Origin of the sequence: Nonomuraea sp. NPDC050783 (assembly GCF_040802095.1) — a bacterium.
Taxonomy (GTDB): Bacteria; Actinomycetota; Actinomycetes; order Streptosporangiales; family Streptosporangiaceae; genus Nonomuraea.
Genome location: NZ_JBFAHK010000038.1, coordinates 1 through 54,506, shown reverse-complemented (window position 1 = coordinate 54,506; position 54,506 = coordinate 1). Strand labels below are relative to the sequence as shown.

Annotated in this window: 52 protein-coding genes, 2 tRNA genes, 1 pseudogene and 1 riboswitch; of the genes and pseudogenes, 24 read left to right on the top strand and 31 right to left on the bottom strand. The window is 70.9% G+C overall.

Annotated elements, in window-relative coordinates; genetic code table 11:
- Nucleotides 1–30: 30 nt before the first annotated feature.
- The 7 genes from pknB to AB0H75_RS47240 form a co-directional block, all read right to left on the bottom strand.
- Complete coding sequence (pknB, locus tag AB0H75_RS47270) at nucleotides 31–1,902, bottom strand: Stk1 family PASTA domain-containing Ser/Thr kinase (RefSeq protein ID WP_367808075.1); 1,872 nt, start codon at nucleotides 1,900–1,902, stop codon at nucleotides 31–33.
- 82 nt (nucleotides 1,903–1,984) lie between these two features.
- Nucleotides 1,985–3,430, bottom strand: coding sequence for a serine/threonine-protein kinase (locus AB0H75_RS47265; protein ID WP_367808073.1), 1,446 nt, complete (start codon nucleotides 3,428–3,430; stop codon nucleotides 1,985–1,987).
- Nucleotides 3,431–3,451: 21 nt separating this feature from the next.
- On the bottom strand, nucleotides 3,452–4,912 hold the full coding sequence (locus AB0H75_RS47260) for a peptidoglycan D,D-transpeptidase FtsI family protein (protein WP_367808071.1): 1,461 nt from the start codon (nucleotides 4,910–4,912) through the stop codon (nucleotides 3,452–3,454).
- Nucleotides 4,909–6,327 (bottom strand): FtsW/RodA/SpoVE family cell cycle protein, encoded by a 1,419-nt coding sequence (locus AB0H75_RS47255; RefSeq protein WP_367808069.1) that lies wholly within the window; start codon nucleotides 6,325–6,327, stop codon nucleotides 4,909–4,911. The genes AB0H75_RS47260 and AB0H75_RS47255 overlap by 4 nt, the downstream gene beginning before the upstream one ends.
- The gene (locus AB0H75_RS47250) at nucleotides 6,328–7,638 is read right to left on the bottom strand and encodes a Stp1/IreP family PP2C-type Ser/Thr phosphatase (protein ID WP_367808067.1); all 1,311 of its coding nucleotides are present in this window, start codon (nucleotides 7,636–7,638) and stop codon (nucleotides 6,328–6,330) included. It abuts the gene before it with no gap.
- The gene (locus AB0H75_RS47245) at nucleotides 7,635–8,105 is read right to left on the bottom strand and encodes an FHA domain-containing protein (protein WP_367808065.1); all 471 of its coding nucleotides are present in this window, start codon (nucleotides 8,103–8,105) and stop codon (nucleotides 7,635–7,637) included. Before AB0H75_RS47245 ends, AB0H75_RS47250 begins: the two co-directional genes overlap by 4 nt.
- Nucleotides 8,106–8,122: 17 nt before the next feature.
- Nucleotides 8,123–8,863, bottom strand: coding sequence for a DUF3662 and FHA domain-containing protein (locus AB0H75_RS47240; protein WP_080044004.1), 741 nt, complete (start codon nucleotides 8,861–8,863; stop codon nucleotides 8,123–8,125).
- Nucleotides 8,864–9,063: 200 nt separating this feature from the next.
- Between AB0H75_RS47240 and AB0H75_RS47235 the strand changes: the two genes are divergently transcribed.
- A tRNA-Leu gene (locus tag AB0H75_RS47235) sits at nucleotides 9,064–9,146 on the top strand.
- A gap of 256 nt (nucleotides 9,147–9,402) precedes the next feature.
- Here the strand turns inward: AB0H75_RS47235 and AB0H75_RS47230 are convergent.
- Complete coding sequence (locus AB0H75_RS47230; protein ID WP_367808063.1) at nucleotides 9,403–10,419, bottom strand: hemolysin family protein; 1,017 nt, start codon at nucleotides 10,417–10,419, stop codon at nucleotides 9,403–9,405.
- Nucleotides 10,416–11,774 (bottom strand): hemolysin family protein, encoded by a 1,359-nt coding sequence (locus AB0H75_RS47225; protein ID WP_367808061.1) that lies wholly within the window; start codon nucleotides 11,772–11,774, stop codon nucleotides 10,416–10,418. Before AB0H75_RS47225 ends, AB0H75_RS47230 begins: the two co-directional genes overlap by 4 nt.
- Before the next feature lie 304 nt (nucleotides 11,775–12,078).
- Between AB0H75_RS47225 and AB0H75_RS47220 the strand changes: the two genes are divergently transcribed.
- Nucleotides 12,079–13,419, top strand: a complete 1,341-nt coding sequence (locus tag AB0H75_RS47220) for an LCP family protein (RefSeq protein WP_367808059.1) — start codon at nucleotides 12,079–12,081, stop codon at nucleotides 13,417–13,419.
- Between the two features lie 40 nt (nucleotides 13,420–13,459).
- Here the strand turns inward: AB0H75_RS47220 and AB0H75_RS47215 are convergent, their stop codons facing one another.
- Complete coding sequence (locus tag AB0H75_RS47215; protein WP_367808057.1) at nucleotides 13,460–14,119, bottom strand: GPP34 family phosphoprotein; 660 nt, start codon at nucleotides 14,117–14,119, stop codon at nucleotides 13,460–13,462.
- Nucleotides 14,120–14,194: 75 nt separating this feature from the next.
- Between AB0H75_RS47215 and AB0H75_RS47210 the strand changes: the two genes are divergently transcribed.
- The 3 genes from AB0H75_RS47210 to AB0H75_RS47200 all read left to right on the top strand — a co-directional run bounded on the left by AB0H75_RS47210 (nucleotide 14,195) and on the right by AB0H75_RS47200 (nucleotide 16,938).
- Nucleotides 14,195–15,088 carry an Fpg/Nei family DNA glycosylase gene (locus tag AB0H75_RS47210; RefSeq protein WP_367808055.1) on the top strand — a complete coding sequence of 298 codons (894 nt, stop codon included), beginning with the start codon at nucleotides 14,195–14,197 and terminating at the stop codon, nucleotides 15,086–15,088.
- A gap of 17 nt (nucleotides 15,089–15,105) precedes the next feature.
- The gene (locus AB0H75_RS47205) at nucleotides 15,106–15,429 is read left to right on the top strand and encodes a rhodanese-like domain-containing protein (RefSeq protein ID WP_367808053.1); all 324 of its coding nucleotides are present in this window, start codon (nucleotides 15,106–15,108) and stop codon (nucleotides 15,427–15,429) included.
- A gap of 68 nt (nucleotides 15,430–15,497) precedes the next feature.
- Nucleotides 15,498–15,611, top strand: a riboswitch (TPP riboswitch).
- Nucleotides 15,601–16,938, top strand: a complete 1,338-nt coding sequence (locus tag AB0H75_RS47200; protein WP_367808051.1) for a cytosine permease — start codon at nucleotides 15,601–15,603, stop codon at nucleotides 16,936–16,938. Its footprint overlaps the riboswitch before it by 11 nt.
- Here the strand turns inward: AB0H75_RS47200 and AB0H75_RS47195 are convergent.
- Nucleotides 16,904–17,476 (bottom strand): methylated-DNA--[protein]-cysteine S-methyltransferase, encoded by a 573-nt coding sequence (locus tag AB0H75_RS47195; RefSeq protein WP_367808049.1) that lies wholly within the window; start codon nucleotides 17,474–17,476, stop codon nucleotides 16,904–16,906. The genes AB0H75_RS47200 and AB0H75_RS47195 overlap by 35 nt on opposite strands.
- An 89-nt stretch (nucleotides 17,477–17,565) precedes the next feature.
- On the opposite strand from AB0H75_RS47195, the gene AB0H75_RS47190 reads away from it, so the two are divergent.
- Nucleotides 17,566–19,434: an ATP-binding protein gene (locus AB0H75_RS47190; protein ID WP_367808047.1), complete on the top strand. Its 1,869-nt coding sequence runs from the start codon at nucleotides 17,566–17,568 to the stop codon at nucleotides 19,432–19,434.
- A gap of 141 nt (nucleotides 19,435–19,575) precedes the next feature.
- A complete protein-coding gene (locus AB0H75_RS47185; protein ID WP_367808045.1) occupies nucleotides 19,576–20,010 on the top strand; it encodes an ATP-binding protein in 435 nt (144 codons plus the stop codon).
- On the opposite strand, the gene AB0H75_RS47180 is transcribed toward AB0H75_RS47185, so the two are convergent.
- From AB0H75_RS47180 to AB0H75_RS47170, 3 genes are all read right to left on the bottom strand, one after another.
- Nucleotides 20,007–20,654: a YidC/Oxa1 family membrane protein insertase gene (locus AB0H75_RS47180; RefSeq protein ID WP_367808043.1), complete on the bottom strand. Its 648-nt coding sequence runs from the start codon at nucleotides 20,652–20,654 to the stop codon at nucleotides 20,007–20,009. The two genes, AB0H75_RS47185 and AB0H75_RS47180, sit on opposite strands and share 4 nt — an antisense overlap.
- Before the next feature lie 79 nt (nucleotides 20,655–20,733).
- Complete coding sequence (locus tag AB0H75_RS47175; protein WP_367808041.1) at nucleotides 20,734–20,934, bottom strand: DUF6412 domain-containing protein; 201 nt, start codon at nucleotides 20,932–20,934, stop codon at nucleotides 20,734–20,736.
- The gene (locus AB0H75_RS47170; RefSeq protein WP_367808039.1) at nucleotides 20,931–21,104 is read right to left on the bottom strand and encodes a hypothetical protein; all 174 of its coding nucleotides are present in this window, start codon (nucleotides 21,102–21,104) and stop codon (nucleotides 20,931–20,933) included. The genes AB0H75_RS47175 and AB0H75_RS47170 overlap by 4 nt, the downstream gene beginning before the upstream one ends.
- A 107-nt stretch (nucleotides 21,105–21,211) precedes the next feature.
- Here AB0H75_RS47170 and AB0H75_RS47165 point away from each other — a divergent pair, with 107 nt between their 5' ends.
- Both AB0H75_RS47165 and AB0H75_RS47160 read left to right on the top strand, forming a co-directional pair.
- On the top strand, nucleotides 21,212–21,904 hold the full coding sequence (locus tag AB0H75_RS47165; protein ID WP_367808037.1) for a response regulator transcription factor: 693 nt from the start codon (nucleotides 21,212–21,214) through the stop codon (nucleotides 21,902–21,904).
- Nucleotides 21,904–23,082, top strand: coding sequence for a sensor histidine kinase (locus AB0H75_RS47160; RefSeq protein ID WP_367808035.1), 1,179 nt, complete (start codon nucleotides 21,904–21,906; stop codon nucleotides 23,080–23,082). Before AB0H75_RS47165 ends, AB0H75_RS47160 begins: the two co-directional genes overlap by 1 nt.
- Here AB0H75_RS47160 and AB0H75_RS47155 read toward each other — a convergent pair.
- Nucleotides 23,072–23,650 (bottom strand): hypothetical protein, encoded by a 579-nt coding sequence (locus AB0H75_RS47155; protein WP_367808033.1) that lies wholly within the window; start codon nucleotides 23,648–23,650, stop codon nucleotides 23,072–23,074. The two genes, AB0H75_RS47160 and AB0H75_RS47155, sit on opposite strands and share 11 nt — an antisense overlap.
- 168 nt (nucleotides 23,651–23,818) lie before the next feature.
- Between AB0H75_RS47155 and AB0H75_RS47150 the strand changes: the two genes are divergently transcribed.
- From AB0H75_RS47150 to mptB, 3 genes and pseudogenes are all read left to right on the top strand, one after another.
- Nucleotides 23,819–24,166, top strand: a complete 348-nt coding sequence (locus tag AB0H75_RS47150) for an STAS domain-containing protein (protein WP_367808031.1) — start codon at nucleotides 23,819–23,821, stop codon at nucleotides 24,164–24,166.
- Nucleotides 24,163–24,903, top strand: coding sequence for a glycosyltransferase family 2 protein (locus AB0H75_RS47145; RefSeq protein WP_367808029.1), 741 nt, complete (start codon nucleotides 24,163–24,165; stop codon nucleotides 24,901–24,903). The genes AB0H75_RS47150 and AB0H75_RS47145 overlap by 4 nt, the downstream gene beginning before the upstream one ends.
- A 213-nt stretch (nucleotides 24,904–25,116) precedes the next feature.
- Nucleotides 25,117–26,295 (top strand): annotated as a pseudogene (mptB, locus tag AB0H75_RS47140) (polyprenol phosphomannose-dependent alpha 1,6 mannosyltransferase MptB); the annotation flags it as partial.
- 250 nt (nucleotides 26,296–26,545) lie between these two features.
- Here mptB and AB0H75_RS47135 read toward each other — a convergent pair.
- The gene (locus AB0H75_RS47135) at nucleotides 26,546–29,116 is read right to left on the bottom strand and encodes a hypothetical protein (RefSeq protein ID WP_367808027.1); all 2,571 of its coding nucleotides are present in this window, start codon (nucleotides 29,114–29,116) and stop codon (nucleotides 26,546–26,548) included.
- A gap of 59 nt (nucleotides 29,117–29,175) precedes the next feature.
- Between AB0H75_RS47135 and AB0H75_RS47130 the strand changes: the two genes are divergently transcribed.
- The 3 genes from AB0H75_RS47130 to serS all read left to right on the top strand — a co-directional run bounded on the left by AB0H75_RS47130 (nucleotide 29,176) and on the right by serS (nucleotide 32,717).
- A complete protein-coding gene (locus tag AB0H75_RS47130; protein WP_367808025.1) occupies nucleotides 29,176–30,408 on the top strand; it encodes a glycosyltransferase 87 family protein in 1,233 nt (410 codons plus the stop codon).
- Nucleotides 30,409–30,466: 58 nt separating this feature from the next.
- Nucleotides 30,467–31,390: a prephenate dehydratase gene (gene pheA, locus AB0H75_RS47125; protein WP_367808023.1), complete on the top strand. Its 924-nt coding sequence runs from the start codon at nucleotides 30,467–30,469 to the stop codon at nucleotides 31,388–31,390.
- A 64-nt stretch (nucleotides 31,391–31,454) separates the two neighbouring features.
- A complete protein-coding gene (gene serS, locus AB0H75_RS47120) occupies nucleotides 31,455–32,717 on the top strand; it encodes a serine--tRNA ligase (protein ID WP_367808021.1) in 1,263 nt (420 codons plus the stop codon).
- Here serS and AB0H75_RS47115 read toward each other — a convergent pair.
- Together AB0H75_RS47115 and AB0H75_RS47110 are read right to left on the bottom strand one after the other, a co-directional pair.
- Nucleotides 32,701–34,182, bottom strand: a complete 1,482-nt coding sequence (locus tag AB0H75_RS47115) for a hypothetical protein (RefSeq protein ID WP_367808019.1) — start codon at nucleotides 34,180–34,182, stop codon at nucleotides 32,701–32,703. The two genes, serS and AB0H75_RS47115, sit on opposite strands and share 17 nt — an antisense overlap.
- Before the next feature lie 178 nt (nucleotides 34,183–34,360).
- Nucleotides 34,361–34,564 (bottom strand): cold-shock protein, encoded by a 204-nt coding sequence (locus AB0H75_RS47110; protein ID WP_043619750.1) that lies wholly within the window; start codon nucleotides 34,562–34,564, stop codon nucleotides 34,361–34,363.
- A gap of 223 nt (nucleotides 34,565–34,787) precedes the next feature.
- Here AB0H75_RS47110 and AB0H75_RS47105 point away from each other — a divergent pair, with 223 nt between their 5' ends.
- Nucleotides 34,788–35,585: a Cof-type HAD-IIB family hydrolase gene (locus AB0H75_RS47105; protein ID WP_367808016.1), complete on the top strand. Its 798-nt coding sequence runs from the start codon at nucleotides 34,788–34,790 to the stop codon at nucleotides 35,583–35,585.
- Between the two features lie 38 nt (nucleotides 35,586–35,623).
- On the opposite strand, the gene AB0H75_RS47100 is transcribed toward AB0H75_RS47105, so the two are convergent.
- Together AB0H75_RS47100 and AB0H75_RS47095 are read right to left on the bottom strand one after the other, a co-directional pair.
- On the bottom strand, nucleotides 35,624–36,148 hold the full coding sequence (locus tag AB0H75_RS47100) for a bacterial proteasome activator family protein (protein WP_367808014.1): 525 nt from the start codon (nucleotides 36,146–36,148) through the stop codon (nucleotides 35,624–35,626).
- 5 nt (nucleotides 36,149–36,153) lie between these two features.
- Nucleotides 36,154–37,110 (bottom strand): NAD(P)H-quinone oxidoreductase, encoded by a 957-nt coding sequence (locus AB0H75_RS47095; protein ID WP_367808012.1) that lies wholly within the window; start codon nucleotides 37,108–37,110, stop codon nucleotides 36,154–36,156.
- Between the two features lie 114 nt (nucleotides 37,111–37,224).
- Between AB0H75_RS47095 and AB0H75_RS47090 the strand changes: the two genes are divergently transcribed.
- Entirely contained in the window at nucleotides 37,225–39,333 is a 2,109-nt protein-coding gene (locus AB0H75_RS47090) for an AAA family ATPase (protein WP_367808010.1), read from the top strand.
- A gap of 13 nt (nucleotides 39,334–39,346) precedes the next feature.
- Here the strand turns inward: AB0H75_RS47090 and AB0H75_RS47085 are convergent.
- Nucleotides 39,347–39,433 (bottom strand) — tRNA-Ser (locus AB0H75_RS47085).
- Between the two features lie 51 nt (nucleotides 39,434–39,484).
- Between AB0H75_RS47085 and AB0H75_RS47080 the strand changes: the two genes are divergently transcribed.
- Complete coding sequence (locus AB0H75_RS47080) at nucleotides 39,485–39,811, top strand: STAS domain-containing protein (RefSeq protein WP_367808008.1); 327 nt, start codon at nucleotides 39,485–39,487, stop codon at nucleotides 39,809–39,811.
- On the opposite strand, the gene AB0H75_RS47075 is transcribed toward AB0H75_RS47080, so the two are convergent.
- From AB0H75_RS47075 to AB0H75_RS47050, 6 genes are read right to left on the bottom strand one after another with little or no spacing between them, the layout of a single operon-like run.
- Nucleotides 39,797–40,639, bottom strand: coding sequence for an NUDIX domain-containing protein (locus AB0H75_RS47075; protein WP_367808006.1), 843 nt, complete (start codon nucleotides 40,637–40,639; stop codon nucleotides 39,797–39,799). The genes AB0H75_RS47080 and AB0H75_RS47075 overlap by 15 nt on opposite strands.
- A gap of 12 nt (nucleotides 40,640–40,651) precedes the next feature.
- Nucleotides 40,652–41,425, bottom strand: a complete 774-nt coding sequence (locus AB0H75_RS47070; RefSeq protein WP_367808004.1) for a M15 family metallopeptidase — start codon at nucleotides 41,423–41,425, stop codon at nucleotides 40,652–40,654.
- Between the two features lie 29 nt (nucleotides 41,426–41,454).
- Nucleotides 41,455–41,931: a universal stress protein gene (locus AB0H75_RS47065; RefSeq protein WP_367808002.1), complete on the bottom strand. Its 477-nt coding sequence runs from the start codon at nucleotides 41,929–41,931 to the stop codon at nucleotides 41,455–41,457.
- A gap of 13 nt (nucleotides 41,932–41,944) precedes the next feature.
- Nucleotides 41,945–42,181: a hypothetical protein gene (locus AB0H75_RS47060; protein ID WP_367808000.1), complete on the bottom strand. Its 237-nt coding sequence runs from the start codon at nucleotides 42,179–42,181 to the stop codon at nucleotides 41,945–41,947.
- Complete coding sequence (locus AB0H75_RS47055) at nucleotides 42,178–42,606, bottom strand: hypothetical protein (RefSeq protein ID WP_367807998.1); 429 nt, start codon at nucleotides 42,604–42,606, stop codon at nucleotides 42,178–42,180. Before AB0H75_RS47055 ends, AB0H75_RS47060 begins: the two co-directional genes overlap by 4 nt.
- Nucleotides 42,603–44,459, bottom strand: coding sequence for an MDR family MFS transporter (locus AB0H75_RS47050; RefSeq protein ID WP_367807996.1), 1,857 nt, complete (start codon nucleotides 44,457–44,459; stop codon nucleotides 42,603–42,605). The genes AB0H75_RS47055 and AB0H75_RS47050 overlap by 4 nt, the downstream gene beginning before the upstream one ends.
- Before the next feature lie 60 nt (nucleotides 44,460–44,519).
- Between AB0H75_RS47050 and AB0H75_RS47045 the strand changes: the two genes are divergently transcribed.
- From AB0H75_RS47045 to AB0H75_RS47035, 3 genes are all read left to right on the top strand, one after another.
- Nucleotides 44,520–45,188 (top strand): TetR/AcrR family transcriptional regulator, encoded by a 669-nt coding sequence (locus AB0H75_RS47045; RefSeq protein WP_367807994.1) that lies wholly within the window; start codon nucleotides 44,520–44,522, stop codon nucleotides 45,186–45,188.
- Between the two features lie 164 nt (nucleotides 45,189–45,352).
- Nucleotides 45,353–46,678 (top strand): glycoside hydrolase family 6 protein, encoded by a 1,326-nt coding sequence (locus tag AB0H75_RS47040; RefSeq protein ID WP_367807992.1) that lies wholly within the window; start codon nucleotides 45,353–45,355, stop codon nucleotides 46,676–46,678.
- Between the two features lie 107 nt (nucleotides 46,679–46,785).
- Nucleotides 46,786–47,766 (top strand): LLM class flavin-dependent oxidoreductase, encoded by a 981-nt coding sequence (locus tag AB0H75_RS47035; protein ID WP_367807990.1) that lies wholly within the window; start codon nucleotides 46,786–46,788, stop codon nucleotides 47,764–47,766.
- 18 nt (nucleotides 47,767–47,784) lie between these two features.
- Here the strand turns inward: AB0H75_RS47035 and AB0H75_RS47030 are convergent, their stop codons facing one another.
- From AB0H75_RS47030 to AB0H75_RS47020, 3 genes are all read right to left on the bottom strand, one after another.
- Nucleotides 47,785–48,249 carry a hypothetical protein gene (locus tag AB0H75_RS47030; protein ID WP_367807988.1) on the bottom strand — a complete coding sequence of 155 codons (465 nt, stop codon included), beginning with the start codon at nucleotides 48,247–48,249 and terminating at the stop codon, nucleotides 47,785–47,787.
- On the bottom strand, nucleotides 48,233–49,000 hold the full coding sequence (locus AB0H75_RS47025; protein WP_367807986.1) for a PAS domain S-box protein: 768 nt from the start codon (nucleotides 48,998–49,000) through the stop codon (nucleotides 48,233–48,235). Before AB0H75_RS47025 ends, AB0H75_RS47030 begins: the two co-directional genes overlap by 17 nt.
- 165 nt (nucleotides 49,001–49,165) lie before the next feature.
- Nucleotides 49,166–49,555, bottom strand: coding sequence for a hypothetical protein (locus tag AB0H75_RS47020; protein ID WP_367807984.1), 390 nt, complete (start codon nucleotides 49,553–49,555; stop codon nucleotides 49,166–49,168).
- A gap of 204 nt (nucleotides 49,556–49,759) precedes the next feature.
- Here AB0H75_RS47020 and AB0H75_RS47015 point away from each other — a divergent pair, with 204 nt between their 5' ends.
- The 3 genes from AB0H75_RS47015 to AB0H75_RS47005 all read left to right on the top strand — a co-directional run bounded on the left by AB0H75_RS47015 (nucleotide 49,760) and on the right by AB0H75_RS47005 (nucleotide 53,107).
- Nucleotides 49,760–50,254: a DUF6461 domain-containing protein gene (locus AB0H75_RS47015; protein WP_367807982.1), complete on the top strand. Its 495-nt coding sequence runs from the start codon at nucleotides 49,760–49,762 to the stop codon at nucleotides 50,252–50,254.
- A gap of 680 nt (nucleotides 50,255–50,934) precedes the next feature.
- A complete protein-coding gene (locus AB0H75_RS47010; protein WP_367807980.1) occupies nucleotides 50,935–51,612 on the top strand; it encodes a sulfotransferase domain-containing protein in 678 nt (225 codons plus the stop codon).
- Nucleotides 51,613–52,339: 727 nt separating this feature from the next.
- Nucleotides 52,340–53,107: a DUF5131 family protein gene (locus tag AB0H75_RS47005; protein ID WP_367807978.1), complete on the top strand. Its 768-nt coding sequence runs from the start codon at nucleotides 52,340–52,342 to the stop codon at nucleotides 53,105–53,107.
- On the opposite strand, the gene tcmP is transcribed toward AB0H75_RS47005, so the two are convergent.
- A complete protein-coding gene (gene tcmP, locus AB0H75_RS47000; protein ID WP_367807976.1) occupies nucleotides 53,082–54,206 on the bottom strand; it encodes a three-Cys-motif partner protein TcmP in 1,125 nt (374 codons plus the stop codon). The two genes, AB0H75_RS47005 and tcmP, sit on opposite strands and share 26 nt — an antisense overlap.
- Nucleotides 54,207–54,506 lie beyond the last annotated feature (300 nt).

Genomic DNA, 54,506 nt, shown 5'->3' with positions numbered 1-54,506 from the left:
TCAGGGGAGCGGCCCTCGCCGTCGCGGCGGCTAGAAGCCGCCGGGGTCGTCGTCGATCGGGTTGTCGTCCGTCGGCTGATCGTCGATCGGGTTGTCGCTGGTCGGCGTGTCGTCCGTCGGCTCGTCGGACGGGGTCTCGTCGCTCGGCTGCTCGGTCGGCTGCTGTTGCTGCTGCGGGCCGGTGGACACCACGATGGTGATCGTGGTGTTGGGCGCGAGCTTGGCCCCCTCGCCGGGGTTCTGCTGGATGACCGTGCCCTGCGGCTGGTCGCTCGCCTGCTGCACCACCTTGACCCGGAAGCCGGCCGCCTTGATCTGCGCGCTGGCGTCCTGCTGCGTGAGCCCGATGACGCTGGGCACCTCGCCCAGCTCCTTCGGCACGTAGAGGGTGACGGTGCCGCCCTCCTCGATCTCCTCGCCGGGCTTGGGCTTGGTGTCGATGACCGTGCCCTGCTGCCTGCTCGACACCTTGGTCTTGATGGTGCCGCGCAGGCCCTCCTTGTCCAGGGCCGCGATGGCGTCGTCCTGGGACATGCCGATGAGGCCGTCCGGCACCTTCTTCTTGGCCGGGCCCTTGGAGACGTAGAGCTTGACCGTCGAGCCCTTCTCGACCTTGGTGTTCTCCGGCGGGTCGGTCTTGATCACGCTGCCCTTGTCGACGTCGGAGCTGTTCTCCTGGATCACCTGGGGGGTGAGCCCGAGCGTCTTGAGCTGCTCCTCCGCGTACGTCCGCCCCTGGGAGGCGAGCGAGGGGATCGTGACCTCGGTGTCGGACGTCTGGTTGTTGTTCTGGCCGAAGACCATGTAGCCGACCGTCACGAACGCGCCGATGATCAGCAGCGGGATGATGATCCACAGTGCGGTCTTCAGCCCGTTGCCGCCACCGCCGCCGGCGGCCCGGCGGCGGCCGGCCCTGCCGCCCTCGCCGTCGCCGTACTCGTACGGCGGGACGGCGCTGGTGCGCTGCGTGGCCGGCCCGGTCGCGGCGTGCGTGGCCGTCATCATGCGCGTGCCCTGGGCGAAGTTGCCGTTGGTCATCGCCATGGTCTGGGCGTCGGTCGGCATGCCGGACATCGCCCGCTGGATGTCGGCGCGCATCTCGCCGGCGCTCTGGTAGCGCTGGGCCGGGTCCTTGGCCATCGCCTTGAGCACGATGGCGTCGGCCCACGCCGGGATCTCGGGATCGATCTGCGACGGCGGGATCGGCTCCTCGCGCACGTGCTGGTAGGCGATGGCGACCGGCGAGTCGCCGGTGAACGGCGGCTGGCCCGTCAGCAGCTCGTACAGCACGCAGCCGGTGGAGTAGATGTCGCTGCGCGCGTCCACCCGCTCACCCCGGGCCTGCTCCGGCGACAGGTATTGGGCCGTGCCGATCACCTGGGCGGTCTGCGTCATCGTGGCGGCCGAGTCGGCCATCGCGCGGGCGATGCCGAAGTCCATCACCTTGACGTCGCCCGCACGGGTGATCATCACGTTGGCCGGCTTGATGTCGCGGTGCACGATGCCGCCGCGGTGGCTGTAGTCGAGCGCCCGCAGGATGCCGTCGACCAGCTCGATCGCCCGCTCGGGCAGCAGCCGGCGGTCCTGGCGCAGCAGGTCGCGCAGCGTGCGGCCGTCGACGTACTCCATCACGATGTACGGCACCGGGGTGCCGTCGGTGACGTCCTCGCCGGTGTCGTAGACCGCGACGACGGCGGGATGGTTCAGGGAGGCCGCCGACTGCGCCTCACGGCGGAAACGGGCCTGGAAGGTGTGGTCGCGCGCGAGGTCGGAGCGGAGGGTCTTGATCGCGACTATGCGGTCCAGCCGGATGTCTCGGGCGCGATACACCTCGGCCATGCCGCCGCGCCCGACGACACCGTCGAGCTCGTAACGACCACCGAGTAGCCGAGGCTGAGTCATTTCCTGCACTGTCCCTTACCGTTCATCTTGGGTACCGGCCTGCTCGGGGGCCGCCGGTGTCCATCATCGACCCCCTGGCGCGTCACGTCTCCTCCTTGGGCGGGTTTGTAACCCCCGGGTCCGGCGAAGCGGGCGTTGTCGGAGTTGTCGGAGTTGTGGTGGGCTTCGGGGTGGTGGGTGTGGGTGTCGGCGTCCGCGTCGTCGGGGTGGGTCTCGGCGTCGGCTTCTTGGTTGGAGTAGCCGACTTGATTACCGTAGCCGACCGCGAGGGTATCGGCCGCGACGACCTGACCGGAACGACGGGAGGCCGGTGCGTCCGGGGCTTGCCCTTGCCCGGCCGCGTCTGCGCCGGCGCCGGCACCGGCGGCGGAGGTGTCGGCTCCGACGTGCCGGGCGTGGCGGTGCCGGGCGACTGCCTGGAAGCGAGGGTCATCGCGCTGAGGCCCACCGCGGCCACGCAGCCGGCCGCGGCGACCGCGGCCAGCGTACGGGCGCCGCGGCGGCGCCGCCCCGCCCGCTCTCGACCGCCGGCGCTCCCACCCCGCCCGACGGCGCTTCCCCCCCGGCTCCCGGCCGGCCCCTCCCGGTCGCCGGCCGCCGGCTCCTCGGTCGCGGTGGCCGCGGCGAGGTCGTCGGTCTCCTGCTCGTCCTCGGCGGACGGCTCGCGCACCCGGAAGCCGCCGGGGTCGGTGAGCATGCTCAGCTCGGCCACCTGGTGGGCGCCCATCATGGCCTCGCGCAGCACGTACGCCCGGTCGGCCACCTCCAGCGCGGTGCCGGGCCGCCGCTCGGGATCCTTGTGCAGCAGCCGCATGACCAGCTCGCGCACCGCCGCGGGCACGTCCACGCCGAGCGCGGGCGGCCGCTCGTTGAGGTGCTGCAACGCGATCGCCACGTGGTTGTCGCCACGGAACGGGGTGCGCCCGGCCAGGCACTCGTAGGCCACCACGCCGAGCGAGTAGAGGTCGGTCGCCGGCGTGAGCGGGAAACCCTGCGCCTGCTCGGGGCTGACGTACTGGGCGGTGCCGAGCACGGTGCCGGTCTGCGTCACCGGCGCCGCCTCCAGCGCCCGCGCGATGCCGAAGTCCGTCACCTTGATGACGCCCTCGGGCGTGACGAGCAGGTTGCCCGGCTTGACGTCACGGTGGATGACGCCCGCCGCGTGCGCCGCGTGCAGCGCCCTGGCGGTCTGGTGCACCACGTCGAGGGTCACCTCGGCGCCGATGGCCCCGTTGCGGCCCAGGATGGCCGACAGCGGCTCCCCGTGGACCAGCTCCATCACGAGGTAGGCCAGCTCGCTCTGCTCGCCGTAGTCGAAGACCTGGGCGATGCCGGGATCGGCCAGGGACGCGGTGATCCTCGCCTCGTTGCGGAAACGTTCGCGGAAGGTGGGGTCGACGTAGATGTGACTACGCAGGATCTTGACGGCCACCTCGCGGCCCAGGAGCTCGTCCCGGGCACGCCACACCTCTCCCATACCGCCGGTGGCGATGCGGGAGATCAGGAGGTAGCGGTTACGGAGCCGCATGGTCCAGCAGGTTACCGTCACTCACTTGTTCAGCACCGCCTCCAGCACGGCCTTCGCGATCGGGGCGGCCGTGTGGCCGCCGGTCGCCTCCGCGCCGACGTTGGCCGCTCCGGACTCGACGATGACGGCGAGCGCGACCTTCGGGTCGTTCGCGGGCGCGAAGGAGATGAACCAGGCGTGCGGCGGCTGCCCGTCGGCGGTCTCCGCGGTGCCGGTCTTCCCCGCTACTTGGACGCCGGGAACCTGCGCGAGGTTGGCGGTTCCGTTCTGGACGACGCTGACCATCATCTGGCGCAGCTTGTCGGCGGTCTCGCCGCTGACCGCCTCCGTCAGCTCCTCGGGGTCGGCCTCGTCGATCGCGTCGCCCTTGGCGTCGGTGATCTTGTTGACGAGGTACGGCTTCATCACCGTGCCGCCGTTGGCGATGCCGGCCGCGATCATCGCCATCTGCAGCGGCGTCATCCGGTTGTCGCGCTGCCCGATGGAGGCCATGGCCAGCGCGGCCTTGTCCTCCTCCTTACCGAAGTCGCTCTGCGCCACCGACATCGGCACCGCGATCTGGGTGCCCATGCCGAACTTCTCGGTCTGCTCGTTCAGCTTGTCGTAGCCCAGCTCCATGCCGATCTTGCCGAACGGCGTGTTGCAGGACTTCTCCAGCGCGTAGGTGAGCGTGACCTGGCCCGAGCCGCAGGCCGCGCCGCCGTAGTTGGGCAGGCTGATGGTCGTGTTGGGCAGCGGCAGGTTCTGGGGCGCGTCCACCATGGTGTCGGGGCCGCGCGAGGAGTCGTCCTCCAGGTAGGCCGCCATCGTCACGACCTTGAACGTCGAGCCCGGCGGGTAGGTCTGCGCGATCGTCCGGTTGAGCAGCGGCTGGCCCTTCTCCTTGGCCAGCTCGTCGTAACGGGCGAACACCTTGCTCTTGTCGGTGCCCGACAGCTCGGTGGGGTCGTACGTCGGCAGCGACACCATGGCCAGGATCGCCCCGGTCTTGGGGTCGAGCGCGATCACCGCGCCCCGCTTGCCGCTCTGGCGCAGCGCGTCGTAGGCGGCCTTCTGCGCCTTCGGGTTGATCGTGACCTCGACGTTGGCGCCCTTGGTGGGCTCGCCGGTGAACAGGTCGATGCTGCGGCGCAGCAGCAGGTCGGCGCTGGAGCCGTCGAGCAGTTTGTTCTCGCTGGCCTCGATCGCGCTCGCGCTCTCGGGCGAGAAGAAGCCGGTGACGTGCGCGTACAGCTTGGCGTCGGGGTACTGCCTGACGAACCTGAACTGCTTGCTGTCGGTCTCCACGGACTGCGCGATGACCTTGCCGCCGGCGACGATCCGGCCGCGCTCGATCGAGTAGCGCTCGTAGAAGTTGCGCGTGTTGCGCGCGTCGGAGCGCAGGTCCTCGGCCTGCACCGCCTGCCGGTAGTTCACGTTGATCATCAGGAGGGCGATCATGGCCAGGCAGGCCACCGCCACGCGCTTGAGTGTGCCGTTCATCGCTGGAACACCTGCGTCAATCCTTCGTTCTGGATCGCCTGGGGTGGGGGGCGTCTGGCGGCGTCGGACGTTCGTACCAGGAGCGCGACGAGGATCCAGTTGGCGAGCAGGGCGGAGCCGCCCTGGGACATGAAGGGGGTGACCAGACCGGTCAGCGGGATGAGGTTGGTCACGCCGCCGACGATGATGAACACCTGCCACGCCAGCAGGAACGACAACCCGCCGGACAGCAGCTTGCTGAAGGGGTCGCGGGCCGCCAGCGAGGTGCGCAGGCCGCGCTCCACCACCAGCGCGTAGAGCATGAGCAGCGCCATCAGGCCGGTCAGGCCCAGCTCCTCGCCGGTGGCCGCGAAGATGAAGTCGGAGAACGACAACGGGATCAGCTCGGGATGCCCCTGGCCGAGCCCGGTGCCGAGGATGCCGCCCGCGCCGAAGCCGAACAGCCCCTGCATGATCTGGTAGCTCTTGCCGCACATCGAGTCGCCGGGCGGGTCCTCCAGGCAGACGGGGGCGTTGCCGTAGAAGACCTGGTTGCCGGGATCGAGCCAGGCGTCGAAGCGGGCGCCGACGTGGTCGAAGGCCAGCCCCGCCAGGTAGGCGCCGCCGACGAAGAGCAGGATGCCGATCAGCACCCACGAGGTGCGCTGGGTCGCGATGTAGAGCATCGCGATGAACGTGCCGAACAGCAGCAGCGAGGTGCCGAGGTCCTTCTCGAAGACCAGCACCAGCAGGCTCAGCCCCCAGGTCACCAGGACGGGCCCGAGGTCGCGGGCCCGGGGCAGGTCGATGAACAGCAGCCTGCGGCCGGCCAGCGCCAGCACGTCGCGCTTGGCCACCAGATAGCCGGTGAAGAAGACCACCAGCGCCAGCTTGGCGAACTCGCCCGGCTGGATGGAGAAGCCGCCGATGCGGATCCAGATCTTGGCGCCCTGGACCTCGCTCAGCGAGCCGGGCAGCAGCGCGGGGATGGCGAGCAGCACCAGGCCGATCGCGCCCGCGGTGTAGGTGAGCCGCTGCAACGTGCGGTGGTCGCGCAGCACGACGAGGGTGATGGAGAACATCAGGACGCCGATGCCGGTCCACATGATCTGGTTGGTGGTGGACGCGCCCTTCATCCCGGCGGACTCCAGCCGGTAGATCATCACCAGGCCGATGCCGTTGATCAGCGTCACCAGCGGCAGGATCAGCGGGTCCGCCCACGGGGCGAACTTGGCGAGCACGAGGTAGGCGACCAGCATGATGCCGCCCAGGCCGAGGCCGTACGCCAGCATGCCCGCGGGAACCCGGCCGTCCACGGCGAGGCCCACGTTGGCGTAGGCGCCCATGACGATCAGCACCGCCAGCGCCAGCATGACGAGCTGGGCCACCCGGCGCTTGGCCGGCATCGGTACGGGGGAAGCTGCGACTTCGCTCATCTATTGCTGTTTCGTCTTGGTCTTCGTCTTGGTCGCGGACGCGGACGGCGTGGGCGACGCGGACGCGGACGGCGTGGTGGCGCCGTCGTCGTCGGTCTGCCCGCCGGAGAACCTCAAGCTGTTGATCTTCGCCACGCCCGCGTCGGCGTTGGTCACCGGAATGCCGCTCCTGACCAACGCCTGGTCGGCCTCGGACAGTCGGGAGAGCTGCCGCCCGGTCGGCTTGGAGACGCTGAAGAGCTGGAAGGGGCCCACCTCCTTCTGGATGCCCTGATACACGACCACTTCGTCGCCCCTAGCTCCGACGAAGAACTGGTCCTGGGTCCACTGATATCCAAAGTAGCCGCCGACGCCGACGGCCACGATGCCTACGCCGAGCACGGTGACCAGCACGGGCCACACACGGCGACGACGGCGGGGCCGGGACGCCTGGGCGCCCGGCTCCTCGAAGTCGTCATCGGTGAGGACCGGCTGGGGCGCGGTCACCGCGTCGGCTCGCCCCGGCTGGGTGTCCTGGGGGTTGCCCCGCAGCTGGGTCATCCCCGCCGCGCCGACTATGGCGGCCTCGGCGGGCACCGGCTGCCCATCGGTGATCTCCAGGACGTCGGCCAGCACGCACGTGATGTTGTCCGGCCCGCCGCCGCGGTTCGCCAGGTCGATGAGCTGGCGGACGACCTCCTCCGGGTCGTCGATGTTGGTGAGCGTGGCGTGCAGCGTCTCCGCGCTCACCACTCCGGACAACCCGTCGGAGCACAGCAGGTAGCGGTCGCCCACCTGCGCCTCCCGCAGCGTGAGGTCGGGATCGACCTCGCCGCTGCCGTCGAGCGCGCGCAGCAGGATCGAGCGCTGCGGGTGCGTGGCGGCCTCTTCCGGCGTGATGCGCCCGTCGTCGACGAGCTGCTGGACCAGCGTGTGGTCGTGGGTGATCTGGTAGAGCTCCCCGCGCCTCAGCAAGTACGCGCGCGAGTCGCCCACGTGGACGAGGGCGACCTGGGTGCCGTTCCACAGCATGGCCGTGAGCGTGGTGCCCATGCCCTTGAGGCTGGGATCCCGCCCCACCATCTCGTGCAGCCTGCGGTTGGCATCGCGTACCGCTGCCTCAATGGCGTTGAGCAGGTCACCCCCCTTGGGGACCTCTTCGAGAGAGGCCATGGCGGCGATGGCGACTGAGCTCGCCACCTCGCCGTGTGCGTGCCCGCCCATGCCGTCGGCGACGGCGAGCAGGCGGCCGCTAGCGTACGCCGAGTCCTCGTTCCCTTCGCGGAGGAGGCCGACGTCCGAGCGGGCGGCGTAGCGGAGTGCGATGGTCATTTGCGCAATTCAATGACTGTTTTGCCGACGCGGATCGGAACACCGAGCGGCACCGGGGTCGGGCGGGTCACTTTCGAGCGGTCGAGGTACGTGCCGTTGGTGGATCCGAGGTCCTCCACGATCCACTGGCCGTCCTGGGGGAAGAGCCGGGCGTGCCGGCTGGATGCGTAATCGTCGCTGACTACCAGCGTGGCGTCGTTGGCCCGGCCAATGGTGATGGGCGTCTCCGTGAGGTCGATGGTGGTGCCTTGCAGCGGGCCACCGGTGACGATGAGCTGGCGTGGCTCGCCCTTCTTGCTCTTGGGCTTCGCCGGTGCCTTCACGGGCCTGGGGGTCTTGCGCGGGCCCGCGGGAGCCGTGCGTGAACCGAACAAGTCAGTCCGGATCACGCCGACTGCGGCAATGACGAAGAACCACAGCACCGCCAGGAAGGCTAGCCGGATCAGCAGCAGCGTGAGCTCGGACATGGACCGTCTGTTTACCTCTAATCGCGCCGGAAAACCAGAGTCGTACGCCCCAGTGTCACTCGCGTGCCGTTCTGGAGCTCGATCCTGCGTACCGGCTGGCCGTTGACGAAAGTGCCGTTGGTCGATCCCAGGTCCACCAGGACCACGGTCTGGCCCTCCACGCGCAGCTCCGCGTGGTGCCGGGACACGCCGGGATCGACGAGGCGTAGATCACAGTCGGTGCCCCTGCCGAGCAGGGTCACCGGGGTGGTCAGCTCGTAGGAGCGGTCGCCCTGCGGGTCGTCCTGGGTGGACACGAGAAGCCTGGGCCGCCCGTTGAACGCGTGCGGCCGGGACGGGGGCAGGTCGCTCGCCGGCTGGCGGATCTCGTCCTGCTCGACCGTCGCGCCGCGGATGACCCCCGACCGGATGCGGAACAGGCCCACAGCCAGGTCGCCGGCGGTCTCGAAACGCACCCGGACCGGTCCCACGAAGGAGTAACCCTGTTCCTTGGCGTACTCCCTGGCGAGGTTGGCCAGCTCGTGGCTGATGCTGTCGGCGTAGACCTCAAGCCGTTCGCTGTCGGTCGTGCTCAGCTCGACCACGAAGTCGTTGGGCACGAGCGTCCGACCCTGGGCGACGATCGCCGCGCGCTCGTCCATCTCCCGCTGAACCGCGCTGGCGACCTCGACCGGCTGAAGATCGGATTTGAACGCCCGCGCAAAGGCTCCCTCAACCAAGCCTTCGAGCCTTCGCTCGAAGCGCTGAAGGACTCCCACCGGGTACCTCCCTTCCTCCGTGCATATGATCGCGGCCCCCAGACGCTTCCGGCGCCCGGTCTCCGCTTGTTCCACGTGGCGGCGTTCCTCGGCGCCCGTCGGCTGTCGCGCCCAGCTCCTCCGCTCCCGTGTCTTATGCGATCGTATCCGGGTTCAGTACCAGTGGCTGTTCCGTGCTACTGTTCTTTCCGCACCCACAAGGGCGGGTGGCGGAACGGCAGACGCGCACGGTTCAGGTCCGTGTGTCCGAAAGGACGTGAGGGTTCAAATCCCTCCTCGCCCACTCGGGTCACCGACGAGATCGGCAGACCCACAGTGACGAAACAAGCCCCGGTTCGCAAGAGCCGGGGCTACTTCTTTGTCACGACCTTGTCCGTCCGCGTGCCGCGCGGATGTGCTCCGCGTGGAGACCGTAGAAGGCTCCGGTTGCAGATCGCTTTCGAATCGCTTGCGTGATTTAGCTCACATCATTGAACTCACGCCGCGCCAGGGGGCCCGCGCCGCACCGGAGGGACGGCAGGCGTCCCCCCGGCGGGTCGTTACGCGGTCACCGTCCTGGTGTCCAGGAGCACGCCCAGGAGGTCCGTGAGGCTCACCATGCCGATGACGCCACCGGCCTGGTCGGTCACCAGGGCCAGGTGGGCCCGCGCGTCCTGGAGGGCCGTCACCGCCTCCGGCACCTGCGTCACGCACGGCAGCTTCGGCAGCGGGCGCGTCAGGGCCCGCGCGGTGGCCTCGGGCATCAGGAGCGCGTCCCTGGCGTGCAGGGCGCCCTCGATGCCCTCCGGCGTCTCCACGAGCAGCCTGAGGTGGCCGCTGCCCGCCGCCACCCGGCGGATCTCGGCGGCGTTCGCCGTGTCCGGCACCTTCACCGCCCGCCCGATCGGCACCATCAGGCGCTCGATGCCCTCCGCCTGGAGGCGCAGGGCTCGGGTGAGCAGGTCGTGCTCCTCGCGGTCGAGCAGGCCCATGCGGCCCGACTCGCCCACCAGCATCGCGAGCTGGCGGGGGGTGCGGGTGGTGGCCAGCTCGTTGCGCGGCCGGACGCCGAAAGCCCGCAGTATGACGTTGGTCAGGGCGTTGAGCGCGCGCAACAGGGGGCTCATCACGTGGGTGAAGGCGCGGAACGGCAGGGTCAGGACGAGGGCCGCCCGCTCCGGGTGCGTCAGCGCCCACGACTTCGGGGCCATCTCGCCGATCACCATGTGCAGGAACGTCACCAGCGCCAGGGCGATGGTGAGCGAGATCGGCAGGCGCAGGCCCTCCGGGACGCCCAGGACGCCGAAGAGCGGCTCCATGGCGTGCTCCAGCGCCGGCTCGGTCACCTGGCCCAGGCCCAGGGTGCACAGCGTGATGCCGAGCTGGGCACCGGCCAGCATCAGGGAGAGCTGGCGGCCGCCCCCCACCGCCGACTTGGCCGCCACGCGGACCAGCCGGTTGCCGCCCGCGGCCATCTCCTCCAGCCGGTGCCGGCGCGAGGAGACGAAGGCGAACTCGGCCGCCACGAACAGCGCGTTGAAGGCGAGCAGGGCGAGGCTCAGGAGGAGCAGCGTCATCGGGCCGCCTCCGCCGGCTCGTGCCGGTGCTCGGGAACCAGGCGGACCCACTCGGGCACTCTTCTGTTCAGTGACATCACCGTCAGGCGAGCCGTGCGCTCGCCCTCATCCTCCGTGAAAGGGTCGTCCGTCGCCTCGGTGACCGGCACGCTCAACGCGTCGCCCGGGTCGGGCAGGCGGCCCAGGCGGGCCAGGACCAGGCCGGCGAGGGTGTCGTAGTCGTCGCTGCGCGGCAGGCTGAGGCCGGTGGCGCGCTCGACCTCGTCCAAGCGCAGCCGGCCCGGCACGTCCCAGGCGCCGTCGGGGTGCCGCACCGCGTCCAGGGGGTCGGGGTCGTTCTCGTCGAGCAGCTCGCCCACCAGCTCCTCGGCCAGGTCCTCGACGGTGATGACGCCGGCCAGGCCGCCGTACTCGTCGATGACGCAGGCGATGTCGTCCTTGGCGACGCGCATGCGGTCCAGGACGACCGGCAGCGGGAGGCTGTCGGGCACCAGCAGGGCGGGGCGTGTGATCGCGCCGACGGCGCCCTCGTCCAGGCCGGCGGCCAGCAGCTCGCGCACGCCCGTCACGCCCACCACGTCGCCGTCCGCGCCGACGACCGGGTAGCGGGAGTGGCCGCGCTCGCGCATGACGTCCAGGAGGTCGGAGATGGGCTGCGCGTCGCGCAGCACGACCACGCGGGGACGCGGGACCATGATCTCCTCGGCCGTGCGGTCGCCGAACTCCAGCGCCCGCTCCAGCAGGTCCGACAGGCGCGGGGGCAGCTCGCCCGCGCGGGTCGACTCCTCGATGATGCGCGACAGCTCCTCCGGCGTCGCCCCGTGCTCCACCTCCTCCACGGGCTCGATGCCGACCAGCCGCAGCAGGCCCGTGGCTGCCGAGTCGAACAGCCGCACCACCGGGCCGACCACGGCCAGGTACACCAGCGTCGGCCGGGCCAGGAACTTCGCCACCGGCTCGGGCCTGGCGATGCCCAGGTTCTTGGGCGCCAGCTCGCCGAGGACCATCTGCACCACCGTCGCCACGAGCACGCCCGCGGCGACGGACAACGTCGAGATCATGGCCGCGGGCAGGCCCGTGTCCTCCAGCCAGGGGCGTACGATCGCCGAGATCGCCGGCTCGGCCAGGAAGCCGACCAGCAACGCGGTGACCGTGATGCCGAGCTGGGCGCCGGAGAGCATGAACGACAGGCGCGAGGTGACCTGGAGCGCCTTGTCCGCGGCGGCGTCACCGGCGGCGGCCTGCTCGCGCAGGACACCCCGGTCGGCGGCGACGAAGGCGAACTCCTGGGCGACGAAGAAACCGGTCGCCACGGTGAGGAGGAACAGGGCCAGCAGCCCGAGATAGGCGCTCACCACAGTGAGCCCTCAGAGGAACCCGTGCCCCAGCACGGGCGAAGACTCCACGGGTCCGGAGCGGACACGATCATCCCTTCGATAGAGGTCGTCCCATACGTAACGACACAGGTGGCCTCTATGTTTCCGCCGCCACCACCGCCACGCCAGACCCTGGCGGCGAACGGCGATCCCGAGCCTGGGCGTGACTTCTCCTACGATCTGCTGGTTCCGGGTACTTTTCCGTGGAGCAACCCTGGTGACACTCCGCACAGTCGGGGGGATCGACGTACCGTCTATGGCATACCGAAGGGAAGAGGGCGAAGTGTCTGAGGACGACCGGACGCGGGCCATGCGCTCGCCGGGCGACGGGCGCCCGCTGCCACCGAGGCCCGACGACGGCCTGCGTTCGGGCGGCGCCCCCGCTCACCAGGCGCCGTCCCTGAGGGGCGCGAGCGCTCCCACGCGCAAGCTTCCCACCGCTCCCCAGACGCCCGGCCCCCAGACGCCCGCTCCCCAGACGCCCGGCCCGCAGACGCCCGCCCCCCGCGCCGGGTACGAGGGCGAGCCGCCCAAGGGCCGCTCGCGCGTCTACGGCAGGGAACGCTCCGGCGACGGCCCGGTCCGGCCGCTCAGGTCCCCTCGCGGCGGTGGAGGGGAGCCGCCGGAGCGGCACCCGGCGGGGCCGCCCAGGGGGCCGCGCAAGAGGCCGTCCGGCCGGCTGATCGTGCGGATCGTCGCCGCGTTCGTGGTCGCGCTGCTGGTGATGGGCATCGCCATGCTCTTCTGGATCAATTCGCGGCTCACCGGCATCGAGGGCGTCCTCGACGACTACGAGGGCCGCCCCGGCGACACTCCCGGCACCAACTGGCTGCTGGTCGGCTCCGACAGCCGCAAGGGCCTGTCGGCGGCCGACCGCAAGAAGCTGGCCACCGGGCGGGCCGTCGGGCAGCGTACGGACTCGATGATGCTGCTGCACATCCCCGACACCGGCGACAAGCCCACACTGGTCAGCCTGCCCCGCGACTCGGCCGTCACCATCCCCGGCAAGGGGCGCGACAAGCTCAACTCCGCCTACGCCATCGGCGGCCCGAAGCTGCTGGTCCGCACCGTGGAGACGGTCACCGGCGTGCACATCGACAACTACATGGAGATCGGGTTCGCCGGGTTCGTGGGCATCGTGGACGCGGTCGGCGGCGTCGAGATCAACGTGCGGGCCGACGTGGACGACCCCAAGGCCGGGCTCAAGCTGAAGAAGGGCACCCAGGTGCTCAACGGCGCCCAGGCCCTCGGCTACGTCCGCACCAGGAAGGGTGGCGCGCTGCCCGACTTCGAGCGGACCAAGCGGCAGCGGCAGTTCCTGGGCGCGGTGGTGAAGAAGGCGGCCAGCCCCGGCGTGCTGATCAACCCGTTCACCTCGATCCCGCTGGCCATGAGCGCCACGGACGCCGTCCAGGTGGACGACGGGACGGGCGTGTTCGACATGTTGTCGCTCGGCATGTCGATGGGCGACAGCCCGGTGACGACCGTGGTGCCGTTCGGCGGGAACGAGGTCGTGGCCGGCGGCGGTGCGGCGGTCAAGTGGGACCGGACCAAGGCCGTGGCCCTGTTCGACGCGCTGAAGAACGACAAGCCGGTGCCGAAGGACATCGCCGACGGCACCTGACCGGGGCCACCCGCTCGGGGCCGGTTAGCCGGCTAGCCGGTTAGCCGGAGGAGGCGGTGGTGGCGGCGACGGTGGCGGCGGTGATCGCGGTCACGGTGGCGGCGTTGATGGCCGCGATGGCCTTGGCCACCGCGTCGCCCGCCCAGGCGCCCTCGGCGATCTCCTTCACCCGCTGCCTGCTCGCGCCGGGGAACGCCTTGCGGTCCAGCTTGGCGGCGTGCATGATCGCGATCAGGACGGCGGTGCGGGCGTCGGGGTCCGCCCCGCCCAGCGCCGCCGCCACTCGCTCCCTGACCTCGGCCTCCACCGCCGGATCGGCCTCCGGCCAGCGGGTGACGGGGAAGATCCCGAGCACCTTGCCCCGCTCCTCGGTCAGCACCCCGGCCTGGGCGAGCTTGGTGAGCAGCCGCTTGCGCAGCTTGGCCGACTGGAGGCGCTGCACCCACCAGGCGGGCTTGCGCTCCTTGCCGTCCTCGGCGATGCGGGTGAGCGTGGCGTCCAGCTCGTCGTCGCCGAGCGGCGCGGAGCTGGTGAGCACGAGCTTCTTGTCCGACAGCTCCACGCGGCCCTCGACGGCGAGCTCGGCCAGGAGCGCGCCGCCCAGGGCGGGGTCGAGCTGGGTGGCGCTGATGAGCTGCTTGCCGTCGTCCTCGCCGTGGGCCAGCAGGAGGAGCTCTTCGGCGATCGTCACCTTCGTCATGCCTCGACACTAGCCGCCCGGCCGCGGCCGTTCCGGTGGCGTCGCGCGCCGTGCTCGGCGCCGTACCCTGGGGGCATGCCGGAGCTTCCCGAGGTGGAGTCCCTGGCTCACTTCCTGCGCGAGCGGGCGGTGGGCCGATCGATCATGGCTGTCGACGTGGTCGGCATCCAGGTGCTCAAGACGTTCGATCCGCCGGTCAGCGCGCTCGGCGGCCTGACGGTCACCGGGGTGGCCAGGCACGGCAAGTTCCTCGACCTCGACTGCGACGGGCTGCACCTGGTCATCCACCTGGCCCGGGCGGGGTGGCTGCGCTGGCGCGAGGACCTGTCGGGCGCCAGGCCGGTCCGGCCGGGGAAGGGCCCGCTGGCGGTGCGGGTGCGGTTCGCGCCGGACGACGACGGGCCCGGCGGTGCGGGCAGGGCGCCGGGGTTCGAGCTGACGGAGGCGGGGACGCAGAAGCGGCTGGCCGTCTATGTCACGAAAAATCCGGACGAGGTGCCCGGCATCGCCGCCCTCGGCCCCGACCCCCTCGACCCGTCCTTCACCGTCGAGGCGCTCAAGCGCATCATCGGCGGCAACCGCACCCAGATCAAGGGCCTGCTGCGCGACCAGAAGGTGATCGCCGGCATCGGCAACGCCTACTCCGACGAGGTGCTGCACGCCGCCAGGATGTCCCCGTTCAAGATCGCTTCGACCCTGACCGACGCCCAGATCGCCGACCTGCACGAGGCCATCGTCACCACGCTGGCCGAGGCCGTCGAGCGGGCGCACGGCCTGGCGGCCAAGGACCTCAAGGCGGAGAAGAAGTCGGGGCTGCGGGTGCACAACCGCACCGGCCAGCCCTGCGACGTGTGCGGCGACACCATCCGCGAGGTGTCGTTCGCCGACTCCTCGCTCCAGTACTGCCCCACCTGCCAGACGGGCGGCAAGCCGCTGGCCGACCGCCGCCTGTCCAAGCTGCTCAAGTAGCCGGGGACAATGGAGGCATGACCGTTCCCGAGATCGAGGCCACCGCCGTGCCCGACGACGCCTACCTGCTCGACGTCCGCGAGCAGGACGAATGGCTGGCGGGCCACGCGCCGGACGCCGTGCACATCCCGATGACCCAGATCCAGGGGCGCGTCGAGGAGATCCCCGCCGACCGCCCGGTCTACGTCGTCTGCCGGGTCGGCGGGCGCTCGTTGCAGGTCGCGGCCTGGCTCAACCAGCTCGGACGCGAGGCCGTCAACGTCGGCGGCGGCATGCAGTCGTGGCAGGCCGCGCACCGTCCCATGGTCAGCGAGACCGGCCAGGAGCCCTTCGTGGCGTGAGCCCTCCGGGCGCGAATGCCCCATATGGCGCTCGCGGCGCCGGGTGAGGCATCATGGGGGCACCAACTGCAGATCGTCGCGGGAGCTTGGGGCAACCAGGCTGAGAGGGCAGATACCGCTGCTGCCGACCGCCTGAACCTGTCCGGGTAATGCCGGCGTAGGGAGTGTGCGATGGCGCGTGTCGCCGACGAAGTGCCGCTGACCCTCGAAGGGGCCCCGCCGAAGACGCTGGGCGTCCTCGACCAGGGTGCCCTCTGGGCCAACCTCGGGGTCAGCCTCCTCGGCTTCTCCGGGGCGCTGTTCCTGCTCGACCCCCTCGGCAACGCCCCGCTCAGCCTGGCGGCCGCCCTCATGGCGGCGCTGGTCGGCAGCCTCGTCGGCACCGCCATGGTGGGGCTGTCGGCCGTTCCCGGCACCCGCACCGGGCAGCCGGCGATGGTGCTGCTGCGCGGGCTGTTCGGCGCGAAGATCTCCTACGTCCCCACGGTGCTGAACGTCGTCCAGATGCTCGGCTGGGGCGCGTTCGAGCTGTGGGTGATCGCCAAGGCCGCGACCGCGATCTTCGGCGGCATCCCCTACCAGGTGTGGGTGCTCGTCGCCGGGGTGCTCACCACCGTGCTGACCATCTGGCCGCTCGGCGCGATCCGGCTGCTGCGCCGCTACGTCACGGCCGGCGTGATCCTGTCGATGATCTGGTTCGCCTGGTTCTTTCTGAACGAGGCCCCCACGCACGGCGGCGGCACCTGGACCGCGTTCCCGGCCGCCGTGGACTACGTGATCGCGCTGTCGGTCTCCTGGGTGCCGATGGCCGCCGACTTCGCCCGGCACTCCCGCTCCGGCCGCGCCGCGTTCACCGGCGTCGTCGGCGGCTACACGCTGGCCCAGGTCGCCTGCCTCGGGCTGGGCGTGTACGCGGTCGCCATCGCCGGCTCGGCGGCGGTGACGGCCGACAGCACGGCGGTGTTCGCCCCGTTCGTGGCGGTGCCGGCCGGGGCGCTGTTCTTCGGCATCCTGGTGCTGCGCGAGAGCGACCAGTCGTTCGCGAACGTCTACTCCACGACCGTGTCCCTGCAGAACCTCATGCCGCGCGTGGACCGGCGCGTCCTCTCCGGCGCGATCGGCCTGCTGATCACCGCGATCGCCCTGGTCGTGGACGTGACCTCCTACGGCGCGTTCCTCGGCGTGATCGGCGCGGTCTTCGTGCCGATGTTCGCGGTGCTGGCCGTGGACTACTTCCTGTTCGCCCGCTCCTGGGACACCAGCGAGAGCGCCCCCTCGCGCTGGAACATGCTGGTGCCGTGGGCCCTCGGCTTCGCCGCCTACTGGCTGACCACCTCGACGCCCACGCTGCCGGCGTGGGACGCGTTCTGGGCCGGCACGCGCGCCGCGATCGGCTTCGCCCGCCAGCCGTGGATGAACGGCGCCCTCGGCGCGGCCCTGGTGGCGGCGCTGGTGACGCTGGCCGTCGGGCTGCTCACGGGCCGGTCGTGGCGCGCCGTTCGACGTTGAGCAGGTGCTGCTTGGCGGCCACGCCGCCCGCGTAGTCGCCGAGACCGCCGTCCTCGCGCACCACCCGGTGGCAGGGCACGATCACGCAGACGGGGTTGGAGGCCAGCGCGTTGCCGATCGCCCGCAGCGCGCGCGGCCGGCCGATGCTCTCGCCGATGCGCTCCAGCGTCGTGGTGGTGCCGTAGGGGACCGCCAGGGTCTTCTGCAGCACCGTGCGGGCGAACGGCGTGGCCAGTGCCAGGTCGACCGGCGTGGCGAAGGCCCGCAGCCGCCCGGAGAAGTAGGCGTCCAGCTCGCGGCGCACCGGGTCGAGGCGGCGCGGGTCGGGGCCGATGAAGCGGCCGACGTTGCGGCTGATCAGCTCGAAGACGTTGTGCTCCGGCTCGAAGGAGCAGGCCACGGTGCCCTTGGCGGTCACCGCCAGCACCAGCCGGCCCACGGCGCCGTCGTACGTGCCGAACGCGACGTCGGGAGGGCTCTCCCCCCGGTACGTGCTGGAGGTCACACGCAGCAGGGCGTCCAGATCGCCGCTCGTCATGACCTCAGCTCCTCCTGGGAATCTTCGTGACCGCAGCGTATCGGACGGATCGCCCGGCGCGCTCACCGCGCCACGTGCACTATGGAGGAGTGGGGGATCAATGGGCCGGTAGTGACGACGAGATCGCCCGCGCGGTGCTCTCCAGCTCGCCCAACGCCGTCGTGGTGGTCGACAGGGACCAGAGCGTGCTGGTCTGGAACGAGGCCGCCGAGCGGCTCTTCGGCTGGACCGCGGCCGAGATGCTGGGGCGCCGGGCGCCGATCGTCCCGCCGGAGCTGACCGCCGAGCACAACGCGGTGCTCGAACGCGTACGCACCGGCGGCCAGGTGTCGGTGCGCACCAAGCGCCTGCGCAGCGACGGCGGCCTGCTCGACGTGCGGGTGGACATCAGCGCGCTGCGGCTCGGCAGCGCCGTGGCCGGCTACGTGTGCGTCCATCACCTGGCCAGGACCGACAAGGTGGCCAGGAGCCGCATGGCCCGCCGGGCCCGGCTGGTGCGCCGGCTCACCGACGTGGTCGGCGACATCAACTCCGACCTGGAGCTGTCGGCCGTGCTCGACCGGATCTCGGCCAGCCTGACCGAGCTGACCGGGGCGGACGCGGGCGGGTTCGTGCTCATCGAGCGCGACCGGCTGCGGCTGGTGAGCACCTACCAGCTTCCCGGCGCCATCCGCGGCACCACCGCGGACCTGCGTACGAGCCTGGTGGACCGGCTCTTACGCACCGGCAAGACCGTGCTGCTGGAGTCGAGCGGCCTCGACGACCTGGTGTGGGCCCGGCTGGACGGGCTGCACACGATCGCGCTCGGCCTGGCCGCGGTCGGCGGGCGGCCGTACGGCGCGCTCTACGCTCTGTTCGCCCGGCGCGCGCCCGGGCACCTGGAGCTGGAGCTGCTGGAGCTGCTGGCCGGGCACGCGGGCATCGCGGTCGGCAACGCCGTCGCCTACCAGGAGGCGGTGCGGCAGCGGGCCCACGAGCGGGCCGTCTTCGACGCCAGCGCCGACGGCATCGCCGTGCTCGACGAGGCCGGGCACGTCGTGCGCTGGAACCCGGCCGCCGCCGAGATCACCGCGATCCCCGCGCCGGCCGTGCTCGGCGGGCCCCCGCCGTTCCCCCTGCCCGAGCCCGGGGGGAAGCTCACCTTCCAGCTGGAGACCGGGCGGTGGCTGGACGTGGTGAGCGCGCGGATCGAGGAGACCGGCGAGACCGTGGTCGACTTCCGCGACGTCACCAGGGCCAAGGAGCTGGAGGAGGCCAAGGACCTCTTCCTCGCCACCACCAGCCACGAGCTGCGCACCCCGATCACGATCGTGCGGGGGTTCGCCTCGACGCTGGACGCGCGCTGGGACAAGCTGAGCGATCTCGAACGCCGCGCGGCCGTGCACACCATCGCCGAGCGGTCCAGGTCCCTCGGGCAGCTCATGGACCACCTGCTGCTCGGCGCGCGGGCCGGCGCGGACGAGCTCAAGGTGAGCATCGAGGAGTTCGACCTGGCCGAGCGCATCCACGCGGCCACGCTGGGGCTGCCCGCCCTGTCGGACCGGCACCGGGTGGAGGTCGCGATCGGCGACGGGCTGCCGTACGTGCTGGGCGACGCGCTGGCCACGGACATCGTGCTGGGCCAGCTCCTGGAGAACGCCTTCAAGTACTCGCCGAAGGGCGGGCTGATCAGCGTGGAGGCGTGGCCGGAGGACGACAACGTGGTCGTCGTGGTGGACGACGAAGGCGTCGGCATCGCCGCCGCCGACCGGGAGCGGATCTTCGAACGGTTCGTCCAGGTGGACAGCGGCGACCGGAGGAGGTTTGGTGGAGTGGGGCTCGGGCTCTACATCGTCCGCAGCCTGGCGAGGGCACAAGGGGGAGACGTGAGCGCGCATCCGCGCCCTGGAGGGGGCACCAGAATGCGGCTGGTCCTGAGAGGCGCCGGCCCTATCGGATCCGACACACCGATGCGGTAACGGGGTGGTCACGGTTGAGCTGACCTATCGTCCAATGTGTACAAGCTGTGATCGAGATGCGGTTTCTGGGATTGAGTAACGGGGCATTTCGGTCGTACCGGGGAGTGTTCCCGCGGGGGCACAGGGAACGGGGAGGTGGGTGTGTCAAGCGTGGTGCTGCTGCCGTACGCGCCGTCCAGCGTCGCTGTCGCCCGCCAGCGTCTGAGCACTGACCTGCAGGACAGCGGCGTCTTCTCCGCAGCGATCGACGATGCGGTGCTCGTGGTGAGCGAGCTGCTGAGCAACGCGCTGCGGCACGCGCATCCGCTGCCGTCGGGCATGGTGAGGGTGGCCTGGCTGCGCAGCGACGACCACATCGAGGTGGCGGTCAGCGACGGGGGCGCGGCGACGGAGCCACGGGCGGGCCGCCCGACGCTGTCCTCGCTCGGCGGGCGGGGGCTGGGCATCGTGGAGTACGTGGCCGAGAGCTGGGGGGTGCGCCACGACGGCGACACGACGACGGTGTGGGCGATCCTGCCCGCTCCTCCGTCCACCTCGATGAACGGGCAGGTCGCGGCGTTGAAAGAGGCGGGTTAGGCGACTGCCGGGCGGCGGTACAGCACGGCCCGCTCGGCGCTCGCCCATGCCGTGGACACCAGCAGGTAGAGCGCGGCCGCCAGCGGGAGCACGAGCGCGGCCGCCACCGACCCGTAGGGCGCGAGCCGGCTGAGCTTCCTCACCAGCTCCGGCTGGTCGTCGCCGATCCTGATGTTCCGGGCGGACAGCCAGGCCACCGCCGCGACCAGCACGATCACCAAGGCGAAGACCGAAACCGGAGCACTGAGCAGACCGTAATGGGCCACCATGCCCGCGAGCTGCTGCCCCAGCGGCGCCCCGAACAACGTGTGGCCGGCCAGTGCGGTCGGATGCGTGGCCACCCGGAACATCAGCCACAGGAACGGCAGCTGCGCGAGCATCGGCAGGAACCCGGCGAACGGCGAGCTGCCCTCCCCGGCGTACAGCTCCCTGGTCTTCCCGGCCAGCCGCTCGGGGTCGCGCGCGTAGCGCTTCCGCAGCTCGCGCAGCTTCGGTGCGAGCCGCTCTCGGATCCTCGCGGTACGGGCCTGACGCACGCCGAGCGGCAGCAGCAGGAGCCGCACGGCCAGGGTGAACAACACGATCGCGAGCGCGGCGTCGCCCCCGGCCAGGCCGACGACGAACGTGACAAGAGAATCGATCATTTGAGGCGAGCCCTTTCATGACGGAGAAGGGGCCCGCGCACACCGGCGAGCCCCGCTTACCCAGGAAAGCGGGGCATGCCTAAGGAGCTCGCGGACGCGACCGCCCGGCCGCGTCGGGATCGCGCTGGCGCTGGAACGCCGTACGGCGCGCGTAGACCAGCGGGAAGCCGGGGGGCTCACCGCCGAGAACGGGCAGCAACGTGGCCGCCCACGTGGCCAGCAGCAGGATCGCCACCAGGGTGACCCCGGCCAGCCACGGGTCGAACAGGAGCTGCGTCAACGCGATCGCGAGGACTTGCTCATGACGGTGACCGCGACGAACACGAGCAGAGCGATCACTCCGACGATCAGAGCCAGCTTGAACAGACCCGCCAGCAGCGGCAGGAGGAAGTTGAACAGCACGAAGAGACCCAGCAGGGTCCCTATGACGAGCATCACGACTCTACTCATGAGGCCACCGTACGTCCTCGGGGCATGCGCTGCGAGGCTTATGTGGTGATCTTACGGAGTGATGACGTCCCCGGCCGTCGCGGCGGATCCGGCCGTACCGTGAGGGCGTGAACACCCGCATCCTGGTGGTCGAGGACGACCCGACCGTCTCCGAGGTGGTCGCCCGCTATCTGGAGCGCGACGGGCACGAGGTCGAGTGCGTCGGCGACGGGGCGGAGGCGCTGCGCCGGGCCCTGGCCCGCCCGCCGGACCTCATGGTGCTCGACCTCATGCTGCCCAAGCTGGACGGGCTCCAGGTGTGCAGGAAGCTCAGGGAGCGGTGGCCGGTGCCGGTGATCATGCTGACCGCCCTGGGCGAGGAGATCGACCGGGTGGTCGGCCTGGAGACGGGGGCCGACGACTACGTGGTCAAGCCGTTCAGCCCGCGCGAGCTGGCCCTGCGGGTGCAGTCGGTGCTGCGGCGGGCCAGGGGCGCCTCCGTCACCGGCGGCACCGGGGTGCTGCGCGACGGCGACCTGGTGGTGGACGTCGGGGCGCACGAGGCGCGGCTGGGCGGCGCCGAGGTCCTGCTGACCGCCCGCGAGTTCGACCTGCTGGCCTACCTCATGCGCAACCCGCGCCAGGCGTTCAGCCGGTCGGCGCTGCTGGACCAGGTGTGGGGGTGGTCGTTCGGCGACTCGTCCACGGTGACGGTGCACGTGCGGCGGCTGCGGGAGAAGATCGAGCCCGATCCGACCGCGCCGCGCAGGATCGTCACGGTGTGGGGCGTGGGCTACCGCTACGAGCCGCTGGAGGACTGATGGGCTCCTCGCTGCCCGTGCTGCCCGTGTTGCCTGCTTTGTCTGCGCTGCCGGTGTTGCCCGCGCTGTCGCGGGCCGCCGGGGCGGTCGGTGAGCTGCCGAGGGTCGTGGCCGTGGCCGCCGGGCTCGGGCTGCTGGTGGCGCTGGCCGGCCTCTGGGTGCTGGGGCGGCTGCGGACGCGCTCCATCGGCGTGATGCTGGCCGTGGTCGTGGTGGTGGCCGTGGCCGCCACCCTGGCCGGCGTCGTGGCGATCATCGCCAAGATGATCATCGAGGGCCCGGTCAAGGACTTCGTGCTGAGCGTGGTGGCCGTCGGCGGGCTGGTGGGGCTGGGGGTGGCGTTCGTGTTGTCCAAGCGGGTGGTGCGGGAGAGCAGCCGCCTGGTCGCGGCCGTACGGAACCTGCCGTTCCAGGCGCCCCAGGGGCTGCCCGCCGAGCTGCAGGAGATCGCCAACACCCTGGAGGAGGCGTACGCCCGCGAGCGCGCCCTGGAGGGCGCCCGGCGCGAGCTGGTCGCCTGGGTCAGCCACGACCTGCGTACCCCGCTGGCCGGGATGCGGGCCATGGCCGAGGCGCTGGAGGACGGCGTGGTCTCCGACCCCGCGACGGTCGCGCGCTACCACGGCCAGATCAAGCTGGAGGTCGAGCGGCTGTCGGCGATGGTGGACGACCTGTTCGAGCTGTCGCGCATCCACGCCGGGGCGCTGCGGCTGTCGCGGGCCAGGGTCGGCCTCGCCGACCTCGTCGCCGACACGCTGGCCGGCGCCGAGCCGCTCGCCCGCGCCAAGGGCGTGCTGCTCACCGCCGAGGCGGCCGAGGCCGTGCCCGTGGAGGCCGACGCCGGCGCGCTGGGGCGGGCCCTCGGCAACCTCGTGGTCAACGCCATCCGCCACACCCCGTCGGACCGCACCGTGGTGCTGCGCGCCGGGGTGGACGGGGACATGGCGTGCCTGTCGGTCACGGACTGCTGCGGGGGCATCCCCGCGGAGGACCTGCCCCGGGTGTTCGAGGTGGCCTTCCGGGGCGAGGCCGCGCGGACGCCGACCGCCGGCGGCGGGGCGGGGCTCGGGCTGGCCATCGCCCAGGGCATCGTGGAGGCGCACGACGGGATGATCGGGGTGGTCAACGACGGGCCGGGGTGCCGGTTCGAGATCCGGCTGCCCCTGGTCAGCGGCTGACGGCCGCCGGCGCGATCGGATTCCGGGCCGGCCCGCCCGGCTCCTCGGCCCGTCTGGCCGGCTCCTCGGCCCGTCTGGCCGGCTCCTCTGCTTGCGCGGCCGGCTCCTCGGCCCGTCTGGCCGGCTCCTCGGGCCGCGCGGCCGGCTCTTCGGCCGGTGCGGTGTCCTTCGTGTCCCGCTGGGGGCCGAACGACTCCAGCATCGCCCGAAATGTCGGACACGGCCACCGCCACATGCAGCTCCGGCACCGCAGGATCGGATGCGCGGCATCGCTGGTGATGCCGCCCGCGTCCCGTGGCTGGTGCAGGTCGAGCAGCCTGAGCCCGAGCTCGGAGAACCTGAGCAGATCGGCACGCGCGCCGGCGAGGAACTCGAGGTCCTCGCGCGTCAGCCGGGTGCGGATCGGCACGTAGCCCTCGTGGTTGAGCAGGCCGCGCAGCCGCGCTGCTTCGTCATGCCATGAGTTGGCCTTTCCGGTGCGCAGGAGGATGGACTCCAGCCGGTCGCGGAGCCCTTCGCGCTGAGGATCTTCGGATTTCTCGGTCTTCATCGACGTGGGGCCCGTCACCGTGCCCTGGTCCCTCCTTCTCGGTGCCGCGGCGGGTGTTCTGGTGTCACGCTGTCAAGCTTCGCGTACTCTCCGTACCTGTGGAGCCCAAACAGAGGACAAAAACCTGTGGTTCCCCTATCGGCGTGACAACGTGACCGGAAGCGCTCGCGCCGCTAGCCTGCCCCTGTGGAGCTCAAGGTCTCGACTCGATCACATGCCGGGTGCGCGCTCGTCGCGGTCACTGGGGAAATCGACCTCTACACGGCGCCCCATCTGCAGTCCGAGTTCACTCGGCTGTTGCAGGAGGGTCCGAGCCGGGTGGTCATCGACATGTCCGCCGTGGATTTCTGCGACTCCACGGGGATGAACGTGCTGCTCTCGGCGCTCAAGAGGATGAAGGAGCAGGGCGGGACGCTGGAGGTGGCCTCGCCCCGTCCCGCCGTACGCAAGATCCTGCAGGTCACGGGGCTCGACTCGGTGTTCACCGTGCACGAAGAGGTGCCCCAGGAGTTCCTCATATCCGAGGGATCATGACGCGCGCAGTGAGCGATGACACCGCGGTGATCATCCCGGCCGCGAACGAGGCCGAGCGCATCGCGACCACCGTCAAGGCCGCCTCGGCGCTGCCCGGCGTCGACCTCGTGGTGGTCGTGGACGACGGCTCGCGCGACCGCACCGGCAAGGTGGCGCGCGAGGCGGGCGCGCGGGTGGTGCGGCACAGCCGCAACCGGGGCAAGGCGGCCGCGATGGAGAGCGGGGCGGAGGCCGTACGCCTCCTCGACGCCGACGACACCCCGCGCCACCTGCTGTTCCTGGACGCCGACCTGGGCGACACGGCGGGCTCGGCTGCGCCGCTCGTCGAGCCCGTACGCGCGGGCGAAGCCGACATGACCGTCGCCGTCTTCGCCACCCGAGTGGTGCTCGGCGGGCACGGGTTAGTCGTCCGCCTGTCCAGGGAGGGCATCCGCCGGGCGACCGGCCTGGAGCTCGCCCAGCCGCTCAACGGTCAGCGCTGCCTGACCAGGGCGGCCTTCGAGGCGGCGCGGCCGCTGGCGCACGGGTTCGGCGTGGAGACCGCGCTGACGATCGACCTGGTGCGCAAGGGGTTCCGGGTCCAGCAGGTCGAGGTGGAGATGTCCCACCGGGCGACGGGCACCGACTGGCGGGCGCAGCTCCACCGCGCGATCCAGCTCCGTGACGTGGCCCGCGCCCTGGCCTCCCGCGACCCGGCGGTCGTCCAAAACCTGAACAAACTTCACTTCAACCGCTGACCACCTCATCCCCGCCCACTCCTCTGCCCGTCCCTCTGGCCGTCCCACTGCCCGTCCACCGCCCGCCCGGCCGCTCGGGCTCGTCCACAGGGGGCCGGGTTGTCCACAGGTGGCCGTCATCCGGGCGAAGGCCGTTCGCGCGTGTGCTGGAATACGCGGGTGACTTCGGAGACCCGGCACGGCACCGCGCGTGAGCGGCTCGCATGGGCGGGCATGGGGGCGGTCGGCGCCTCCGTCCTGCTGACGCTCACCATCGGCCTGCTCGGCCCGTCGCCCATGGTCCCCGAGCTGCCCGGCCCGGCCTGGCAGCCGCCCTACTCCCTCGACGTCCGCCCCGCCCCGCACCTGACGGTCGCCCTCGCCGCGGCCGCGGTCGTCCTCGGCGGCCTCGGCCTCCTGGCCACGCTGCTCACCCGCGCCCCCCGGGATCTCCCTTCGTCCCGGGGCGCGCGTCCGCCGGGCGGGCGCCTGCCGGGGTCGCGTCTGCCGGGGTCGCGTCTATCGGGTCCGCGCTTGCCGGGGTCGCGTCTGTCGGGGTCGCGTCTGCCGGGCGGGCGCCTGCTGGTGTCGCTCGGCTCCCTGGCCGCCGCGATCCTCGCCTTCCTGCCCCCCTACGGCTCCGGCGACCACCTCAACTACGCCGCGTACGGCCGCATGATCACCCTCGGGCTGAGCCCGTACACGCACGGCGCGGCCGACCTGCCCGGCGACCCCGTCGCCGACGCGGTCGAGCGGCCGTGGCGCGAGGAGCCCAGCGTGTACGGGCCGGTGGCGACGGCGCTGCAGGCGCTCGCGAGCTGGATCGGCGGCGACTCGCTCCGGCTGACGATCTTCGTCATGGCGGTGGTCAACGCCGCCGCCTTCATCGCGACCGGCCTGCTCATCGACCGCTTCACCCGCCACGACGAGGCCGCCCGCCGCCGCGCGGCCCTGCTGTGGACGGCCAACCCCCTGCTGCTCTACCACCTGGTCGCCGGCGTGCACGTCGACACCCTCGCCGTGGCCTGCATGGTCGCCGCCCTCCTGGCGCGCGGCCGGCCCGCGGGCGCAGGCGTCCTGCTCGGCCTGGGAGTGGCGATCAAGGTGAACGCCGGGCTGGTCGCCCTGGGCCCGGCCTGGGAGCTGCGCCGCCGCCCCGGCCGCCTGGCGGTCATGGCGGGCTGTGCCGTGGCGGTGGTGGTGGCCGGTTACGCGGTCGCCGGCACGGACGCGATCGCGCCGGTGACCCGCACCAGTAAGTCGATCTCGCACGCCACGGTCTGGAAGCTCGTCCAGGGGTGGTTGCAGTCGATCGTGGGCCCGGGGACGGCATACCGGGGCGAGATCCAGATCGGCTCCCTCCTCCTGCTCGCCCTGCTGGCCTGGCTCCTGCTCCGCAGGGCCTCCGCAGCCACCGGATGGGCCGCCATCGGAGAGGCCGCCGGGGCCGGACCGGCGGCGCCCGTGGTGGCCGCGGGGCTGGCGGTGGCGTACGTGTTCGCCTCGCCCTACGTGCTCCCCTGGTACGACGGGCTGGCCTTCGCGATGCTGGCGCTGGTGGCGGCCTCCGCCGTGGACGGGTTCCTCGTCGCCCACCTGCTGGCCCTGTCGCTCGCCTACCTGCCGGCCAGGATCGACGGGCAGCCGCCTGACCTGGCCTGGCTCAGCGGCGTGGTCCGGCCTCGGACGGCGTGGGTGCTGCTCGCCCTGACGATCGCCCTGGCGGTGTGGGCCTGGCGAGCTGCAGGGCGCGCACGCACGCCGCCAGCGTCAGCGGCACCGCCACCGTCAGCGCCATAGCGGGGATGGCGATGCCCGAGTCGTTCATCAGGAAGCCGACGAACGCGCACGTCAGCGCGCCGAACAACCCCGCACGGAGCGCAGGGGCCAGCGCGTACGCCTGGCCGAGCGCCGCGGCGCCGTACCGCGAGGGCCGGGCCAGCACCAGGAACAGGAAGGCCAGCGCGACCAGCGAGAGGAGGGTCAGCGACCAGTTCCCGACCGTCACCCCGATCATGGCACCGAACTTGCGCGCGACCACGGTCCACGCCTGGCCGTCGATGACCTGCTGCACGAACGCCCCCAGGTGCGTCCGCTGCGCCTCGGGCCGCAACCAGTCGAACACCGACAGCGCCGCGACGATCGCCACGCCCACCGCTCCGACCAGCAGGAGCCTGAGCACCGAGACCCGCCGGCCCGACAGGAGGATCAGGAAGACGGCCAGCCCGACCACGAACGCCGGCACCCCGCCGAAGTCCGCCCCCCAGGACGGCCAGCCGTCCGCGAACACCGCGAACATCCCGTACAGTGCGCACGCCCCGACCGCGACGGCCCTCGGCACGCCGCGGCCCAGCAGCCACTGCCCCGCCCCCGCCAGGCCCAGGATGGTGCCGGTCGAGTAGACGGCGAAGGCGATGTTGCTGAAGCCGTAGAACCGGCCGCCGGTGACGGGCTCGTAGCCGGTGACGGCGTTCACCTGGAGCTTGGAGCCGGTCATGACGTCGAGGAGGAGGGCGAGCGAGGTGATCGCGGCGACGGTGGTCAGCGGCCCCATGACGTGCCTGCGCCAGGGGCCGCCGAAGGCGACGGCGGTGACGAGGCCGGCGATGGCGAGGATCGTCACGATCACCGAGACCATCGGCACCGGCAACGTCCACCAGGGCACGAGCTGCGCCAGGAACGTGGAGACGGCGATCGCGCCACTGAGCACCGCGACGACCTGAACGGCACGGAGCAACGCGGACCCGCCGGCTCCGTCCTCGCCTTCGCCCCCGCCCCCGGTCCCGTTCTCGGCCCCGGCCTCGGTCCCGCCCCGGCCCGCCTGCTCCGCGCCGCCCGGCCGGTCCGTGGTGCTCGCGGCGGTGGCGTGCGTTCGCGTCGGGGCGTCCGCCTGCTGCTGGGCGTCCGCCTGTCGCGGCGGGTCCCCGGCGGGGACGGAGCGGCGGCGGCGGAGGGCGAGGGCGGCCCAGGCGTAGAAGGCGAGCTGGAGAGTGACCAGCACGGTGAAGAACGGGCCGCGTACCTCGCGGAGGACCTGGCTGGCGAGATCGCTGTCGGCCAGGCCCGCGACCGTGGCCGCCGGCGTGGCGGGGGCGGCGGCGCCGGGCTGCCAGGGGCGGCCGACCACCTCGCGCGGAGGGCTCACGCCCAGGACGTGGAGGGCGGTGGCGGTGAGGTCGGTGACGGTGACCAGGGCGTCCTGGCGGGTGGAGGTGGCGGTGAGGTGGCCGCGCGGGTACGGCCGCCCCGTGGGGGACGGGCCGGTGGCCACGGCGACGTGCAGGTGGGCGTTCGGGGTCACGTCGGAGAGGCCGGCGACCAGGGTCGTGGTGCCGGGCGGGAGCTCGGCGAGCAGGGCGGCGATCCGGGCGTCGGCGCGGGCGACGGCGGCCTGGCGGGCCGGGGCGGTCAGGGGGATGGGGACGGCGTAGTCGTCGAGGGGCTGACGGGACCAGGCGTCGGCGAGGTCGGCGGCTTCGAGGACGATCAGGTGGTACGGGGCCGGATCGCCCAGGGCGTCCAGGGTGGGGGCGTATTTGGCGATATTTCCGGACTTGTCGGCGGCGGCGAGTGCGGCGCCCGGCCCGACCGCGGCGACCTTGCCCCCGGCGTCCTTCACCAGCTGGCCCAAGGTGCCGAGCTGGGCGTTGTAGCCGGTCTCGGCCTGGTGGGAGACGAGGTCCCGCCAGCCGGGGACGGTCGCCCCCTCGCCGCCGGGCCGGGGGACGGCGGGGGCGAGGCAGCCCTTGCCGTCCGTGCCGGCGCGCTGGCCCGCGGAGACGGTCAGCCAACCGGCGGCGGGGCAGGTGATGCCCCGGTCCGGGGGCGGCACGGCGCGGGTGGAGAGGGAGGCCGAGGAGCCCTGGGCGGCGAGCTTCCAGAGGGCGGGGGTGCGGGCCTCGTCGAGATCGCTCCACTGAAGCCCGGGCACCCCGACGACCACCACCCGCCCCTGCACCGCCCGGTCCTGCGCTGCCCGGTCCTGCACCGCCTCTGCGTACGCCGCCCGTGCGTACGCCGGCTGGACCGGCGCGGCCTGGACCGGCGCGGCCTGGACCGGCGCGGCCTGGGCGGCGGCCGCGGGGACGGCGAGCGCGGCGAGGAGGGCGAGCCCGGCGAGCCCGGCGAGGACGCCCCTGGCCGCCTTGGCCGCGCGCCCGCGCGCGCGAAGGACCGCCGGCCCGGCGGCGGAAACGGAAGCGGAGGGGGCGGCGGGCGCGGTGGCGTGCGGCATGGACGGAACCCCCAGTGATTGCCCCTCGAACAACAACAGCCACGGTAACGTGCCACATCGTGGCAAGAGGCGAGGTGCGGGTGATGCGGCGGCAGTGGTGGGCGTGGGCGATCGTGGCGCTGGCCGTCGCGGCGGCCGTCGCGCCGCTGGTGCACACGTGGCTCACCAACCCCGACGACCAGCGCCTGGTCGACCTCGACGTCTACCGCACCGGCGGCCAGATGTTGCTCGAAGGCCGCCCGGTCTACGACTACCACACGCCCGCCCCGCAGCTCCTGCCGTTCACCTATCCGCCGGTCGCGGCCATGCTGGCGGTGGGCCTGGCCGCGATGTCCTGGGAGACGGCCCAGTGGGTGTGGACGGCCGGCGTCTACGTGACGCTGGGCGTCACCGTCTGGTTCTCCTTCCGGCGGGTCCTGCTGAAGGAGCCGGTGCGCGGGCACGCGCCGTGGGTGTTCGGGCTGCTCATGGTGGCCTGCGCCTACCTGATGCCGATCCGCGACCAGGTGCGCTTCGGGCAGGTCGACATCCTGCTGGTCGCGCTCTGCGCCGCCGACTGCCTGGCGAAGCGGCCCTGGTGGCCGCGCGGGTTCCTGATCGGGCTGGCCACGGCGGTGAAGCTGACGCCGGGCGTGTTCCTGATCTACCTGCTGGTCACCCGGCAGTGGCGGACGTTCTCGATGGCGGCGTTCGTGACGGCGCTGCTCACGCTGCTGCCCTTCGCCGTGATCCCCGGCGACGCCGCCGACTTCTGGTTCTCCGCGCTGCTCGACCCCGAGCGGCTGGGCGCCAACGCCGCCACCACCAACCAGTCGATGCGCGGCATGCTGATCCGCCTCTACATGAACGGCGCGCTGGAGTCCGCGATCTGGGTGGTGCTGGTGGCCGTGGTCGGCTGGCTCGGCTTCCGCGGCGCCCGCGACGCCTACCGGGCGGGCGACGGGCTCGCCGCCGTGGCGCTCGTCGGCCTGATGGCGGTGCTGCTCTCGCCGGTCGCCTGGATCCACCATCTGGCCTGGGTGGTCGTGGTGCTCGGGGCGGTCGTGGGCGACGGGGGCGACCCGGTCAGGCGGCGGGTCTCGGCCGGGGTGTGGCTGTACTACGTGGTGCCCGTCCCCTGGTGGGGGGTGTCGCTGATCGCGGCCGGGATCCCGGGGGTGAGCCTGGTGCTGGGCAAGATCGTCCAGGACGGGTTCGGGCTGGGGGCGCTGGTCCTGGTGTGGCTGCTGGCGTTCTGGCTGCCGCGCCGGCGGGGGCCGCTGGAGCCCGGCCGGCCCCTGGTGGCGTCCTGATCGCGGTAAAAGGAGCAAATGAGGCGCGCGTCCCGCGAGCTGCGGATACGCTGAACGTATGTCCAGACTCGCCTATCTCGGGCCCGAGGGGACCTTCACCGAGGAGGCCCTGAGGCTCCTCGACCCCACCGCCGAGCGGCTGCCCCGCGCGACGGTCAGCGCCGCGCTCAACGCCGCCCGCGCCGGTGAGGCCGACGGCGCCGTGGTCCCGCTGGAGAACTCCATCGAGGGCGCGATCACCACGACCCTCGACGAGTTCGCCTGGGGCGAGCCGCTGCTGATCGCGGCCGAGCTGCTGCTGCCGGTGCAGTTCTCGCTGCTGGCCAGGCCCGGCACCGAGATCCCGCACATCAAGCGGGTCTACACGCATCCTGCGGCCATCACGCAGTGCCGCGGGTTCATCGCCCGCGAGCTGCCCGACGCGGTCGTGGTGGCCGCGCCCTCGACGGCGGCCGCGGCGCAGGAGGTGTCGCTGCCCGGCTCCCCGTACGACGCGGCGATCGCGGCCCGCATCGCCGGCGAGCACTACGGGCTGGCGGAGCTGGCGAGCGGCATCGGCGACAGGTCCGACACGGTGACCAGGTTCGTCAAGGTCAACCGGCCCGGGGGGCCGCTGCCCGAGCCGACCGGCTCCGACCGCACGACGCTGGTCGTCTTCCTGGCCGACGACCACCCGGGCGCGCTGCTGGAGATGCTGACCGAGTTCTCGGTGCGCGGCGTCAACCTCACGCGCATCGAGTCGCGGCCCACCGGCGACGGCATCGGCCGCTACTTCTTCCACTTCGACTTCGAGGGCCACATCGGTGACGCCCGGGTCGGCGAGGCCATCGCCGGGCTGCACCGCATCTGCGGCGAGGTGCGCTTCCTCGGCAGCTATCCACGTGCCGACGGCATGGTGCCGCAGATCAAGCGGGGCACCTCGGACGCGGAGTTCGCCGAGGCGGGCGAGTGGCTGGCCCGCGTCCGCGCCGGCCAGGTGTGACCGCCACCCGGCGGAGCCGGTAATCCGGGGGCGGGGCGGCGCCCGGCGCCGGTAGCCTTTCCTTGTGATTGACCTGCGTACCCTTCGTGAGGATCCCGACCGGCTACGGGCTTCGCAGCGTGCCCGCGGCGAGGACGACTCCGTCGTCGACACGCTGCTCGACCTGGACGAGCGCCGCCGCTCCGCGCTGACCTCGTTCGAGTCCCTGCGCGCCGAGCAGAAGAGCATGGGCAAGTCGGTCTCCAAGGCGCAGGGCGAGGAGAAGGCCGCGCTGCTGCAGCGCGCCAAAGACCTCGCGAGCCAGGTCAAGTCGGCCGAGGCGGAGGCGGAGAAGCTCGGCGCCGAGCTCGACGAGCTGCTCCAGACCGTCCCCAACATCGTCGAGGAGGGCGCCCCGCCCGGCGGCGAGGACGACTACGTGGTCCTGGAGACGCACGGGCAGCCGCGCGAGTTCGACTTCGAGCCCAAAGACCACCTGGAGCTGGGCGAGGCGCTCGACGCCATCGACATGGAGCGGGGCGCCAAGGTGTCCGGCTCGCGGTTCTTCTTCCTCAAGGGCGTCGGTGCGCGCCTGCAGCTCGGGCTGCTCAACATGGCCATGCAGCAGGCGATCGAGCACGGGTTCACGCCGATGATCACGCCGGTGCTGGTGAAGCCCGAGACCATGCAGGGCACCGGCTTCCACGTGGCCCACGACAAGGAGATCTACCGCCTGCCCGACGACGACCTCTACCTCGTCGGCACCTCCGAGGTCGCGCTCGCCGGCTACCACGCCCACGAGATCATCGACGCCGGCGCGCTGCCGCTGCGCTACGCGGGCTGGTCGTCGTGCTTCCGGCGCGAGGCCGGCTCCTACGGCAAGGACACCCGCGGCATCATCCGCGTCCACCAGTTCGACAAGGTCGAGATGTTCTCGTACGTGCGGCCGGAGGAGGCCCACGAGGAGCACCAGCGCCTGCTCGCCTGGGAGAAGGAGATGCTGGCCAGGATCGAGGTGCCCTACCGCGTCATCGACACGGCGGCGGGCGACCTCGGCATGTCGGCGGCGCGCAAGTTCGACTGCGAGGCGTGGATCCCCACCCAGGGCCGCTACCGCGAGCTGACCTCGACCTCCAACTGCACGGAGTTCCAGGCCCGCAGGCTCGCCGTCCGCTACCGCGACACCGACGGCAAGCCGCGGCACCTGGCCACGCTCAACGGCACGCTCGCCACCACCCGGTGGATCGTGGCGATCCTGGAGAACCACCAGCAGGCCGACGGCTCGGTGGTGGTGCCCGAGGCGCTGCGCCCCTACGTCGGCCTGGACGTCCTCAGGCCGGCCGGCTAGGGCCCGGCCACGGCTCCGCGGCGGCGGCCTCCCCGGCGCCCTTCCCCGCGTCCCTCCTGACGAGGAGCAGGCAGGCCGCCACCGCGAGCCCGGTCAGCAGCACGGCCAGCGCGACGGCCGCCCAGTACGCCCGGAGGACGCCGCCGGCCCAGAGCTCGAAGGGCAGATACACGGTCACGAAGACCAAGGGCGCGCCCAGCACGCCCACGGCCACGGGAGCGGGCCGCGGCTTGCCCGCGCACAGCAGCACGCATGCCGTGAGGGCGGCCACCGGGATCATGAGGCCGGCGAACCAGTGCTCCATCACGCGTTCGGCCAGCCCCAGGAGGCCGGGATCGGACGTGCGGCCGGAGAACGCCACGCCCAGGAAGCCCAGGCAGGCGGCCGCCGCGAAGCCCAGGTAGGCGCGGTGGTAGCGGCGCATCCCTGCGCCCGCCGCGCCGAACAGCAGGCAGCCGGCCAGGAAGAGCGCGGTGGAGAGCTCGGGGCCGAGGTCCAGGTCAAGGTCCAGGTCCCGGTCGTCGGACGCGCCGGGCCAGCCGAGGCGGCGCCAGGTGCCCGACTCGTCCCGTAGGAGGATGCCGTCGGCGCCGTTGGCCACGACCACGACGTGCCCGCCCCGCCAGCCCTGGACGGCCAGGCCGCTGGAGGCGGGCGCGATGGGCGGGACCTGCCTGGCCATCCGCATGCGGTCGTCGGCGGGCAGCGACCACGACGGGGTCCAGGTGCGGCTGCCGTCGTCGGACTGCTCGACCGCGAGCCGCCCTGGCACCACCCGGTAGCAGCGGTTGGCCAGGTAGGGCACGCACATGGCGCTCCTCGGCGGCGTCGCGCGGGCCGCGGCGGGCTCCAGCGGCCCCGTGTCCCAGGTGGCCCCCCTGTCCGTCGAGGTCCAGCCGTAGCCGTTGTCGGCGTGTACGGTGATGCGCTCGCCCTTCACCTCGACGGAGACGGCCGAGGGCGGCCCGGTGTAGGAGGAGGTGGCGGTCACCGCCAGCAGGGCCGGCGGCACGATCAGGAGCGCGCGCAGGCGGGGCGGGAAGGGCACGCGCAGGCGGGGCAGGAGGGGCACGCGCGGGCGGGGCGAGGCGGGCGCGGTGAGGCCACGGCCGCGGGCCCACCAGGCGAGGGCGAGCGCCGGCAGGGCGATCAGGTCCGTAGGATCGGCCAGAACGCGCGAAGGGCCCGCCGCGAGGGTCCAGACATGGGAGGCGGCCTCAGCGCCCGTCTCCGTCGTTTTCACGAGCGCGAAGAGCACTCCCGTGACCGCGGTGGCGGCCAGGTCGGCCCGGCGCGCGGCCGGCGGAGTCGGCGCGGGAGCCTGCACCAGGGTCAGCACCAGGGCCGGCACCAGGGCCAGCAACGGGGGCACCACGAGGAGGCCGGCCACGTCGCTGAGCTTGCCCGTCACGAACCCGGGCCAGACCTGCTTGAGCAGGTGGTCATTGACCAAGAGCACGATCACCCCGGTAACGGTCACGGGGTGACATAACCAGGCGTACCTCATGGAGAGATCGACTCCGGGGGGAACCCCACGGTTCGGCGGCGGGGCCACTCGTGACCAACCCGACACCTGCCCGGACACGCAAGAGGCCGAGGCCCGCTGGAGGCGGACCCCGGCCCTTTACTCGCTAACTAACAGGTCAGATGGCACGGACCTGAGAGGCCTGCGGCCCCTTCTGGCCCTGCGTGATCTCGAACTCGACCCGCTGGCCGTCTTCAAGGCTGCGGTAGCCGTTGCCGACGATCTCGGAGAAGTGCACGAACACGTCCGGCGCACCGCCGTCCGGGGCGATGAAGCCGAAGCCCTTCTCAGCGTTGAACCACTTGACGGTTCCCTGAGCCATAAAAGCTCTCCCTCAGGATGTGAATCTATGGGACCCACACCTCGTGGGTCCCGGTGTGTCGTACAGCAGGCACCCGGGGTGGCTCAGACAATGTCATGCTGGTTTTCACTACGGGATCAGCTAATACAACGCCATCACATCTAACACCATTTTGGCGCGTCGGTGTTCCCGTCCCGTGGAAGATTTCTGTCAGACGGCATCACCGGGCAAACTGGAACGTGTTATGCACAGCCTCCCCGCGCCCCGTCTTGTGGCCACCGACCTGGACGGCACCGCCCTCCGCCACGACGGAACCGTATCTCCCCGGACCGTCGCCGCCTTCGCTCGAGTCGAGGAGTCCGGTGCCCTGCTCGTGTTCGTGACCGGCCGCCCGCCCCGGTGGATGGGGGGTGTGGCGAGCGCGGTACGTCACCACGGGCTCGCGATCTGTGCGAATGGGGCCCTGGTCTACGACCTGCACACCGAGCGGATAGTGGAATCTCACCTCATCGAGGTGGACGTGCTCCGCGAAGTCGTCGCTCAGCTAAGAGCGAACGTGTCCGATCTTGTATTTTCGGTCGAGTATGAAGCCGGTTTTGCGCATGAGTCCGATTTCCTCCTGGGTGGCCTGGACCGCCGGACCGGCGAGGCCCCGCCGGTCCGGTCGGTGACCGCCCGCCCCTGCGCCAAGCTGCTGGCCCTGCACCCGCGCATGGACGCGGACGAGCTGCAGGCCGTCGTCCACGAGCTGGTCGGCCATCTGGTGACGGCCACCCACTCCAGCCGCCGGGGCCTGATCGAGATGAGCGCCCAAGGGGTGACCAAGGCCACGGCCCTCGCCGCGCTCGCGAAGGAGCAGGGCATCGAGGCCGCGGAGGTCGTCGCGTTCGGGGACATGCCGAACGACCTGCCCATGCTGAGCTGGGCAGGTACGTCGTACGCCGTCGCCAACGCGCACCCCGACGTGCTGGCGGCGGTCGATCACGTGACGGCCACCAACGACGAGGACGGTGTCGCGCAGGTGCTGGAGAAGTTGTTCTGAGCAGCCTCCCCGCGCCGCCCTACAGGTCCTGCGCCGCCCTACAGGTAGGGCCCCGAGCCTCCGTGGGGCCGCCCCGAGTCGTCGAGGGTCTGCGGCACGCCGGGCAGCGCCCTGCGCATCTGCTCCAGCTGCGCCCGCGCGGCCATCTGCTGCGCGAACAGCGTGGTCTGGATGCCGTGGAACAGCCCTTCGAGCCAGCCGACGAGCTGGGCGTGCGCGATGCGCAGCTCGGCCTCGCTCGGCGGGGTGCCGTTGTTGTCGTCGGTGAACGGAAGGGAGAGGCGCTCCAGCTCCTCGACCAGCTCCGGCGCCAGGCCGTCCTCCAACTCCTTGATCGAGGAGGCGTGGATCTCCTTCAGCCGCTTGCGGCTGGCCTCGTCGAGAGGAGCCGCGCGGACCTCCTCCAGGAGCTGCCTGATCATGCTGCCGATGCGCATCACCTTGGCGGGCTGCTCGACCAGCTGCGTGACCGAGCGGTCCTCTTCGCCGCTATTGCCCTGACCTCCCTGGAAGTCGGGGCCCACCACCACGATGTGAGGGGTGTTGTTGTCCTCAGCACTCATAACACTCACCGTACTAGCAGGATCTTGCCGACGTGTTCCCCGGAATCCAACATACGGTGTGCCTCGGCGGCCTCGGACATGGGCAGCTCCGCGTACACGATCGGCCGCACCGCGCCCGCCGCGACCAGCGGCCACACGTTGTCCACCACGCTGCGGACGATCGCGCCCTTCTCGTCCACCGGCCGGGCGCGCAGCGTGGTCGCGTGGACCGAGGCGCGCTTGGCGATGAGGGTGCTCAGGTCGATCTCGCCCCTGGCGCCGCCCTGCAACGCGATGATCACCAGCCGGCCGCCGGTGCGCAGCGCCTTGAGGTTGCCCGCCAGGTACTTGGCCCCGATGATGTCGAGGATGACGTCGGCCTGGACCTTCTCCGCGAAGTCCTCCTCGCGGTAGTTGATCACCTCGTCGGCGCCGAGCCGCCGCACCTGCTCGGCCTTCTCCGCGGTGCCGACGGTCGCGACCACGCGCGAGCCGAGCGCCTTGGCGAGCTGGACGGCGAACGTGCCGATCCCGCTGGCCCCGCCGTGCACCAGCAGCGTCTCGCCCCTGCGCAGCCGGCCCAGCATGAACACGTTGGACCAGACCGTGCAGGCGACCTCGGGCAGCCCGGCCGCCTCCTTGAGCGGCACGCCCTCGGGCGCCGGCATGACCTGCTGCCACGGCACCACTACGCGCTCGGCGTAACCGCCGCCGCCGAGCAGCGCGCACACCTCGTCGCCGGCCTTGAAGTGCTCGACGTCCGAGCCGACCTCGGCGACCACCCCCGACACCTCCAGCCCCGGATACGGCGGCGCGCCCGGGGGCGGGTCGTACATCCCGTTGCGTTGCAGCACGTCGGCGCGGTTGAGTGCCGAGGCCGTGACGTCGATGAGCACGTCGCCGCGCTCGACCTGCGGCTCGGGCACCTCGCGCCACTCCAGCACCTCCGGCCCGCCGGGCCTGGTGATCTCTATGGCTCGCATGCGAACCACGGTAACCGGGCAAAGAAGTTGTGGGTTGCCGGGCTCGGCGGGAACCCAGGGCGTTAATCTGCAAGGTATTTGCTGCCCCTTTAGACCCACCCGAGGGGGAACACGGTGGCAAGACACGATCGAGAGGAATCTCTCGAGGAACAGCTGGCCTGGCTGGACGCGATCAAGGAGACCGACGAGGCCCCGGTCTCCGTCGGCGCTCCCACCGCGGCCGCCGACGAGCCGGTCTCGCCGTACCCCAAGGACCCGTGGTCGCTGGTCCCGGCGCAGCCGGACACGCCGACGCCGCCGTTGTTCCGCGCGGCCGTCCAGTCGGCGACTGCCCCCGCCCCCGCCGCCCCCGCGGAGCCGGACGACGAATGGCTCGGCGAGGCGGCCACCACGGACATCACCAGGGAGGCCCTGCGGGAGCTCCACCGGGACGAGCCGCCCGCCGTGGTGGACCCGTTCCACGCCCCGCTCAAGCCGCTGCCGCGCCCTGACGACACCGACGGCTACGGGCCGACGTTCACCCCGGCCGCCGAGCCCCCGCAGCCCTCGCAGGCCGCGCAGGAGCCCGAGGCGGACGAGCGCGCGGACGCCACCTGGCCGCCCGCCGACTGGTCACGCCCTTCGGAGCCGGGCGGCTGGCCGCGCCCCCCGGCCGAGGAGCCGTGGGCGGAGGAGCGGCAGGCCGAGGAGCGGCAGCGCGAGGAGCGGCAGCACGAGGAGCGACGGGCCGAGGAGCGGCGGGCCGAGAACAAGCGGGCCGAGAACAAGCGGGCCGAGGACAAGCAGGCTGAGGACCAGTGGGCCGAGGAGCCCGCGGCGGCGGAGCCCGCGCCGGAGCCGGAGTCCTGGGCCGAGACCCTGCCCAGGACCGAGCGCCCGCAGTGGCCCGACCTCTCCGCCGACCTCTCCCCAGACCTTTCCCCCGGCCTCTCCACCGACCGCCCCACCGGCCCGTCCACCGGTCCCTTCACCACCGGCCCGGCCGGGGACGAGGCCGCCGCGCACCCGGCGTCCGAGACCGCCCCGGCGACCGGCAGGCGGCCCGGGACCGAGCCCGGGACCGAGCCCGGGATCGAGCCCGAGCCGGTCCACGACGAGCCCGAGCCCGCGCCCTTCAAGGCCGAGCCCAAGGCGCCGCCCAGGGTGGAGCCGATCCAGAAGCAGCCCCGCCCCCAGTGGACCGAGCAGCAGGAGTGGCGGCCCGCCGAACGCGACATCCCGCCGATCGCGCGCCGCAGCCCCGCCCCCGTCCCGGTGTTCAACGCCCCGCCGAGGCCCCCGGTCACCGGCCGCCCCACCGCCGACAGCCTCGACCCCGACACCCTGCTGCGCGGCCGGCGCAACGCCCCGTCCAAGGGCTGGCGGCGCCTGGTCTACAAGGCGTCCGGCGGCTGGATCAAGCCGGGCGAGCCGCCGGAGGTGCGCCGCCGCCGCGAGCTGATGACCCGCGCCCGCACCCCGGTCACGGCCGGCCACCACCGGGTGGCCGTGCTCAGCCTGAAGGGCGGCGTGGGCAAGACCACGACCACGGTCGGCCTCGGCGCCACCCTGGCCCAGGTGCGCGGCGACCGCGTCATCGCCGTGGACGCCAACCCCGACCGCGGCACCCTGTCCGACAAGCTGGTGCTGGAGACCTCGGCCACCGTGCGCGACCTGCTCAACGAGCGCGACCAGGTCAAGCGGTACGTCGACATCAGGGCGTTCACCTCGCAGGCCCCCTCCCGGCTGGAGGTGCTGGCCTCCGACCGCGACCCGTCGGTGTCGGAGGCGTTCAGCGGCGCCGACTACCAGGCCGTCTCCCAGGTGCTGGAGAGCTTCTACTCGATCTGCATCACCGACTGCGGCACCGGCCTGCTGCACTCCGCGATGGGCGGCGTGCTCGGGCTGGCCGACCAGATCGTGCTGGTCAGCTCCCCGTCGGTGGACGGCGCCCGGGCGGCCTCGGCCACGCTCGACTGGCTGGAGGCCCACCACTACGGCGACCTGGTGAAGAACGCGACCGTGGTGCTGTGCAGCGTGCGTCCGCGCTCGAAGTCGGCGGTGGACATCTCGAAGCTGGAGGCCCACTTCGCGGCCCGCTGCCGGGCCGTGGTGCAGGTGCCGTACGACCCGCATCTGGAGGAGGGCGCGGAGATCGACCTCGACCGGCTGCAGGACGCGACGCGCGAGGCCTACCTGAAGCTCGCCGCGCACGTGGGCGACGGCTTCACCGGAGCCCCCTGAGCGACCCGCCGAGCGGAGGGTGTGGGATTCGAACCCACGAGGCCATCGCTGACCTGGCCGCTTTCAAGGCGGCTGCACTCGTCCACTATGCGAACCCTCCTGTGCGGAAACCACGATAGCGGCTGTGGTGGGGCCGGTGTACGTTCAGGAGGTGGCGGATCTCGACGTCGAGGTGGTGCGTGGCGAGGCCCGCGCACTCGTACGAGTGACCGGCGATCTCGACAAGCTCACCGCGCCCTTGCTCAAGGAGAGCCTGGCCCGGCTCTTCGCCGAGGGCCGCGTGCACATCGTCATCGACGCGGCCCTGCTGGACTTCTGTGACTCCAGCGGCCTGTGGACACTGGTCGAGCACCAGCGCCGGGTGGCGGCGCACGCCGGCTCGTTACGCCTGGTCGGCGTGCAGGGCGTCATGCGGCGCGTGCTGGAGGTGACGGGGCTCAGGAACGCCTTCGACGGCGTGGCGCTAGCCGAGCTGTGACAGCAGCCACTTGGGGCCCGCGCACTCGGCGCCCAGCGCGCCCACCCGCTCGCGCAGCCCGCGGTCGGCGGTGACGACTGTCACCCGCTCCCAGGGCCTGGCCTGCCGCGCCACGTCCACGATCGCGTCGTCGCCGCTGCCCGTGGCGGCCACCACCTGGACGCCGGGAACGTCGGGCACGCCCTTGGCCGCCCCCTCGACCACCGCGACCATCCGCGGATACCACTGCGCCAGCACCGGATGCCGCAGCCGGAGCCCGGCCACGTCCTCCAGCAGCCGCGTGGCGGCTCCCGCGCGGTCGCGCCACCAGCCGTGCTCGGCCCGCGCGCCGATGAGGTTGGCCACGTCCAGGACGATGGTCTCCGGGCGCAGCGTCCCCCGGATCTCGCCCCACGTGGCGGCGAAGCCCGGGTGCAGCCGCCGCTCGGTGATCTCGGGCAGGGGGACCCAGCGCAGCTCGGCGCTCTCGCGGTTGGCCGGGACGGCCGCCAGCCGCTCGGGCGACTCGGCGATCACCGTCTCGAACGCCCACCCGCCGTGGTCGTCGAGGTAGACGCCCTGCACGCGCAGCCCGTCCGCGCCGAGCGCCGCCTCCTCGCGGGCCTCGCGCAGGGCCGTGGTGACGGCGTCCTCGTGGCTGTCGCGGGCGCCGCCGGGCAGGCCCCACGTGCCGCCGTGATGGCTCCACCAGGAGCGTTTCTGCATGAGCACGTACGGCGTCCCGCCCGGGTCGTGGTGCACGAGGAGGAGCCCCGAGGCGCCGTGCACTCCCCAGTGCCGGTGGCCCTGGGCGCATTCGGTCCAGCCGTCGCCGTCCTTAGCCGCCATGGCGTGATTGTCTCAGCCTCCGCCCTTGGAGAAATGCTGAAGGTCCTTGGTGCCGGACCAGTAGCCGCCCCACTCCCAGCCGACCTGGGCGAAGGTCTTGACGACCATATCCCCAGGGTTAATCACACCTTTACCCTTCATTGGGCGCTTGGTGAACTTTTTGGCGTTTTTGTGTGCAGTGCTACCGCTTGCGGTGACATATGGGTTTTCGAGTGGGTTGACATCTATCGCCGTCCCGTACGCGTGATTGGACCAATTGCTGGACCCGGTCGCGTTGCGGCAGTTGAAGGCCGAGGTGTTGTCGGCGTCGATGGAGTCGTAGTCGTCGGCCTTGTAGGCGTCCACCAGCTTCATCTGCCTGATGGGCCAGCGCCGCGCGTACAGTTTGCGGAAGACCGTCACGATGTCGTCGGTGACGCTCTCGCGCACCACGAGCTCGCCGGTGTGCGGCCGGCCGTCGAAGCCCCAGTACGACAGCGTCACCAGCCGCAGGTCCCGGTAGTGCACGGGGCAGCCGGGCCGCCACGAGTAGGGCAGCCGGTCGCGGGAGACCGCCGAGACCTTCGCGCGGAAGGCGGGCGTCGCGGTGGCGCTGGGCTTCGTGGACGGTGTCGCGGACGGCGTCGGTGACGCCGGCTCCTGCGCGGGCTCGTCCTGTGCGGGTTTGTCCTGGACGGGCGCGGACGTGGCCGGCTCCGACGAGGGAGCGGGCGGTGCGACGGGTTCCGCCGCGCCGCACGACACGGTCGTGAGCATCACGAACGCCATGGCGGCAGCACGCTTCATCCGGCCACCATATGCGACGTCCCACCTGGTCAGGGGACTATCAGCACCGTACGGCGGGCCCGTTTCGCCAGCGTGGCGGCCACCGACCCGAACCGCGGGTGCCGCGAGCGGCCCACCACGATGGCGTCGGCCATGTGGGAGCTGGCCAGCGTCTCCAGCTCCCGGGCCGCGTCACCCCGCAGGCTCACGAACTGCCACGGCACCCCGCTGCCGCTCAGCTCGTCCTTGAGGTCCTCGGTGAGGTCGGCCGCCGCGTCGGGGATGATGGGCGAGCCGGCGAAGAACCACAGGTTCGCGCTGTTGAGCGACTCGACGAAGGCGACGAGCAGCGCGGCGTTGTCCCTGCGGGCGAGCCCGGCCGCGTACGCGAGCGCGTTGCGGCTCGGGTCCGAGCCGTCGAACCCCACCACCAGCAGGCCGGCGCCGTCCTTGCCGATCTCGAACTCCCCGGCGGGGAGCCTGCCTTCCAGCGGCTCCCGCCCGGGGTCCGTGCTACCGCCGAACACGGCAGGTCTCGCGTCAGCTCTCGGCGTGCTTGCCGCGGCGGGCCAGCTCACGCAGGGCGTCGGCCGCGTAGATCACGAGCGCGACGAACGCGAGCCCGGCGAGGCCGCCGCCGACCCACAGGTCGTTGACGGTGGCATCGACGTACTCGGCGCCCCGCGGCTGATAGCCGACCGCGAACGGAGCCGCGACGAGCCACAGGCCGCCCAGGAACAGCAGCACGAGGGCGCTGACACCCAGCTTTGCCTTCATCGGTTGTCCTCCACTCCCACCAGGGTCGCCTTGCCGTTCTGGCGGTGCTCGCCACCGGCTCGGTCACCCCGGTTCATGTCCTCACGAAGGGCCTCGACGAGCGGGGCGAGCAGGCTCGCCAGCTCGGCCGAGGACGCCTGCGGCGCGGCGGGGGCCGCCTCGGGCTCCGGCTGCTCGACCTTGCGCGGCTTCACGACCACCAGGCCGCGCTTCACCAGCTCCTCGTGGATCGCCAGGGCGAAGCTGATCGCACCCGCGAGGCCCACGACGGCCACGCCGAGACCCGTCCAGAACTCGGACGTGGTGATGTCGGTCCAGTCGGCGTTGTCGGGCTGGCTGCCGAGCGCCCAGGGGGCGATCATCAGCCACAACCCGGCCATCAGGGCCAGGGCCGCGGCGACGGCGCCCACGAACTTGCGAATCATTGCGAGATTCCTCCTGTGACAAGGTCTTTCTGAGGTGGCGCGGCCTGCGAGAGCAGCGCACGCGAGGTCGGGCGCAGCACCGTCTGCGCGACCGTCCTGGCGCGCTCGCGCTCGGGACGCCCGTCGGGCGGGGCCATCCGGGCGACCGCGGTGAGCAGCGCGGACCGCTCGCCGTTGGCCCGCTCGACCCGCTGAGCCACCAGTTCGAGCAGCAGCCCGGCCAGGACGAGGTCGTCCTTGCTGAGCGACTTCGGCTCCGCGGCCGGCATGGCGCTGCCGCGCAGCGGCAGCTCCTTGAGGAAGAGCACCGCGACGAAGCCGAGCAGCGCGATGGGCACGCCCACCATGAACACGGTCTCCAGGCCGCGGGTGAACGCCTCCAGCACGATGTTCTTCAACGGTCCCGGGAGGGACTGGATCTGGCTCGGGCTGCCGAGCTTGACGTCCCCGCCGCCGGGGAGCTTGATGCCCGCCTCGGCGATCAGCGTGGTCATCTCGTTCTTGAGGCGGCCGGTCAGGATCGCGCCGAACATCGCCACGCCGACGGCGCCGCCCAGCGAGCGGAAGAACGACACGCCGGAGGTGGTGGCGGCCATGTCGCGCAGCTCGGAGCCGTTCTGCGCGGCCAGGATGAGCATCTGCATGGACAGGCCCAGGCCGATGCCGAGCACGGCCACGTCGGTGCCGATCAGCCACTTGCTGGAGTCGACGTGCAGCCGCGACAACATGAACAGCCCGATGGCCACGATGAGCAGGCCGGCGACCGGGAAGATCTTCCACTTGCCGGTCGCGGTGACGATCTTGCCGGAGATGACGCCGGCCAGGAACAGCGCCACCACCATGGGCAGCGTCATCAGGCCGGAGTTCGTCGGGCTCATGCCCTTGACGATCTGCAGGTACTGCGGCAGGTAGATCATCGCGCCGAACATCGCCATGCCGACGAAGAGCGAGGCGATGCTGGTCAGCACGAACGTGGGGTTGCGGAACAGCCGCGGCGGCAGGATCGGGTTACGGGCCGTCCGCTCGGCCAGCACCGACAGCGCCAGCATGAGCACGGCGATCGCGGCGAGGAAGTACGTCCAGAACGAGTTCCACTCGAAGTCGTTGCCGCCGAGTGTCAGCAGCAGCATGAGCGCGCTCGCGCTGGCCGTGATGGTCGTCGCGCCCCAGATGTCGATGGTGGTGCTGCGCTTGGTCGGCGGCAGCTTCAGCACCTTCTGGATGACGATGAACGACACCACCGCGAACGGCACCACGACGTAGAAGCACCAGCGCCAGCCGAGCCAGTCGGTGTCCACGATGAACCCGCCGAGCAGCGGTCCGGCGACCGTCGAGATCCCGAAGACCGCTCCCATGTAGCCGGAGTAACGGCCGCGCTCGCGGGGCGAGACGATGTCCCCCAGGATCACCTGGGAGAGTGCCGACAAACCGCCCACACCCAGGCCCTGCACGGCTCGTGCCGCGATCAGTTGCCCCATGTCCTGCGAGAGGCCCGCCACCATCGAGGCCGACACGAACAGTCCCAGCGACGTCTGGAAGAGCAGCTTGCGTCCGAAAAGGTCGGACAGCTTGCCCCACAGCGGCGTGGAGACCGTCATCGTCAGCATGGTGGCGCTCGCCACCCATGAGTACTGGTCCTGACCGCCGAGCTCCCCCACGATCGTCGGCAGAGCCGTGCCCACCACCGAGGTCGAGATCATCGACGTGAGCATCGCGAGCATCAGCCCGGACATGACCTCGAGGATCTCGCGGTGGGTGTAGGTCCGCTTCGCAGGGGGAGCGGCGGCATGCGCCTGGGCTACCAAGACACCACATCCCCTTCGTACATTTTTATCCCACTTGAGTATACGCATGTTTACTAGCCGCGCGGCAAGTTGGGGTCGCCGGGGTGCCGCTTGAGTAGAGTGCGGGGCATGGAGGCCCAGGTGACTCGGCACGAGGCGGCTGAGGGCGGAGCGGTCGAAGGCGCGGCGTCCGAGAGCCCAGCGGTCGAAGGCGCGGCGCCCGAGAGCAGCGGTGTGCCCGAGGGCAGGGCGCCCGAGGGCAGGGCGCGCGGGCGCGAGGCCACGCGCGAGCGCATCCTGCAGGCGGCGCGCACGCTCTTCGGCGAGCACGGCTACGAGCAGGTGACCATCCGTATGATCGCCGCCGCCGCCGACGCGAACATCGCGCTGGTCGGCCGCTACTTCGGCTCGAAGGCCGGGCTGTTCGGCGCGGTCCTGGAGGGCGAGCCGACGATAAAGTCGCTGCTCGACGGCGACCGCGAAGGGCTGCCGCGCCGGCTGGCCGAGTACGCCGCCCAGCGCATGCAGCATCCGCCGGAGAGCCCGATCCTGCGGGCACTCGAACGCTCGGCCCGCCACCCCGAGATCGAGGAGGTGGCCCGCGAACGCCTGATCGGCGCCGTGCTCCAGCCGCTGGAGGCCGTGCTCGGCGGCCCTGAGGCGCTGGCCAGGGCCCGCATGGCCGCCGCCGTCGTCCTGGGCGTCGGCGCCCTGCGCCGCCGGCTCGGCCCCGAGACTCCGACCCCGGCCGACGTGGACCGGCTGACCGCTGTCTTCGAGGCCTGCCTGGCCGAATGAGCGGTGCCGGGCGAAGGGGATGGTGAAAGTTTCACCTGTCGTGCCCGCCCTGGCCTGGGACGATGCCGCCGGAAGCGATCGGAGGTCTTTGAGCCGCTGGTGAGCGCTCCCTAGCATCCGAAGTGCCGGTGGGAGCGCTCCCACATGACCAACGGAGTGATTGCATGTCTCGCAGAAGGCCCGTGTTGGCGGCGTTCCTCACGGCGGCCGCCCTGGCCGCCGCGGGAGCGGTCGTCCTGTCGACGTCCACCGCCCAGGCCGCCGACTCCGCTTTCTACGTGGATCCCCAGACCAACGCCGCCAAGTGGGTGGCCGCGAACCCGGGTGACAGCCGCACCCCCGTCATCAGGGACCGCATCGCCGCCGTGCCCCAGGGTCGCTGGTTCGCCAGCTACAACCCGTCCACCGTCCGCGGGCAGGTCGACGCGTACGTCGGCGCCGCCGCCTCGGCCGGCAAGATCCCGATCATGGTCGTCTACGCCATGCCCAACCGCGACTGCGGCGGCGCCAGCGCCGGCGGCGCCCCCGACCACTCCTCCTACCGCGCCTGGATCGACCAGATCGCGCTCGGGCTGGCCGGCCGCCCGGCCACCGTCATCCTGGAGCCCGACGCCCTGGCCATCATGACCAACTGCATGAACGCCTCCCAGCAGGCCGAGGTCAAGGCGTCCATGGCGTACGCGGGCAAGAAGCTGCGCGGCCAGGCCAAGGTCTACTTCGACATCGGCCACGACGCCTGGCTGTCGCCCTCGGAGGCCGCCTCCCGGCTGACCGGCGCGGACGTCGCCAACAGCGCCGACGGCATCGCGCTCAACACCTCCAACTACCGCGCCACGCCCGGCCTGGTCTCGTACGCCAAGAGCGTGATCTCCGCGACCGGCGTCTCCCGCCTCAAGGCCGTCATCGACACCAGCCGCAACGGCAACGGCCCTGCCGGCAGCGAGTGGTGCGACCCCGCCGGCCGCGCCACCGGCACCTGGAGCACCACGAACACCGGCGACTCCGCCATCGACGCCTTCCTCTGGGTCAAGCCGCCGGGCGAGGCGGACGGCTGCATCGCCAGTGCCGGGCAGTTCGTGCCGCAGCGGGCGTACGACCTGGCCATCGCCGCCCCGTCACCCACCGACGGCCCGACCCCGACCGGCACCCCCACCTCGACCCCCACCTCGACCCCGACCAGCGGCCCTGACGGCTGCACCGCCACCTACAAGATCGCCAGCGCGTGGCAGGGCGGCTACCAGGGCGAGGTCACCGTCAAGAACACCGGCTCCTCGGCGATCTCCGGCTGGAAGGTCGGCTGGACGCTCCCGAGCGGCCAGACCATCACCCAGCTCTGGAACGGCACCCTGTCCGGCTCCAGCGCCGTCACCGTCACCAACCTCAACTGGAACGGCAACCTGGCCGCCGGCGCCGGCACCACGTTCGGCTTCCTGGTCAACTCCACCGGCCAGAACGCCACCCCGTCCCCGGTGACCTGCACCGCCTCCTGACCGCCGCTCGCCGGGTCCCGCCGCCTGCCCGCCGCGGGGCCCGGCGAAATAACCGCGCCTTCGTTGCTGTTGCAATCAGCCGGATCTCCCACGAAAGGCGCGTACCCATGGCTTTGCCGCTGTCCATCCTTGATCTGGCGCACATCGGCGACGGCGAGACGGCGGGCGACAGCTTCGCCGCCAGCGTGGCCCTGGCCCAGCGCGCGGAGGAGCTCGGCTACAAGCGCGTCTGGTACGCCGAACACCACAACATGGACAGCATCGCGTCCTCGGCGACCAGCGTGCTCATCGCCCACGTGGCGGCCCACACCCGGACGATCCGCCTCGGCGCGGGCGGCGTCATGCTGCCGAACCACTCGCCGCTGACGATCGCCGAGCAGTTCGGCACGCTGGAGACCCTGCACCCGGGCCGCATCGACCTCGGCCTCGGCCGCGCCCCCGGCAGCGACCAGAACACCATGCGCGCCCTGCGCCGCACCCCGTCCGCCGCCGACACCTTCCCGCAGGACGTGCTGGAGCTGCAGGGCTACCTGACCGGCGAGACCCGCATCCCCGGCGTCCACGCCACCCCGGGCAAGGGCACGAACGTGCCGCTGTACATCCTCGGCTCGTCGCTGTTCGGCGCGCAGCTCGCCGCCGCGCTCGGGCTGCCGTACGCGTTCGCCTCGCACTTCGCCCCGACGGCGCTGGAGGAGGCGGTCGCGCTCTACCGCAGGGACTTCAAGCCGTCCGCGCAGCTCGACCGGCCGTACGTGATCGCCGCGCTCAACGTCATCGCCGCCGAGACCGGCGAGGAGGCGCAGGAGCAGTACCTGGCCGCCAAGCGGCTGCGGGTGAGCCGGTTCCTCGGGCGGGGGCGCACGTTCACCCCGGAGGAGGCGGACATGATCCTGGACTCGCCCGCCGGGCAGCAGCTCCTGCAGATGATGAAGTACTCGGCGGTCGGTGACCCGGCCGAGGTCAAGGAGTACGTGGACCGCTTCGCCGAGCACGCCCACGCCGACGAGCTGATCGTCGCCTTCGCCGCGCCCGACCGCAAGGTCTGGCTGCGCTCGGCCGAGCTGCTGGCCGAGGTGTACGGGCTCTGAGGTCGTACGGGCTGGGCTCTAACGTCCGTCGTCGGGACGCGTCCTGTTGACCGCGTACGGACCGGTGGCCTCGGAGACCGGCACGGGGGAGAGCCCCGCCCCGACGAGCTGGGTGCGCAGCGCGACCACCGTCCGCTCCAGGGCCCTGATCTGCGCCTGGAGGCGGCGGATGTGGTCGCGCATCGCGGTGGAGCTGCTCTGCTCGGCCACGAGGTCGGAGTTGAGCTGGTCGGACTGGGTCTGCACCCGCTCCATCTGCCGTTCGAGCTGGCTCAGCGCGTCCTCGTAGATCGTCTTCGCTCGCAGGAACGCCTCCGCGTCCACCTTGGAGCGCTCCATCTCCGCCTGGCGTTCGGCCTGCATGAGCGCGGTCTGCTGGGTCTTCCTGTTGGCGTCGGTCGCGGACCTGAAGGCGAGGTACGCCACCCCGAGAGGCACCACCCCGATGGCGGCCTGGATGGCCACGTCAGCGATGCCGGACATGACCGCCTCCTCCCAAGGGCCGGATCACGCCGGTGTAGGTGACGCCGTCGTCGCTGTGCCAGGCGTTGACCGTGAGCGCGATCGGGAACTCGCTGCCGTCGCGGCGTAGTCCCACCAGTGGAATGATCTCGCCGGCCACGTCCGACCGGCCGTCGGCCCGCACCCTGGCCAGCCCCTCGGCGTGGTGGGCGCGGAAGCGGGCCGGCATGAGCACGGTCAGCGGCTGCCCGACGGCCTCGTCCGTGCTCCATCCGAACAGCTTCTTGGCCTGCGGGTTCCACGACAGGATCGTGCCGGCGGCGTCCGCGACGACCACGGCGGCCGTGCCGGACGCCGGCAGCCGGGTCATGCTCACCGCCTCCGGCCACGTGGCGATCAACGCGATCCAGCCGCCGAACGCCAGCCACACCGCCCCCGCCACCCAGCCGCGCGGGTTCTGCCCGGTGAAGGTGGAGGACAGGAAGATCAGGCCGTACAGCAGGAGCAGGGCGGTGGCCGCGGCGAAGGCGACCCTGTCGGACCGCATGAACGTCTGCACCAGACATAACACGCCGACGGCGAACCACGCGGCGGCCCAGACCGCCAGCGGGACGAGGGCGGACAACACCATGAAGGCCGGCGTGGCGCGCTGCTCGGGCGAGGCGATCACCAGGGAGGCGCCGATCACCAGGCTGAGCAGCCCGACGAAGGCCAGCGACGCTCCGCGCCGCCCGATTCTGCGCGCCAGCCGCGCGATCAGCTCGTCACCCACGGTAGCCAGGCTAGTGCAACGGGTCAGCGGAAACGCCGAGGACATCACCGTGGCCATGTGGGTCTTCCTCTTCGGGTGCCCCTTTAACTCGTTCCGCTGCGAGTCGTCCCGTCTTGCGGCCGTTCGGAGGCCGTTGGGGGCCGTTCGGGCGCGCCCGGAGCCGGCTCAACCGGAGCGCCGGTGAATGGCCACGTACCCCCCGCGTACCCGCTCGTCCTGCGCCAGCTCTGCCCAGCCACGCGCGGGATCGCGGCTGTCCACCACCGCCAGGACCACGCCCCCGGCCCGCTCCACCAACCCCAGCCACACGAAGCGATCATCGGCCTCGTCCCGATGCGTGATCCCCTCCACCATGAGCCGGAACCTCCCCGGCCCCTCGATCATGCAGAAGGTCACCCCCGGCGTGAAGGCGTACCCGGAACACACCGCCGGCCTCCCACCACCGACCAGCCGGAACCGCGGCAACTGCACGACGGGCTCGGCCGAGTAGAGCACCAGGCTCGGTAGGGCACCACCGAAACAACGCGCATCCTCACGGGGGATCCAGGACGGCATCCCCCGAGTATGCCATCCGTGATCGCCCGATCACGCTGAGATGCCGAAGTGTGATGACCGCCGACATCCCGTACCCGCACCGGCAACCGGAAGTGCTTCCTTCCGAAGGGTGTGGCCCTCTCCGCGGGCCCGCCTGCCCGGCAGACCGAATACGTCGTACTCCTCTGCCATGATCACGTCACCGTTCACCGAGAAGGGGCATCAATGGACTACTGGTTCGACGACACCGCCGTGTCCATCACCTACGTCCGTGGTCTCTCCGCCCGGGAAGCACTCCTCCGTATGGACGCCCGGATCAGCCCCGGAACCGAGCCGGAGGGCGAGGAGGGCGAGATCGCCGCCTTCGAGGTGGACGGCGGCGTCATCCTGGCCGAGCCGAACGGCTTCGCCGGCACCGTGGACGAGGTGATCGTCCGCCTCTCCCGGGGCACCGCAGCGGCCACGGTGTTCGTCAACGTCAACCTGGACCAGCATTTCGTCTACGCGGAGGACGGCGTGGTCATCACCACGTTCGAGCCGGACCAACCCGACAGCCGCGGCGGCGCCCACCCCGATCGCCTGCTGCCGCGGATGCGCGAGCTCGACATGGAGACGAAAGGCGATCTGATCAAGGCCGCCGAACTCGCCCAGGCCCTCACTGGCCTGGAACTCCCCGACGACACCATCCCCACCCTGGTCGGCGTGCTGCCGCCGTACTAGCGGAGGCTTCTCAACCTGATCGCGCTGGTCAGCAGGGACGGCGCCGGCACGGGCCGGCATGAGAAGAGGCTCCCGGCAAGGCAGCAGCCGATCGAGATCCGATGCCTCCTCTTGGGTCTCCGCGGCGTTGGGGCGATCATCACATCCCATGTATCGATGAGCGTGACCGGGCTTCCCAGGTCGGCTGTTGGAGCTGATCGTTGTCCACGATGACGTCGGCGTGGTCGGTTGGGCGGGCTGTGGCGAAGGAGAGCTGTTGGGAGGGGATGTAGCGGTCGCGCCAGGACCGTTCGATCTCGGCGGTGACGGTGGTGGCTCCGGCCGGCGCTGTGCCTCGGTCCCGGGCGTGGTCCACCGTCCGCTCGAATGGGACGGACACGAAGATGCGCAGGTCCCACCGGTCGAGGAGTTCCGGGCGCAGGAGGAAGACGCCGTCGAAGAGCAGTACGGCGTCCGCGGAGGCCGTCGAGGCCGGCGGGGACCACAGGGTGCCGGTGTCCCGGTCGTAGACCGCGTTCTGGAACCTCCCGCCTCCAGGTCGGCGATGTCGGCCTGCCCGCCCTTCTCGCGATGGTCGGACCGGCGCCGCTCGTACCTTGCACCACCGCCTCGCCGCCACTCGGGTCGCGCGCGACCTGCTGTAGCTGCGGCGCGGGGGCTCGGGACATTACCGTTGAGGAATGATCATCTGGGTCGCTTCATTCCCTCGATCAGGCAACACCTTCCTCCGCATCATCCTCAAGCAGCTGTACGGCGTGCGCACCTCCACTGTCTACGACGTCGACGGTGTGGCCGCGCGGCTTGGCCCTGACCTGATCGGCTTCGAGGAACGTCCCTCCTCGATCGAGGAGATGCGCGCCTCCGGAAAGCCGCACTTCGTCAAGACGCATCGGCAGCGTGCCGGGGAAGAGGACCGCGCGATCTGTCTCGTCCGAGACGGCCGCGACGCCATGACCTCATGGGCCCATCTGACCGGCGCGCCCGACATCGAAGCCGAGATCCGCACGATGATCAACCGTCGTGACGAGGTGGGAACGGGGAGCTGGGGCCAGAACGTGCTGAGCTGGCTACGTCCGCCCGCACCCCATCGCGTGATGCTCCGCTACGAGGAGCTCATCCGCGAGCCGCGACGAACCGTCGAGAAGGCGCTGGACAGACTGGTGCCGGCCCTACGGCCACTGCCTGATGCCCGTGTTCCCACCTTCGCCGAGCTTCACCAGGTCGACAGCGGCTTCTTCCGGAGAGGACACACCGGCACACACGCGGACGAGCTGACAGAAGAGCTGCACCAACTCTTCTGGTCGCGCCCCGACAACGTCACGGCCATGGAACTGCTCGGGTATTCACGCGACGCGTGAAGGCGAGACCCGCCCTTGCGTTTCCGGTCCACGGTCGGTCAAGGAGCCCTTGTACGCCGCCGCAGCGCGCGCGGCCCGGGCCGTACGGCAGAGACCACCGCCGACACCTTCGCCGAGTCGGCCAGCGAGAAGGAAGGGAGCCCGCGGCAACAGGAGTGTCAGCAGGAGCCCGAGATTGTCCTGACAAACGCGAAGGCCCGCTCCAGGAACCCCTGGGAACGGGCCTTGCTGCTGTGCGCGGCCGAGAGGACTCGAACCCCTAACCTTCTGATCCGTAGGGCAAGGCAGCCAGCTTGTGGATCACTTTCACGTCGCTCTGAACAGCAGGCATAGATAGCCGCCGTTCGGTTTAGTGAGTCGGCGTTGCTGTACTGGCTGCTGTACAGCGGACCTCGGCCCTCGGGCTCGATGGCAAGGATCGACGAAGTCGGTCCGCGGCAGCCGATCGCCCCAGCCGTCACGACGGGCGCCGAAGTCAGCGATCGTCACGGCCTCTGCGCGAACGATCCATCGTGAGAACGCACAAGCAGCTTGTCGAGCCTAGCCCCAGCGGCGGTACGGCGCGTGGAGTGGACGGAGGTCCGAGGACCGGTCGGAGCGTCGTGCTGGGCCCTTCAGAGTCTGAGCGTTTTCCCTCACCAACTGGTGAGAGTCGTGTATACAAACTGTTACACAAAGTCTTGCCCGAACACCTGTTCTTGTAGCGACGATTCTATACGGTGAGATCATGGCGGATAAAAGTGGGATCGAGTGGACAGAGGCAACCTGGAACCCCACCACGGGTTGCGATCGGATCTCGCCAGGATGTGACAACTGCTACGCTCTGACGCTAGCTCGTCGGCTCAAAGCGATGGGAAATCCAAAATATCAACGCGACGGAGATCCTCGCACTAGTGGAGAAGGATTTGCCCTTACACTCCATCCGGAGGTTCTTCTTACACCCTATCGATGGGCTCGTCCGCGCACTATCTTCGTTAATAGTATGTCGGATCTATTTCATGCTAGAGTGCCGGACGATTTCATTCGACAGGTATTTGAGATAATGGTGGATACTCCTCGTCATACATACCAGATTCTCACCAAGAGACCTCGACGACTAGCTCGGCTAGCAGGACGCCTCCCGTGGTCATCGAATATCTGGATCGGGGTAAGCATTGAGACGCAGGCGCAAGCCTGGCGACTTGATGATCTCCGAAAGGTCCCATCAGCGGTACGTTTCGTATCCGCGGAGCCTTTGCTCGGCGATCTCGTATCGATAGACCTAGCCGGTATTGATTGGCTTATAGCAGGCGGAGAGAGCGGACCTAACCATAGGCCAATGGACCCGGAATGGATTAGGTCACTTCGAGATCGCTGCCTAGAAGCGGAAGTCCCCTTCTTCTTCAAGCAGTGGGGAGGCCGTACACCTAAGCATGGTGGCCGTGAGCTTGATGGCAAAATATACAGTGATCTCCCGGAGCCGGAGAGTTCTAGGCTGGTTCTATCCTCTTCTTGACCAGGTCGCCCTTCGAGTCTGTCTTGGTCAATCCTTCTCCGAGTAGCTCTTTCCACGCTTTTCGCAGGTGCTTCTGCCGGGCGAGTCCGAGCGCTTTGCCGTATACCTCTGAGTAGCGATCGCTGATGACGAATGATTTGCCCTCGCTCAGAAGGCGACGGAGGTTGGTAGTGATCTCGGCTACCCACTCGTCTGCCAGTACCTTCTCGCTCTGTTCGAAGAGGTCTTCTCCTGCGAATAGGGTTCCCTCTGTCTCCTTCTCATTCACCACTCGTCGCCATTCCTGAAGCCCCAGAGAAACCGCCTCCCCAAACACGACGAGGCCTTCAATGTGCCGGGTTAGGAAGATGAGGTAGTACAGCGGCTTGTGATGGGCTTTGTTACGGACCTCTGCTGTCCAATAGCCGTAGTGAGGCGTAGCCGCCTCACTCAAGCGCTTCGCATAGCCTTCAACAACGGCAGCTTCTGCAGCTTGTCGATCGTTGGCGTTGTCGATCCAGGACTTTCTCCACCAATTACCTCCGCATACATCATCCATTCGCCGGAGAGTTGCTTCAGAAGGCGTACTGCTAGACAGATGGCCCGCGATGCGGCGAAGCCCGGTCGCGTTGAAGTTTATTAGTACTTCAGTGGCCGGCGCGCCCGTGCCCCCAGATCTCTTGAATATCTTAACTACGTCATCGAATGGCACCATCAAGCCAAAAGGATCTAGGAAGACAAAAAGTGGAATCCCTTTGTTGCGTTCCAATAGCACATCGAGATGCTCTTTGACATCCCCCTCGTACACCTCGGCGATTACTCCCTGCCCCTCAGCGGCAACCAGGGCGCGGAGCTTCTCAAGGCAGTCCCGGTCCTTTTCGACGAACATGCATTCGAGGCGTCGTGTGGGAAGCAGCTTGTGTGCGGTGCGCATCAGTAGCGCCGGCGACCCTTCGGTGCCGTCCTGATACTGCCCTTCTCCTGCGTAGCCGTCGATGAACGCTACGCGGTTGCCCTGCGAGTACTTCCCCACTTTGCCGGTGAATGGTGCAGCGTACTGCTTCAAGATCTCATGCTTGAGAATTGCGGCAGCCTTTTTGCCCTCGAAGAACGACGTCATCCTGAACCCCTCGCCGAGTCGTCGTGACGGATGATTCTGCCACTGTAGAGCCGCAACATGCCGTAATCAAACGATCTCAGTGCGGATGTGTGCATTGTCGTTCTATGCGCACCTTATTTCGAATTAGGCCGTGTCCATAATTGCGGATAGGCTTCGGAATCAGGCGATGAACCGGTAACGACAGGGAGTGAGTGGCGGAGCGGCTCTAGGACTGTCCTGAAGATCTCGGTGGTCTGGTCAGGGAGAGTTTCGGGATTCAGACTCGGGTCATGATGGGCCGTCGGAGGGTTCCGGCCGGGC

Bases quoted from the DNA above. Each gene is read 5' to 3' on its own strand.
- AB0H75_RS47070 (WP_367808004.1), bottom strand. From the start codon at position 41,425: ATGAAGCGTGCTGCCGCCATGGCGTTCGTGATGCTCACGACCGTGTCG.
- AB0H75_RS47050 (WP_367807996.1), bottom strand. From the start codon at position 44,459: ATGCGTATACTCAAGTGGGATAAAAATGTACGAAGGGGATGTGGTGTC.
- AB0H75_RS47135 (WP_367808027.1), bottom strand. From the start codon at position 29,116: ATGCCGCACGCCACCGCGCCCGCCGCCCCCTCCGCTTCCGTTTCCGCC.
- AB0H75_RS47105 (WP_367808016.1), top strand. From the start codon at position 34,788: ATGCACAGCCTCCCCGCGCCCCGTCTTGTGGCCACCGACCTGGACGGC.
- AB0H75_RS47040 (WP_367807992.1), top strand. From the start codon at position 45,353: ATGTCTCGCAGAAGGCCCGTGTTGGCGGCGTTCCTCACGGCGGCCGCC.
- AB0H75_RS47245 (WP_367808065.1), bottom strand. From the start codon at position 8,105: ATGTCCGAGCTCACGCTGCTGCTGATCCGGCTAGCCTTCCTGGCGGTG.
- pknB (WP_367808075.1), bottom strand. From the start codon at position 1,902: ATGACTCAGCCTCGGCTACTCGGTGGTCGTTACGAGCTCGACGGTGTC.
- pheA (WP_367808023.1), top strand. From the start codon at position 30,467: ATGTCCAGACTCGCCTATCTCGGGCCCGAGGGGACCTTCACCGAGGAG.
- AB0H75_RS47200 (WP_367808051.1), top strand. From the start codon at position 15,601: ATGGCGCGTGTCGCCGACGAAGTGCCGCTGACCCTCGAAGGGGCCCCG.
- AB0H75_RS47005 (WP_367807978.1), top strand. From the start codon at position 52,340: ATGGCGGATAAAAGTGGGATCGAGTGGACAGAGGCAACCTGGAACCCC.
- AB0H75_RS47255 (WP_367808069.1), bottom strand. From the start codon at position 6,327: ATGAGCGAAGTCGCAGCTTCCCCCGTACCGATGCCGGCCAAGCGCCGG.
- AB0H75_RS47170 (WP_367808039.1), bottom strand. From the start codon at position 21,104: ATGAGTAGAGTCGTGATGCTCGTCATAGGGACCCTGCTGGGTCTCTTC.
- AB0H75_RS47205 (WP_367808053.1), top strand. From the start codon at position 15,106: ATGACCGTTCCCGAGATCGAGGCCACCGCCGTGCCCGACGACGCCTAC.
- AB0H75_RS47075 (WP_367808006.1), bottom strand. From the start codon at position 40,639: ATGGCGGCTAAGGACGGCGACGGCTGGACCGAATGCGCCCAGGGCCAC.
- AB0H75_RS47030 (WP_367807988.1), bottom strand. From the start codon at position 48,249: ATGTCCGGCATCGCTGACGTGGCCATCCAGGCCGCCATCGGGGTGGTG.
- AB0H75_RS47260 (WP_367808071.1), bottom strand. From the start codon at position 4,912: ATGAACGGCACACTCAAGCGCGTGGCGGTGGCCTGCCTGGCCATGATC.
- AB0H75_RS47045 (WP_367807994.1), top strand. From the start codon at position 44,520: ATGGAGGCCCAGGTGACTCGGCACGAGGCGGCTGAGGGCGGAGCGGTC.
- AB0H75_RS47195 (WP_367808049.1), bottom strand. From the start codon at position 17,476: ATGACGAGCGGCGATCTGGACGCCCTGCTGCGTGTGACCTCCAGCACG.
- AB0H75_RS47145 (WP_367808029.1), top strand. From the start codon at position 24,163: ATGACGCGCGCAGTGAGCGATGACACCGCGGTGATCATCCCGGCCGCG.
- AB0H75_RS47060 (WP_367808000.1), bottom strand. From the start codon at position 42,181: ATGAAGGCAAAGCTGGGTGTCAGCGCCCTCGTGCTGCTGTTCCTGGGC.
- AB0H75_RS47250 (WP_367808067.1), bottom strand. From the start codon at position 7,638: ATGACCATCGCACTCCGCTACGCCGCCCGCTCGGACGTCGGCCTCCTC.
- AB0H75_RS47010 (WP_367807980.1), top strand. From the start codon at position 50,935: ATGATCATCTGGGTCGCTTCATTCCCTCGATCAGGCAACACCTTCCTC.
- AB0H75_RS47055 (WP_367807998.1), bottom strand. From the start codon at position 42,606: ATGATTCGCAAGTTCGTGGGCGCCGTCGCCGCGGCCCTGGCCCTGATG.
- AB0H75_RS47100 (WP_367808014.1), bottom strand. From the start codon at position 36,148: ATGAGTGCTGAGGACAACAACACCCCTCACATCGTGGTGGTGGGCCCC.
- AB0H75_RS47015 (WP_367807982.1), top strand. From the start codon at position 49,760: ATGGACTACTGGTTCGACGACACCGCCGTGTCCATCACCTACGTCCGT.
- AB0H75_RS47035 (WP_367807990.1), top strand. From the start codon at position 46,786: ATGGCTTTGCCGCTGTCCATCCTTGATCTGGCGCACATCGGCGACGGC.
- AB0H75_RS47180 (WP_367808043.1), bottom strand. From the start codon at position 20,654: ATGATCGATTCTCTTGTCACGTTCGTCGTCGGCCTGGCCGGGGGCGAC.
- AB0H75_RS47020 (WP_367807984.1), bottom strand. From the start codon at position 49,555: ATGCCGTCCTGGATCCCCCGTGAGGATGCGCGTTGTTTCGGTGGTGCC.
- AB0H75_RS47110 (WP_043619750.1), bottom strand. From the start codon at position 34,564: ATGGCTCAGGGAACCGTCAAGTGGTTCAACGCTGAGAAGGGCTTCGGC.
- AB0H75_RS47265 (WP_367808073.1), bottom strand. From the start codon at position 3,430: ATGCGGCTCCGTAACCGCTACCTCCTGATCTCCCGCATCGCCACCGGC.
- AB0H75_RS47215 (WP_367808057.1), bottom strand. From the start codon at position 14,119: ATGACGAAGGTGACGATCGCCGAAGAGCTCCTCCTGCTGGCCCACGGC.
- AB0H75_RS47210 (WP_367808055.1), top strand. From the start codon at position 14,195: ATGCCGGAGCTTCCCGAGGTGGAGTCCCTGGCTCACTTCCTGCGCGAG.
- tcmP (WP_367807976.1), bottom strand. From the start codon at position 54,206: ATGACGTCGTTCTTCGAGGGCAAAAAGGCTGCCGCAATTCTCAAGCAT.
- AB0H75_RS47160 (WP_367808035.1), top strand. From the start codon at position 21,904: ATGGGCTCCTCGCTGCCCGTGCTGCCCGTGTTGCCTGCTTTGTCTGCG.
- AB0H75_RS47230 (WP_367808063.1), bottom strand. From the start codon at position 10,419: ATGACGCTGCTCCTCCTGAGCCTCGCCCTGCTCGCCTTCAACGCGCTG.
- AB0H75_RS47095 (WP_367808012.1), bottom strand. From the start codon at position 37,110: ATGCGAGCCATAGAGATCACCAGGCCCGGCGGGCCGGAGGTGCTGGAG.